The organism is Methylobacterium sp. ARG-1 (genome assembly GCF_001262595.1).
Taxonomy (GTDB): Bacteria; Pseudomonadota; Alphaproteobacteria; order Rhizobiales; family Beijerinckiaceae; genus Methylobacterium; species Methylobacterium brachiatum.
Map to the genome: position 1 here is coordinate 166,420 of NZ_LHCD01000004.1, position 56,700 is coordinate 223,119.

48 protein-coding genes and 1 riboswitch (2 of these 49 cut by a window edge) are annotated in these 56,700 nt (G+C 69.1%); of the genes, 26 read left to right on the forward strand and 22 right to left on the reverse strand.

The genetic code is table 11. From position 1 onward, the window contains the following. The 3 genes from AKJ13_RS06660 to AKJ13_RS06670 all read left to right on the forward strand — a co-directional run. Positions 1 to 612: the 3' portion of an alpha-E domain-containing protein gene (locus AKJ13_RS06660; protein ID WP_007567743.1), read on the forward strand. 336 nt of this gene lie to the left of the window's left edge; 612 of the gene's 948 nt are visible here — the last part of the coding sequence; its start codon lies beyond the left edge, outside the window; the stop codon is at positions 610 to 612. A 125-nt stretch (positions 613 to 737) separates the two neighbouring features. Further along, complete coding sequence (locus tag AKJ13_RS06665; RefSeq protein WP_050732649.1) at positions 738 to 1,565, forward strand: transglutaminase family protein; 828 nt, start codon at positions 738 to 740, stop codon at positions 1,563 to 1,565. Between the two features lie 74 nt (positions 1,566 to 1,639). Beyond that, complete coding sequence (locus tag AKJ13_RS06670) at positions 1,640 to 2,389, forward strand: hypothetical protein (protein WP_007567748.1); 750 nt, start codon at positions 1,640 to 1,642, stop codon at positions 2,387 to 2,389. Between the two features lie 2 nt (positions 2,390 to 2,391). On the opposite strand, the gene AKJ13_RS06675 is transcribed toward AKJ13_RS06670, so the two are convergent. From AKJ13_RS06675 to thiO, 5 genes are all read right to left on the reverse strand, one after another. Then, positions 2,392 to 4,158, reverse strand: coding sequence for an ATP-binding cassette domain-containing protein (locus AKJ13_RS06675; RefSeq protein WP_144426198.1), 1,767 nt, complete (start codon positions 4,156 to 4,158; stop codon positions 2,392 to 2,394). A gap of 180 nt (positions 4,159 to 4,338) precedes the next feature. Then, a complete protein-coding gene (locus AKJ13_RS06680; RefSeq protein ID WP_050732651.1) occupies positions 4,339 to 4,965 on the reverse strand; it encodes a thiamine phosphate synthase in 627 nt (208 codons plus the stop codon). After that, a complete protein-coding gene (locus AKJ13_RS06685; RefSeq protein WP_050732652.1) occupies positions 4,962 to 5,765 on the reverse strand; it encodes a thiazole synthase in 804 nt (267 codons plus the stop codon). Before AKJ13_RS06685 ends, AKJ13_RS06680 begins: the two co-directional genes overlap by 4 nt. Before the next feature lie 2 nt (positions 5,766 to 5,767). After that, positions 5,768 to 5,980 (reverse strand): sulfur carrier protein ThiS, encoded by a 213-nt coding sequence (gene thiS / locus AKJ13_RS06690; RefSeq protein ID WP_050732653.1) that lies wholly within the window; start codon positions 5,978 to 5,980, stop codon positions 5,768 to 5,770. Beyond that, positions 5,977 to 7,200 carry a glycine oxidase ThiO gene (gene thiO / locus AKJ13_RS06695; RefSeq protein WP_050732654.1) on the reverse strand — a complete coding sequence of 408 codons (1,224 nt, stop codon included), beginning with the start codon at positions 7,198 to 7,200 and terminating at the stop codon, positions 5,977 to 5,979. Before thiO ends, thiS begins: the two co-directional genes overlap by 4 nt. A 66-nt stretch (positions 7,201 to 7,266) precedes the next feature. Continuing rightward, positions 7,267 to 7,395: riboswitch (TPP riboswitch) on the reverse strand. A 577-nt stretch (positions 7,396 to 7,972) separates the two neighbouring features. Here thiO and AKJ13_RS30285 point away from each other — a divergent pair. Then, on the forward strand, positions 7,973 to 9,100 hold the full coding sequence (locus tag AKJ13_RS30285; protein WP_244471527.1) for a glycosyltransferase: 1,128 nt from the start codon (positions 7,973 to 7,975) through the stop codon (positions 9,098 to 9,100). Between the two features lie 163 nt (positions 9,101 to 9,263). On the opposite strand, the gene AKJ13_RS06705 is transcribed toward AKJ13_RS30285, so the two are convergent. From AKJ13_RS06705 to AKJ13_RS06720, 4 genes are all read right to left on the reverse strand, one after another. Then, positions 9,264 to 10,523, reverse strand: a complete 1,260-nt coding sequence (locus AKJ13_RS06705; RefSeq protein ID WP_050732656.1) for an adenylate/guanylate cyclase domain-containing protein — start codon at positions 10,521 to 10,523, stop codon at positions 9,264 to 9,266. 78 nt (positions 10,524 to 10,601) lie between these two features. Then, the gene (gene rpoD / locus AKJ13_RS06710) at positions 10,602 to 12,602 is read right to left on the reverse strand and encodes an RNA polymerase sigma factor RpoD (protein ID WP_007567764.1); all 2,001 of its coding nucleotides are present in this window, start codon (positions 12,600 to 12,602) and stop codon (positions 10,602 to 10,604) included. A gap of 200 nt (positions 12,603 to 12,802) precedes the next feature. Further along, entirely contained in the window at positions 12,803 to 14,701 is a 1,899-nt protein-coding gene (gene dnaG, locus AKJ13_RS06715) for a DNA primase (protein WP_050732657.1), read from the reverse strand. Between the two features lie 120 nt (positions 14,702 to 14,821). Further along, on the reverse strand, positions 14,822 to 15,283 hold the full coding sequence (locus AKJ13_RS06720; protein ID WP_050732658.1) for a GatB/YqeY domain-containing protein: 462 nt from the start codon (positions 15,281 to 15,283) through the stop codon (positions 14,822 to 14,824). A 192-nt stretch (positions 15,284 to 15,475) separates the two neighbouring features. Here AKJ13_RS06720 and carA point away from each other — a divergent pair, with 192 nt between their 5' ends. Together carA and AKJ13_RS06730 are read left to right on the forward strand one after the other, a co-directional pair. Next, positions 15,476 to 16,705 (forward strand): glutamine-hydrolyzing carbamoyl-phosphate synthase small subunit, encoded by a 1,230-nt coding sequence (gene carA / locus AKJ13_RS06725; protein WP_050732659.1) that lies wholly within the window; start codon positions 15,476 to 15,478, stop codon positions 16,703 to 16,705. Positions 16,706 to 16,831: 126 nt separating this feature from the next. Beyond that, positions 16,832 to 17,209, forward strand: a complete 378-nt coding sequence (locus AKJ13_RS06730; RefSeq protein ID WP_050732660.1) for a hypothetical protein — start codon at positions 16,832 to 16,834, stop codon at positions 17,207 to 17,209. 180 nt (positions 17,210 to 17,389) lie between these two features. Here the strand turns inward: AKJ13_RS06730 and AKJ13_RS06735 are convergent, their stop codons facing one another. Further along, positions 17,390 to 17,794, reverse strand: a complete 405-nt coding sequence (locus AKJ13_RS06735) for a pseudoazurin (protein ID WP_050732661.1) — start codon at positions 17,792 to 17,794, stop codon at positions 17,390 to 17,392. 305 nt (positions 17,795 to 18,099) lie between these two features. On the opposite strand from AKJ13_RS06735, the gene carB reads away from it, so the two are divergent. The 7 genes from carB to AKJ13_RS06770 all read left to right on the forward strand — a co-directional run bounded on the left by carB (position 18,100) and on the right by AKJ13_RS06770 (position 26,197). Then, positions 18,100 to 21,573, forward strand: a complete 3,474-nt coding sequence (gene carB, locus AKJ13_RS06740) for a carbamoyl-phosphate synthase large subunit (RefSeq protein ID WP_050732662.1) — start codon at positions 18,100 to 18,102, stop codon at positions 21,571 to 21,573. A 90-nt stretch (positions 21,574 to 21,663) separates the two neighbouring features. Continuing rightward, positions 21,664 to 22,140, forward strand: a complete 477-nt coding sequence (gene greA / locus AKJ13_RS06745; protein ID WP_193375366.1) for a transcription elongation factor GreA — start codon at positions 21,664 to 21,666, stop codon at positions 22,138 to 22,140. Positions 22,141 to 22,145: 5 nt separating this feature from the next. Next, on the forward strand, positions 22,146 to 22,649 hold the full coding sequence (locus tag AKJ13_RS06750) for a hypothetical protein (protein WP_050732663.1): 504 nt from the start codon (positions 22,146 to 22,148) through the stop codon (positions 22,647 to 22,649). Between the two features lie 33 nt (positions 22,650 to 22,682). Next, positions 22,683 to 23,744, forward strand: coding sequence for a mitochondrial fission ELM1 family protein (locus AKJ13_RS06755; RefSeq protein ID WP_050732664.1), 1,062 nt, complete (start codon positions 22,683 to 22,685; stop codon positions 23,742 to 23,744). Positions 23,745 to 23,758: 14 nt separating this feature from the next. Next, positions 23,759 to 24,739, forward strand: coding sequence for a thioredoxin-disulfide reductase (gene trxB, locus AKJ13_RS06760; protein ID WP_050732665.1), 981 nt, complete (start codon positions 23,759 to 23,761; stop codon positions 24,737 to 24,739). A gap of 264 nt (positions 24,740 to 25,003) precedes the next feature. Further along, positions 25,004 to 25,894 (forward strand): LysR family transcriptional regulator, encoded by an 891-nt coding sequence (locus AKJ13_RS06765; RefSeq protein ID WP_039904094.1) that lies wholly within the window; start codon positions 25,004 to 25,006, stop codon positions 25,892 to 25,894. 42 nt (positions 25,895 to 25,936) lie between these two features. Next, a complete protein-coding gene (locus AKJ13_RS06770) occupies positions 25,937 to 26,197 on the forward strand; it encodes a YARHG domain-containing protein (protein ID WP_050732666.1) in 261 nt (86 codons plus the stop codon). Between the two features lie 112 nt (positions 26,198 to 26,309). Here the strand turns inward: AKJ13_RS06770 and msrP are convergent, their stop codons facing one another. The 4 genes from msrP to AKJ13_RS06790 form a co-directional block, all read right to left on the reverse strand. After that, positions 26,310 to 27,263 (reverse strand): protein-methionine-sulfoxide reductase catalytic subunit MsrP, encoded by a 954-nt coding sequence (gene msrP / locus AKJ13_RS06775; RefSeq protein ID WP_050732770.1) that lies wholly within the window; start codon positions 27,261 to 27,263, stop codon positions 26,310 to 26,312. Between the two features lie 141 nt (positions 27,264 to 27,404). Beyond that, positions 27,405 to 29,159, reverse strand: a complete 1,755-nt coding sequence (locus AKJ13_RS06780) for an AMP-binding protein (protein ID WP_200905598.1) — start codon at positions 29,157 to 29,159, stop codon at positions 27,405 to 27,407. A gap of 102 nt (positions 29,160 to 29,261) precedes the next feature. Further along, a complete protein-coding gene (locus AKJ13_RS06785) occupies positions 29,262 to 29,888 on the reverse strand; it encodes a hypothetical protein (RefSeq protein ID WP_050732667.1) in 627 nt (208 codons plus the stop codon). A 366-nt stretch (positions 29,889 to 30,254) separates the two neighbouring features. Next, positions 30,255 to 31,766 carry a leucyl aminopeptidase gene (locus AKJ13_RS06790; protein WP_050732668.1) on the reverse strand — a complete coding sequence of 504 codons (1,512 nt, stop codon included), beginning with the start codon at positions 31,764 to 31,766 and terminating at the stop codon, positions 30,255 to 30,257. 183 nt (positions 31,767 to 31,949) lie between these two features. Here AKJ13_RS06790 and lptF point away from each other — a divergent pair, with 183 nt between their 5' ends. The 5 genes from lptF to rsmA all read left to right on the forward strand — a co-directional run bounded on the left by lptF (position 31,950) and on the right by rsmA (position 39,013). Next, complete coding sequence (lptF, locus tag AKJ13_RS06795; protein WP_050732669.1) at positions 31,950 to 33,110, forward strand: LPS export ABC transporter permease LptF; 1,161 nt, start codon at positions 31,950 to 31,952, stop codon at positions 33,108 to 33,110. A 7-nt stretch (positions 33,111 to 33,117) separates the two neighbouring features. Next, positions 33,118 to 34,206: an LPS export ABC transporter permease LptG gene (gene lptG / locus AKJ13_RS06800; RefSeq protein ID WP_050732670.1), complete on the forward strand. Its 1,089-nt coding sequence runs from the start codon at positions 33,118 to 33,120 to the stop codon at positions 34,204 to 34,206. Between the two features lie 78 nt (positions 34,207 to 34,284). Beyond that, positions 34,285 to 36,879: an LPS-assembly protein LptD gene (locus tag AKJ13_RS06805; protein ID WP_050732671.1), complete on the forward strand. Its 2,595-nt coding sequence runs from the start codon at positions 34,285 to 34,287 to the stop codon at positions 36,877 to 36,879. Between the two features lie 164 nt (positions 36,880 to 37,043). Continuing rightward, the gene (gene pdxA / locus AKJ13_RS06810; RefSeq protein WP_050732672.1) at positions 37,044 to 38,162 is read left to right on the forward strand and encodes a 4-hydroxythreonine-4-phosphate dehydrogenase PdxA; all 1,119 of its coding nucleotides are present in this window, start codon (positions 37,044 to 37,046) and stop codon (positions 38,160 to 38,162) included. Beyond that, a complete protein-coding gene (rsmA, locus tag AKJ13_RS06815) occupies positions 38,159 to 39,013 on the forward strand; it encodes a 16S rRNA (adenine(1518)-N(6)/adenine(1519)-N(6))-dimethyltransferase RsmA (protein ID WP_050732673.1) in 855 nt (284 codons plus the stop codon). Before pdxA ends, rsmA begins: the two co-directional genes overlap by 4 nt. 300 nt (positions 39,014 to 39,313) lie before the next feature. On the opposite strand, the gene AKJ13_RS06820 is transcribed toward rsmA, so the two are convergent. The 3 genes from AKJ13_RS06820 to AKJ13_RS06830 all read right to left on the reverse strand — a co-directional run bounded on the left by AKJ13_RS06820 (position 39,314) and on the right by AKJ13_RS06830 (position 42,248). Beyond that, the gene (locus AKJ13_RS06820) at positions 39,314 to 40,279 is read right to left on the reverse strand and encodes a TIM44-like domain-containing protein (RefSeq protein WP_050732674.1); all 966 of its coding nucleotides are present in this window, start codon (positions 40,277 to 40,279) and stop codon (positions 39,314 to 39,316) included. Between the two features lie 124 nt (positions 40,280 to 40,403). Further along, a complete protein-coding gene (locus AKJ13_RS06825; protein ID WP_050732675.1) occupies positions 40,404 to 41,498 on the reverse strand; it encodes a PAS domain-containing sensor histidine kinase in 1,095 nt (364 codons plus the stop codon). A gap of 117 nt (positions 41,499 to 41,615) precedes the next feature. After that, positions 41,616 to 42,248, reverse strand: a complete 633-nt coding sequence (locus AKJ13_RS06830) for a helix-turn-helix transcriptional regulator (RefSeq protein WP_007567824.1) — start codon at positions 42,246 to 42,248, stop codon at positions 41,616 to 41,618. Positions 42,249 to 42,835: 587 nt separating this feature from the next. On the opposite strand from AKJ13_RS06830, the gene AKJ13_RS06835 reads away from it, so the two are divergent. The 4 genes from AKJ13_RS06835 to AKJ13_RS06850 all read left to right on the forward strand — a co-directional run bounded on the left by AKJ13_RS06835 (position 42,836) and on the right by AKJ13_RS06850 (position 47,146). Next, complete coding sequence (locus AKJ13_RS06835) at positions 42,836 to 43,186, forward strand: DUF952 domain-containing protein (RefSeq protein ID WP_050732772.1); 351 nt, start codon at positions 42,836 to 42,838, stop codon at positions 43,184 to 43,186. After that, on the forward strand, positions 43,183 to 44,259 hold the full coding sequence (locus tag AKJ13_RS06840; RefSeq protein WP_050732676.1) for a quinone-dependent dihydroorotate dehydrogenase: 1,077 nt from the start codon (positions 43,183 to 43,185) through the stop codon (positions 44,257 to 44,259). The genes AKJ13_RS06835 and AKJ13_RS06840 overlap by 4 nt, the downstream gene beginning before the upstream one ends. Before the next feature lie 317 nt (positions 44,260 to 44,576). Beyond that, a complete protein-coding gene (locus AKJ13_RS06845) occupies positions 44,577 to 46,874 on the forward strand; it encodes an FdhF/YdeP family oxidoreductase (protein WP_050732677.1) in 2,298 nt (765 codons plus the stop codon). A gap of 5 nt (positions 46,875 to 46,879) precedes the next feature. Beyond that, positions 46,880 to 47,146 carry a hypothetical protein gene (locus tag AKJ13_RS06850; RefSeq protein ID WP_050732678.1) on the forward strand — a complete coding sequence of 89 codons (267 nt, stop codon included), beginning with the start codon at positions 46,880 to 46,882 and terminating at the stop codon, positions 47,144 to 47,146. Between the two features lie 16 nt (positions 47,147 to 47,162). Here the strand turns inward: AKJ13_RS06850 and AKJ13_RS06855 are convergent, their stop codons facing one another. Together AKJ13_RS06855 and AKJ13_RS06860 are read right to left on the reverse strand one after the other, a co-directional pair. Then, a complete protein-coding gene (locus AKJ13_RS06855; protein ID WP_050732679.1) occupies positions 47,163 to 47,642 on the reverse strand; it encodes a VOC family protein in 480 nt (159 codons plus the stop codon). Between the two features lie 78 nt (positions 47,643 to 47,720). Then, positions 47,721 to 48,140, reverse strand: a complete 420-nt coding sequence (locus AKJ13_RS06860) for a glyoxalase/bleomycin resistance/extradiol dioxygenase family protein (protein ID WP_050732773.1) — start codon at positions 48,138 to 48,140, stop codon at positions 47,721 to 47,723. A gap of 387 nt (positions 48,141 to 48,527) precedes the next feature. Between AKJ13_RS06860 and AKJ13_RS06865 the strand changes: the two genes are divergently transcribed. After that, a complete protein-coding gene (locus AKJ13_RS06865) occupies positions 48,528 to 50,156 on the forward strand; it encodes a cyclic nucleotide-binding domain-containing thioredoxin-disulfide reductase (protein ID WP_050732680.1) in 1,629 nt (542 codons plus the stop codon). Between the two features lie 468 nt (positions 50,157 to 50,624). On the opposite strand, the gene AKJ13_RS06870 is transcribed toward AKJ13_RS06865, so the two are convergent. Further along, positions 50,625 to 51,518: a CoA ester lyase gene (locus AKJ13_RS06870; protein ID WP_007567840.1), complete on the reverse strand. Its 894-nt coding sequence runs from the start codon at positions 51,516 to 51,518 to the stop codon at positions 50,625 to 50,627. Between the two features lie 216 nt (positions 51,519 to 51,734). Here AKJ13_RS06870 and AKJ13_RS06875 point away from each other — a divergent pair, with 216 nt between their 5' ends. Continuing rightward, positions 51,735 to 52,073 (forward strand): hypothetical protein, encoded by a 339-nt coding sequence (locus AKJ13_RS06875; protein ID WP_050732681.1) that lies wholly within the window; start codon positions 51,735 to 51,737, stop codon positions 52,071 to 52,073. A 75-nt stretch (positions 52,074 to 52,148) separates the two neighbouring features. Here AKJ13_RS06875 and AKJ13_RS06880 read toward each other — a convergent pair whose 3' ends face one another. Together AKJ13_RS06880 and AKJ13_RS06885 are read right to left on the reverse strand one after the other, a co-directional pair. Further along, a complete protein-coding gene (locus tag AKJ13_RS06880) occupies positions 52,149 to 53,528 on the reverse strand; it encodes an MATE family efflux transporter (protein ID WP_050732682.1) in 1,380 nt (459 codons plus the stop codon). A gap of 38 nt (positions 53,529 to 53,566) precedes the next feature. Then, positions 53,567 to 53,911, reverse strand: coding sequence for a DUF6460 domain-containing protein (locus tag AKJ13_RS06885; RefSeq protein WP_050732683.1), 345 nt, complete (start codon positions 53,909 to 53,911; stop codon positions 53,567 to 53,569). A gap of 200 nt (positions 53,912 to 54,111) precedes the next feature. Between AKJ13_RS06885 and AKJ13_RS06890 the strand changes: the two genes are divergently transcribed. Both AKJ13_RS06890 and AKJ13_RS06895 read left to right on the forward strand, forming a co-directional pair. Continuing rightward, entirely contained in the window at positions 54,112 to 55,068 is a 957-nt protein-coding gene (locus tag AKJ13_RS06890) for an alpha/beta hydrolase (protein WP_050732684.1), read from the forward strand. Next, positions 55,065 to 56,700: the 5' portion of a ligase-associated DNA damage response DEXH box helicase gene (locus AKJ13_RS06895; RefSeq protein ID WP_050732685.1), read on the forward strand. 881 nt of this gene lie beyond the right edge of the window; 1,636 of the gene's 2,517 nt are visible here — the first part of the coding sequence; it begins with the start codon at positions 55,065 to 55,067; the stop codon falls past the right edge of the window. Before AKJ13_RS06890 ends, AKJ13_RS06895 begins: the two co-directional genes overlap by 4 nt.

Genomic DNA, 56,700 nt, shown 5'->3' on the forward strand with positions numbered 1-56,700 from the left:
AACGGCGCCTGGCTGGAGCTTCGCAACTACAGCGGCAAGGAGCTGAGCCGCGACGAGTTCGGCCGGTTCCTCGACTGGGTGAAGACCGTCTCGCTGACCTTCGACGGCTCGGCCTTCCGCACCATGCTGCGCAACGACGCGTTCTGGTTCACCCGCCTCGGCACGGCGATCGAGCGGGCCGACAACACCGCCCGCATCCTCGACGTGAAATACCAGATCCTGCTGCCGCAGAACGAGACGGTGGGCGGCAGCCTCGACTACTTCCAGTGGACGACGATCCTGCGCGAGGTCTCGGCCTTCAACGCCTATCACTGGGTCTATCGCGAGAGCGTCAAGCCGCTCCTCGTGGCCGACCTGCTGATGCTGAACAAGCAGATGCCGCGCTCGTTTGCCAATTGCTACGGTGTGATCGTTGAGTATCTCGACCTGATCGCCGACGCCTACGGCCGGCGCGGCCCGAGCCAGCGCCTGGCCGGGAATATGCTGGCCAAGCTCGAGAGCGAAGATATCGACCGCGTGTTCAATTCGGGTCTCCACGAATTTGTCGAGGCGTTCATCGCGGAGAACAACAGGGTGGGCGAAGCCATCGCCAAGCAGTATCTGGTCGGCTAGCGGATCGTCCCGGACCTCGGATCCGGGACGATCCGCCGAGAACGTGACGCCGCATCATCGTCGCCTGATGGCCGGCGAGACCCGTTCGGGATGATGCAATCGGACGAGACGGACAGGCCCGGCGCATGCGCATCCGCGTGGTCCATGAGACCATCTACACCTACGAGCAGCCGGCCCGCGGCCTGGTGCAGGTCATGCGCCTCACGCCCCGGGACCATGACGGACAATATGTCCGCACCTGGCGGATCGATACCTCGATCGACGGGCGGCTCACTGCCCGGGAGGACGGGTTCGGCAACATCGTCCACTGGTTCACGCCCGACGCGCCGGCGGACGCCCTCACTATCCGGGTCACCGGCGCGGTCGATACCGAGGACACCCACGGGGTGATCCGCGGCACGGTCGAGCGCCTGCCGGACGAGTTCTACCTGCGCGATACGGATCTCTGCACGACGACCCCGGAACTCCAGATCTTCGCCGAGCGGGTCGCCACTAACGGCGACGGCACGCCGCTCGCCGTGCTGCACCGCCTGCGCGCCGCGGTTCCCCAGGCGGTGGCCTACGAGCCCGGGCCGGCCGTCAACGGCGTGCCGTCCGGGAAGGCCTTCGCCGCCGGCAAGGGCATCTGCCAGGATCTGACCCACGTGTTCATCGCTGCCGCCCGGCATCTCGGCATCCCGGCTCGCTACGTCGCCGGCTATCGCGCCCGCGACGACGGCGAGGCCGATGTCGAGGCGCCGCATGGCTGGGCCGAGGCCCTGGTGCCGAATCTCGGCTGGGTCGCCTTCGACGCGTGCTACGAGAACGCCCCGTCCGACGGCTACATCCGCGTCGCAACGGGGCTGGATTATCTCGGCGCGGCTCCGATCCGCGGCAGCCGCACCGGCGGCGGGACCGAGACCCTGGACGTCAAGCTCCGCGTCGAGCAAGGCAGGGACGCCACGCAATCCTGATTCCCTGCCTGATTCCCTGAAGTCGGGCCGCCGGCCGCATGCCAGCCGGAAGCCCCCGCGAGAGCCCGAGATCCATGACCTACTGCGTCGGTGTCCTCGTCGAGGAGGGGCTCGTGATGGTCGCCGACACCCGTACCAATGCGGGGCTCGACGACATCTCGACCTACCGGAAGCTCCATCATTTCAACGTGCCGGGCGAGCGGGTCATGATGCTGGCCTCGGCCGGCAACCTGTCGATCACCCAATCGGTCCTGAGCCTGCTGCAGGAAGGCGTGCCCGGCGAGGACGGCGAGCCGGCCCAGAAGCTGATCGAGGCGCCGACCATGTTCCAGGCGGCGCAGCTCATCGGCCGCGCCATCCGGCGGGTCCGGGCGATCGAGAAGGACGGGTTCGAGGCGGCCAGCATCCGGTTCTCGATCTCGCTGCTGTTCGGCGGCCAGATCGCCGGTGAGGCCATGCGGCTGTTCCTGATCTACTCGGCCGGCAACTTCATCGAGTGCAGCACCGATGCGCCGTTCCTCCAGATCGGCGAGCACAAATACGGCAAGCCGATCCTCGACCGAGCGGTGAAGTTCGAGAGCGACCTCTACGACGCCCTGAAGGTGAGCCTCGTCTCGATGGATTCGACCATGCGGTCGAATCTCGGCGTCGGCTTGCCGATCGACATCGCCGTGGCCCGGCGGAACGCCCTCGTCCTGGAGGTGAACCACCGGATCGAGGCCGGTGAGGGCTATTTCCACGACTTGCGGGAGCGCTGGTCGGCGGCGCTCCGGGCCGCGCACCGGGCGATCCCGCGCCCGCCCTACGGCCCCGCTGCGCCGTAAGGTCAGCTCACCGCTTCGGCCTCCCGCCCGGCGGGCTGGGCCATCGAGCGGGTGTAATCCTCCCAGAGCGCCGCATAGAGCGGCACCTCGCGCAGCAGATCATCGTGGCGGCCGTCGCCGAGCAACCGGCCGCCGTCGAGGATCAGGATCCGGTCGGCCTGGCGCGCGGCCGCGAGGTGGTGCGTGACCAGGATCAGCAGCCGGTCGCGGCCCCAGGCCGTGAGGTTCCGCTCCAGCGAGAGGGCGGCTTCGGGGTCCAGAAAGGCGGTCGGCTCGTCGAGGAGCGCGACCGGCGGGTTGCGGACCACCGCCCGGGCGATGGACAGGCGCTGGCGCTGACCGCCGGACAGGGTCCGGCCGCCCTCCTCGAGCGCGGTGTCGAGGCCTTGGGGCAGGGTCTCGACCAGCGCCCCCAATCCGGCGAAGCGCAGCGCTGCATCGGTCGCCGCCGCGTCGGAACGCTGCCCGGCGAGATTCTCGCGCAGGCTCCCGGAGAACAGCATCGTATCCTGATCCACGGTGCCGATCCGGCCGCGCAGCCAGCGGGGATCGTAATCGCGCAGGTCCGCGCCGCCGATCTCCACGCGGCCGGTATAGTCGCGCTGCAGGCCGAGCAGGATGCGCAGCAGGGTCGACTTGCCCGAGCCGTTGCGCCCGACGATGGCGACGATGCCCCGCTCCGGCAGCACCGTGCTGAGATCCCGCAGGGCCGGCTGCGCCGTGCCCGGGTAGGTCAGCGACACGCCATCGAGTCGGATGCCGCCTCGGCCGAGCCGGCGCAGGGGCGGATGGCGGCCCGCCCGCTCGCGGGCCAGGTCGAGGAAGCTGCCGATCTCTCGGATCGCGACGTTCACCTCCTGGGCCATGCGCAGGATGTCTGCGCTGCTCAGGAGCGGGCCGGTGATTCGGGCCGAGACGACCTGGATCGCCAGAAACTCGCCGACGGTCAGGTGGCCGCCATAGATGCGCCAGCAGCCGACGCCGATCACCAACAGCGTCACGGCCCGGGAAACCGCCTGGGACCGCAGCCCATAGCGGCGCTGGAGGTCCATCACGGCGCTGAGTTCGCCGAGGACGCTATCGATGACCGCGTTCCAGCGGCGCATGCGCGGCCCTTCCAGGGCGAGCGCCTTCACGGTCGGCAGGCCGTTCACGGTCTCCGCCAGCGTACCGTCGCGGACGCTGACAGCCTGGTAGTAGGCCTTTGCGGATTTCCAAATGCCGCTGATCTGGTTGCTGGCGATCACGACGATCACCGGCGCCGCCGCGGCCAGCGCCAGGCCGACGGCCAGGTCGTAGTAGAACACGAGGCCGAACGCGACGATCGCACCACCGGTATCGATCACCGAATTCGGGATCTGATGCAGGACGAAGTCCCGGATCTTCGTGACCTGCTGGAAGTGGTTCAGCACCTCGCCGGATTTGAAGTTCGCCCCGTCGATCCGCACGCGCAGGAGATGGGCGAAGAGCCGGCGCGACATCCGGCGGTCGAGATGGACCGCCAGCTCGATGATCAGGCGCCCCCGGAACGCGGTGAGCGCGACCTCCGCGCCAATCGACAGGAGGGCGAGCACGGCCAGTCCGAGCAGGGGCAGGTCGGCCCGCCCGGCCACGATCGCATCGACGATCCGCTGCGTGGCGACCGGGAAGACCAGCCCGACGCCGTAGCCCGCCGCGATGGCGAGGAGCAGCCGGGCCACCTGGCCCCGGCGCAACGCGAGGGAACGGCCGAGCCAGCGCCAGCCAAAGGACGAACGGTCTGCGCGCAACGCCACCCTCCGAATCGGGGGCGGATTGAGACATAGTTTGCTGCGGTTGACGACCTGAGCCCGTGTTCGGTCGGCGCCTCATCCGCCCCACGGGCCGATCGTGCAATCGCGGCGAAGCAGGGCGCCGGCTTTCAGGGCAGGATCGTGCTCAGCGTTCGAAAACGACGCGGAGGGCGAGGCTTATTCCGCCCAGGGGGCGAGGAAGGCCCGGGCTGAGGCGGCGGGGTCGGGCGCACGCATGAGCCCGCCCATCACGGCAATGCCGGCCGCCCCGGCATCCCGGCATTCCGAGATCCGATCCGGCGTGATGCCGCCGAGCGCAACCACCGGCAAGCCGGCGCGGGAGGCCGCCGCGATGCCGTCCGGGCCAAGGGCCGGGCCGTAGCCGGGTTTGCTGGCGGTGGGATAGATCGGGCTCAGGGTAACGTAGTCGGCGCCGGCGAGTGCGGCGGCCTCGACCTCGACGGGTGCATGGGCCGAGACGCCGATCAGGGCGTCTGGCCCGAGCGCCGCGCGGGCGGACGCGACCATGTCCGGACCGGTCCCACCGCCGAGATGCACCCCATCGGCACCGAGCGCCCGGGCCAGCGCGACATCGCCGCCGACCGTCAGAAATGCGGCCGCCGCGCGGATCCGGCCGGCGAGGCCGGCGCCGAGCGCGCGGCGCGCCTCAGGATCGAGATCGCGGTCGCGGAACCAGACCCAGCGCACGCCGCCGTCGAGCAGCGCTTGCACGGTCTCCATCAGCGGACGCGACAGCCCGTGCCGGTCCGTCACCGCCAGGAGCGGCGACGGCAGGCTCCTCACGAGCCGACGAGGCCGAGCTGCGGGCTCGACGGGTCGGCCCGGCCCCGGCGCGGGATCCGGCCGGCAAGATAGGCGTCGCGCCCCGCTTCGACGGCCCGACCCATGGCGCGGGCCATCCGGACCGGGTCGTCGGCCTTGGCGATGGCGGTGTTGATCAGGCAGGCGGCCGCGCCCAGCTCCATGGCGATCACCGCGTCGGAAGCCGTGCCGATGCCGGCATCGACGATCACCGGCACCCCGGCCCGGCGGCAAATCAGCTCGATATTGGCCGGGTTGGCCACCCCCATGCCGGAGCCGATCAGCGAGCCCATCGGCATGATCGCGGCGCAGCCGAGATCCTCCAGGTGTTGGCAGACCACCGGATCGTCGTTGCAATAGGGCAGCACCACGAAGCCTTCGTCCACGAGGTGGCGGCAGGCTTCGATCAACTCGGCCACGTCCGGGTAGAGGGTCTCGCGGTCGCCGATCACCTCCACCTTGATCCAGTTGGTGTCGAGCGCCTCGCGGGCGAGCTCGGCGGTCATGATCGCGTCGCGGGCGGTCTCGCAGCCGGCGGTGTTGGGCAGGAAGCGCTTGCCCTTGAGGATGCGCACCGTGTCGGAGCCGTGGCCCTGGAGCGAGACCCGGCGGATCGAGGCGGTCACCACCTCGGCCCCCGAGACCGCGACGGCGTCGCGCATGATCGCCTGGGTCGGGTAGCCGGCGGTGCCGATGAACAGCCGGGACGCCAGCTCGACCCCCGCGACGGTGAAGCGATCCGCCTCGGCCTCGGGGTGCAGCGGCGTGACATTCTGGTCCATGATCAACCTCCCTGCATGGCGCGGACGATCTCGACGCGGTCACCCTCGGTGACCGGCGTCTCGTCCCAGTCTCGGCGGCGCAGCACGCGCCCGTTCAGCGCGATGGCGACACCCTGCGAGCTCTCGATGCCGATCTCCTCGGCCTCGGCCCGGAACAGGGCCGCGACGGTCTCGACCGCGAGATCGCGCGGTTCTCCGTTCACCAGAAGCTTCATGCCGAGGCCTTTTGGGTTTCGGGTTGGTCGAAGCGCACCCGGGTGAACGGTTTGGCAATCTCCGGCAGCGCACCCCGCATGACGAGTTCGGCCACCGCATCGGCGGTGACCGGAGCGAGCAGATAGCCGTTGCGGTGATGGCCGGTGGCGGCCACCAGGCCCGGCGCGAGGGTGTCGATGATCGGCGCATCGTCGTCCGAGGTTGGGCGGTAGCCACTCCACACGGCCTCGACCTCCATCTCCTCGATGCCCGGCAGGACCCGGCGGGCGCCTTCGAGCAGCGCGTAGAGGCCGCCGGCGGTGACGCCCGGACGGAAGCCGCAATCCTCCACAGTCGCGCCGATGACAAGATGGCCGTCGCTTTTCGGCGCCATGTGAACCTGCTCGGTCCAGATCATCCGACTGAGCGTACCGGTGCGGGCCGTGGTGCGCAGGGCCAGCGATTGGCCCTTGAGCGGGCGCACCGGCAGGGCGAGGGTCTCGGGCAGTAGGCTGCCCTCCCCGCTCCAGGCGCCCGAAGCGAGGACGACCGTGCCGGCCGCCACGCCCTGATCGCCCGCGCGGAGACCGGTGACCGCCCCGCCGGACCAGTCGAGCCCGGTGACGGCTGTGCGCTCCACCAGGATCACGCCGGCGCGCCGGCAGGCCTCGGCCAGCGCCGCCATGACGAGACGCGGATCGACCTGATGATCCAGCGGGCAATGGACGCCGGCGGTGACGGAGGGGCGCAGGCCCGGTTCCAGGCGGCGTACCTCTGTGCCCGGCAGCCAGGCGGCGTCGAGCCCGGACCGGCGTTGCAGATCGTAACGGAAGCGCAGGCGCTCGACCTCGTCGCGGCCGATGGCGACCACGACGGTCCCGTCCGGCCGATAGTCGATCGGCAGTCCGGTCTCCGCCTCCAGCGCGTCGCGGAAAGCCGGCCAGAGCCGCAGCGACTCGAGGGCGAGCGGCAGGAGCGGATCCGAGCCGGGCTCGTGCTCGGCGGCCGGGGCGAGCATGCCGGTGGCGGCCAGGCTCGCCCCGGCCCCGATCGTGTCGCGCTCGACCACGACCACCGCGCGGCCCGCCCGGGCGAGCCGCCACGCAATCGACATGCCGATCAGCCCGCCGCCGACGATGGCGACATCGGCCCGCGCGGGCAGAGAATCCTGCGCGGGCAAGCCGGCCGGGATACGGCGGCGTCCGATCGGTGAAACGGGGCGGTCAAAGGCCAAAGTCATCTCCGCGGAATTCCGTCGCGAAGATCGGGCCGTCTGCTTCGGTGCGAAGCTGTGGCCTGCCTCTGTCGGGCGGCCGCGGTCCAATCCCTACGCCGGTATGAGCCGGATCAGGTTCAAAGGATTTCCGCGCCGCAGGTCCGGGTGGACGTGCCAGCGGTTTCTCAGCCCCTTGCCGGGGATCTCCCTGGAACGACCTTAGATTTGGTGTCGGACGCGCCATCGGTCAACCCCTGCGAGGGTGGCCGAGCTTATGGAGGCGGTAGCGGCGGAGGCTGTTACTGCCCGGATGATCACATCGAACGGGGTCTATTCGCCCGTTCCAGCCGTGTGTGCTTTAGCCAAAACTTTTGCCGCTGTTCGGCAGTTCGATGCTCGTTGTCGCCACCGAGCAACATTAGTCGGTGGACGAACGTTTGACTGCCTTGCCTCCGGATGAGTCGGATGCGGGCGCGCTCCGATCATTCCGCATGCCTCGTCGGCACCATGTGCGACGTGTGCGCTCCATATTATTATTGCCAAAACAAATTATTTCGGGAGCGATTTATCTCGGTTAAATGTGTCTTAATGGCTTGATTATTTTTGTATAAGTCACAAATGTTAGTTCTGGCGAATGGCTTCGATTGCCAAAAATTGCTTGGTCCGAGAGTGCAATCATTTTGAAGCTGTGAGATTCTCGCTTATTGGCGAGCGCTGCAAGACGCATTGCGTAGCGAGTGCGTGTCAGAACGGATACGTCGATATGAATAGTTTCGGGCAGACGATCTGTCTATCGATGATCGTCAAGGATGAGGCTCACGTTATACAGCGGTGTCTCGATTCGGTAAGATCCATTATTGATCATTGGGTCATCGTCGATACCGGATCGACAGATGGGACCCAAGATGTCATCCGCGCAGCCTTAGCTGGCATCCCAGGTACGCTCGTCGAGCAACGCTGGGTTGACTTCTCCTTCAACCGGAACGAGGCGTTGAAGCTCGCGCGCCCGCGCGGAGCGTATTCTCTGATCATCGACGCCGATGATCAGTTAATCGTCCCGGACGATTTCGTCATGCCGAAGCTAACCGAGGCCGGGTACATGTTGACAATATTGGATGCGCACACAAAATATTGGCGTGTTCAGATTGTCAATAATAGGCTCAGCTGGCGTTATCGCGGTGTTGTTCACGAATTTCTGGAGTGTCCGGGAAATCCCGATACGCCAACGTTACCGCTGTCGGTGCGTCGCGGTGTCGACGGGGGGCGTCACAACGACGGCAGGGCCGAGCAACGGGATCTCGCGGCGCTCGAAAAGGCCTTGTCCGTTGAGAAAGATCCGTTTATGATCGCGAGATACACATTTTATCTCGCGCGATCTTATCGCGATATCGGCGAATACCGTAAAGCTCTTGAGTTCTATTTGCAGCGGGCGGATCTCGGGCACTGGGACGAAGAGATATATGTGAGTTTGCTCAACGCAGCCCGGCTGACCGAGCAGTTTGATGAACCCGTGCATAGAGTATTGTCGCTCTACGATCGCGCGATACGCACCTGCCCGGCTCGGGCTGAAGCTCGCCACGGTGCTATCCAGCTCTGCAATCGCAAGAAGGAATATGCGGTCGGCTTTCAATACGGCGACGGTGGGCTTTCGCCAGAGATTCCTGGCGAAGGTATCGCTATCATTCCGTGGATCTATACGTACGGATTGCGGGAAGAATTTTGCATCTGTGCCTATCACGTAGGCGAATATCGTATCTGCTTGTCTGTATGTTTTGATATCCTTGGCGAGGGTGAGGTCCCCAGGGAAGTGCTCTCGCGAACTGCAGATTTGGCGCGCAAAGCGCTGACCAAGATGGTCGATCCGGTTTGGGGCTCCTGGCAACCTTCCTACAGTGCCGAGGTCCTTCCGGCGTGGCAAATATGAACGCGTAAAACTTTCAGCGTAGTGCTGATCCGGGATTGAGCTGAGAAACCTACAGCCCCGTCGCGATCGAGCACGGTGCTGTGGGCCCCTTACAGGACGCTCTGAACGCCTTCCTTTGCGATGGGGAAAATCGCAACGCTTCGGAGGTTTTGCGCGGAGCCCCTTAGCTCGGCGCGCGCGGCCGCAAGAATTTCGGCCGGAACACCGCCATGGGCTCGCGGAAGCCGTCCAGCACGTGCTCGCCGAGCGGCACCGGATCGCCCCACAGGAAATCCACGAACGGCTTCGACATCAGAAGCGGCTCGCCGAGGAGGCGGTTGAGCTGGGCGAGCCGGCTCGCGAGATTCACGTCCCGGCCGATCACCGTGAAGTCGAGCCGCGAGCCGGAGCCGACATTGCCGTAGGCGGCCTCGCCGTGATGGAGCGCAATTCCCGCCGCCACCGGCACCGAGAACTGGTGAAGGGCATTGGCCTCGTCGAGGGCGGCCAATGCGTTCTGGGCCGCGGTGAGCGCGCCCTTGGCCGCGCCCCCGAGATCGTCGCCGGATTCCCGAAAGATCGCCAGCAGGCCATCGCCCAGATATTTCAGGACCTCGCCGCCCTCACGCTCGATCGGCGGCACCAGGCAATCGAAGAACACGTTGAGCAGCCCCACCGCCTCCTCGGGGGTCATGTCGGCGGAGGTGCGGGTGTAGTCGCGCATGTCGGCGAACAGGATCGCCGAGCGGATCCGCGTCACCTGCCCGCGGCGGATATCGCCCGCCAGGATCGCCCGGTGCGGCTCGTCGCCGACATAGAGCCGCAGCACGTGGTCCAACTGCTTGTTGAGGACGCGCATCTCCACCACGGCGGCGAGCGCCGGCATGACGAAGCGCATGATCGCGATGTCGTCGCTGCCGAATCCCTCAGGCGCGCGCGTGGCGAAGGTAATGCCGTTCTTGGCGCCGTTGGTGAAGAACAGCGGCGCCACGACGTAGTGGGTGTAGCCGCCCGCCTTCAGGTCCGGGATGATCGCGTAGGCGTCGTCCGGCGTCTCGGCGAGATCGAGGATCAGCCATTCGCCGGTCTCGTGGACCGTGTGGAACGGGCTGTTGAGATAGGCCTCCTGGGAGCGGCCGCCGTGCGGGAACAGGCGTACGCTGGTGCCGCCGTCCCGGGTCCAGACGCGCCCGACCCCGGCATATTCCGAGTGCAAGGTGTCGATCGCCGTGGAGGCCCGGTCCACCGGCACGCCGATGGCGATCAGCCGCTCGGCGAGGCCCGAGAGCATGTCCTCGGCCTTCTGCAGCCGGGCGCCCTCGCCCAGCAGCCAGTCGCGAATGCCCACGGAGGGCTGGAGCGCGCCGAAGGGCACGTCGTCGGCCTCGGACCCGTCCGCGAAGGCCGTCGGCAATCCGGGCGTTGGCGGGCGGCGTTCAAGCATGGCGCCACTGTGGATGCCGCGCAACCCCGAGGCTGCGCGGTCGTAAGGAGAGGCGCCGCGGGGGGCCGCGACGGGGGCTCAGTTGTCCAGGAAGCTCCGGAGCTTCCGGCTGCGCGACGGGTGCTTCAGCTTGCGCAGGGCCTTGGCCTCGATCTGCCGGATGCGCTCGCGGGTCACCGAGAATTGCTGGCCGACCTCCTCGAGGGTGTGGTCGGTGTTCATCCCGATGCCGAAGCGCATGCGCAGGACGCGCTCCTCGCGGGGGGTCAACGACGCCAGGACGCGGGTCGTGGTCTCGCGCAGGTTCGACTGGATCGCCGCGTCGATCGGGAGAACGACGTTCTTGTCCTCGATGAAGTCGCCGAGGTGGCTGTCCTCCTCGTCGCCGATGGGCGTCTCGAGGGAGATCGGCTCCTTGGCGATCTTCAGGACCTTGCGGACCTTCTCCAGCGGCATGGCCAGCTTCTCGGCCAGCTCCTCCGGGGTCGGCTCCCGGCCGATCTCATGCAGCATCTGGCGCGAGGTGCGGACGATCTTGTTGATCGTCTCGATCATGTGCACCGGGATGCGGATCGTGCGGGCCTGGTCGGCGATCGAGCGGGTGATCGCCTGCCGGATCCACCAGGTGGCGTAGGTCGAGAACTTGTAGCCGCGCCGGTACTCGAACTTGTCGACCGCCTTCATCAGGCCGATGTTACCCTCCTGGATCAGGTCCAGGAACTGCAGGCCGCGGTTTGTGTACTTCTTGGCGATCGAGATCACGAGGCGCAGGTTTGCCTCGATCATCTCCTTCTTGGCCTGCCGGGCCTCGCGCTCGCCCTTCTGGACCATGTTGACGATGCGGCGGTACTCGCCGATCTCCAGGCCGGTCTCGGAGGCGAGGTCGAGGATCTGGGCGCGCAGCTCCGACACCTGCTTCGAGCCGCGCTCGACCAAGTTCTTCCAGCCCTTGCCGCCCAGGGTGCCGACGCGCTCCATCCAGTTCGGATCGAGCTCGTAGCCCTGGTAGTGGCGCAGGAACTCGTCGCGCGCCACGCCGTGGCTCTCGGCGTAGCGCATCAGACGGCCCTCATGGCCGATCAGCTGCTTGTTGATCGAGTAGAGCTGGCCGACCAGCGCCTCGATGCGGTTGTTGTTGAGCGACAGCGACTTCACGTCGGCGACGACGCTGTCCTTCAGCTCGATCTGCTTCTGGTCCTGGGCCGGGCTGTTCTTCTCGCCGGCGGCCTTGCGCTCGGCGCCCTCGGTCTGGAACTTGCGCAGCTTGCGGTAGTTCGCGGCGATCGCGTCGAAGGTCTCGAGGACCCGCGGCTTGATCTCGGCTTCCATCGCGGCGAGCGAGACGTTGTTCTCGAGGTCGTCCTCGTCGTCGCCGCCCTCCGGGGGCGCCGGCGGCTCGCCGTCCTCGGCACCTTCCTCACCTTCGCCCTCGGCGATCTGCGGCGCGTTCTTGCCGTCCGGGCCGGCATAGGTCGCCTCGAGATCGATGATGTCGCGCAGGAGGACCTTGCCCTCCACGAGCTCGTCCCGCCAGATGATGATCGCCTGGAAGGTCAGCGGGCTCTCGCAGAGGCCCGCGATCATCGCCTCGCGGCCGGCCTCGATGCGCTTGGCGATCGCGATCTCGCCCTCGCGGGACAGGAGCTCCACCGAGCCCATCTCGCGCAGGTACATCCGGACTGGGTCGTCGGTCCGGTCGGTCGGCTCCTTGGTGGTCGTGGTGACCGCGACGGCGCGCGTCGGCGCGACTTCGGCCACCTCGCCGCCCTCGGCCTCTTCCTCTTCGCCGTCGGCGCCGTTGGCGGTCTTCTCGCCGGCAGCCGCCTCGTCGGTCTCCTCCGCCTCGACCACGTTGATGCCCATCTCGGACAGCTGCGATAGCACGTCCTCGAGCTGGTCGGGGTCGGATTGGCCCTCGGGCAGGACCTCGTTGACCTCTTCGTAGGTCACGTAGCCGCGCTTCTTGGCGAGCTTGACCATCCGCTTGACCGAAGCATCCGTCAGGTCGAGGAGCGGCCCGTCGGTCTGCTGCTCGGGGGCAGCGTCCGTCTCGTCCCGTTCCGTTGCCTTCGTCGCCATGATCAGCCTATTGTTTCGGATGCGGCGCGCTGCGGAGGCCTGAAGAAGGCCGCTCCACGCCGTCGGCGCCGCGATACTTGCGAGTGGCTCCGGATTGCTCCGGGCGCCTTGGGTCGTCGGGTTCCGTATGCAAGCCCGAGGCTTGACCGAATGTTAACTATGGCGCGGATCTGCCCGTCGCCACCGCCATCGCACGGCCGTCATGCGGCGGTCGAGTCGTTCGACACCGGCTTGTCGGCTTCAGCCTCGGCGGCGATGACGGTCTCCAGCCTCGCCTTGACTTCGCAGAGCCATGCCCACCCGGCATCGGTCGGATCGTCCTCAAACGCCTGCCGTGCTTCGCGAAGTTCGCTATGTAGCGCTCCTGCCTGCCGGTGCAAGATCATCGCCTGTCTGAGAGCGTCCCCACGCTGCTGCGGATCGGCGTGCGGAGACAGCGTAATGCGGTCGCGCGAGCGGGCGAGCGCGAGAATCCGCTCCGCCGCCTCTCCGAGACCGGCCCGTGTGATGCGGCTTTGCAACAGGTCCGCGTTCGTTTGTCCGTCCTCTGCGGCACAAGCGACAAGGACCGACAGGAGCGCCCGCGCGTCGGGATCCTCGAAGTCAAGTTCCGCGACCTCGTCGCCGAACTCGGCCAGCATTTCGGGGTGGACCAGCAGCGTCCCGACGATCACAGCCTCGCGCACCGGCGCCGCCCCGGAAAAGCCGGCCGAGGCGGTCATCGAGGCGCTGGGGCTGCCGGTGATGCGCGGCGAGACCGGCTCGCCCGGACGGGCGAAGCGACGACCCTGACCCTTCGGGCCCGGCCCGGGCCCGGCCGAACGCGTGCCGCGGGGCGACAGGCCCCGCAGCCGCTCCTCGATGTCGTCGCGATAATAGCGCTTCACCGTCTCGTCGCGGATCGTGGCGACGGTGGCGCGCAGCGTCTGGGTCAGCCCCGCTCGCCGCTCCGGCGTGTCGACCGGGCCAGATTCGAGCGCCCGGCGCCAGAGCAGTTCCGACAGGGGCAGCGCCGCCTGCAGCACCTGGTCGATCGCGCCCGGTCCGCCCGAACGCAGGAGGTCGTCGGGGTCCTGGCCGCCGGGCAGCAGGGCGATCCGCAGGGACCGGCCGGGTTCGAGGGCCGGCAGCGCGATGTCGAGGGCCCGGAAGGCCGCCCGTTGGCCGGCCTTGTCGCCGTCGAAGCACAGGATCGGCTCGTCGGCGTGGCGCCAGAGCAGGGCGAGCTGCTCCTCGGTGAGCGCAGTGCCGAGGGGCGCCACAGTCTCGGGATGGCCGGCCAGCGTCATGGCGATCACGTCGACATAGCCCTCGACCGCGATGATCGAACCGCGCTCGTGCGCCGCCTTGCGGGCGCCGTGGAGGTTGTAGAGCGTCCGGCCCTTGTGGAAGAGCGGCGTCTCGGGGGAGTTCAGGTACTTGGCGCGGACCTCCTTAGAGAGCGCCCGTCCCCCGAAGGCGACCACCCGGCCGCGTGTGTCGGTGATCGGGAAGATCACCCGGTCACGGAAATAATCGTACGGGACCGAGACATCCTCGCCGCCGGCGAGGAGTCCGAGCTCGACCATCAGCGCCTTGTCGACCCCCTGCCCGGCGAGGTGGTCGCGCAGGGCGTAGCGCTCGTTCGCCGCGTAGCCGAGCCGGAAGGCCCGCTGCGTCTCGTCCTTGAGCCCCCGGCGTTCGAGATAGGCCCGCGCCTCGCTCCCCTGCCCCGAACGCAGCCGCTCCTCGAACCACCGGGCGGCCATCTCCATGACCTCGATGGCGCCGGCGCGCTTCTGCTCGGTGGCGCGATTGTCCTCCGTGGGCGCTGGCAGGCTGACGCCGGCCTCGCTCGCCAGGCGCTCCACCGCTTCGGGGAAGCTCAGGCCCTCGGTTTCCATCAGGAAGGTGAAGATGTCGCCGTGCTTGGACGAGGAGAAGCAGTGATAGAACTGCTTCTGGTCGTTCACGTAGAAGGACGGCGTCTTCTCGGCGTTGAACGGCGACAGGCCGCGCCATTCGCGGCCGGCCTTCTTGAGCTGCACCCGCCGCCCGACCACGGAGGAGGCCGGCAGCCGGGCGCGGATCTCTTCCAGGATGTGGGGTGGATAGCGCACGGGGCCTGCGGGTCGATTGCTTGACCGCTGGATATAGCGCGACGGGGGGGGCGAGTCCCGCCCGGTCGATCGATGGCGCGATCGGGCGGGGGATTGCGGGGAGAGCCGGAGGTCCGAGCCTCAGCCCTTGGCTGCCAGCGCGGCCTTCACCAGCCCGCTCGCCTTGCCGAAATCCATCCGGCCCGCGAAAGTGCCCTTCAGGGCGGCGATGACCTTGCCCATGTCCTTCTGGCCGGCGGCGCCGGTCTCGAGGATCGCGGCGTCGACCGCCACCTTCATCTCGGCCTCGTCCATCTGCTTGGGTAGGAACGCCTCGATGATCGCGATCTCGGCGCGCTCGTTGGCCGCGAGCTCCGGGCGTCCGCCCTGCTCGTAGACCGAGGCGGATTCCGTGCGCTGCTTGATCATCTTCTGCAGGAGCGACAGGATCTCCTCGTCGGAGGCCGGCTCCTTGCCGAGGCCGCGGGCCTCGATATCCTTGTCCTTGAGGGCGGCCTGGATCATCCGCACGGTGGCGAGCTTGTCCTTGTCGCCGGCCTTCATGGCCTCCTTCATCTCGGTGGTGAGGCGGGCGCGCAGCATCTCGATAAACCTTCCGACGGGAGAAACGGGGGGCTGGCCTGCAGTTTGCGGGTGTTGAGCGGCTTCGGCCACAGGGCCACATTGACCCCATCGCGGGCCGCTCGCTAAGAGCGCCGCACACGATCATGCCGCCAGCCGAGCGCGCCGCAACGCGGTGCCTGCCTTCGGCCGCACATAAGCGAGACCGACCCGATGCTGCAAGACGCCGCGCAGGCCTCCGGCCCCTCCGCCCCCGAACCCTGGGCCGAGCCCGTGGCGACGGCCCTACTGGTTCTGGCGGACGGGACCATCCTCGAAGGCTTCGGCATCGGCCGGACGGGCGTCGCCGACGGCGAGGTCTGCTTCAACACGGCGATGACCGGCTACCAGGAGATCCTGACCGACCCGTCCTATGCCGGGCAGATCGTCACCTTCACCTTCCCGCATATCGGCAATGTCGGCACCAACGACGAGGATCTGGAGAGCCTCGAGGCGGCCCCGGCCTCCGGCGTGCGCGGCACCATCATCGCCTCGGCGGTGACCAAGCCGTCGAGCTGGCGCTCCTCGTCGCATCTCGACGGCTGGCTCGACGCCCGCGGCATCGTTGGCATCACCGGGATCGACACGCGGGCGCTCACCGCCCGCATCCGCGACAACGGCATGCCGAACGCCGTCATCGCCAACGATCCCGAGGGCCGGTTCGACCGCGAGGCTCTGAAGGCGCGGGCCGCCGCCCTGGCCCCCATGGAGGGGCTCGACCTTGTGCCGCCGGTGACCAGCCGCGCGGCGACGGAATGGTCGGAGACCGTCTGGGCCCTCGGCGACGGCTACGGCAAGCGCGCGCCCGGCGAGGGCCTGAAGGTGGTGGCGATCGATTACGGCGTGAAGCGCAACATCCTGCGCCTGCTCGCCCAGGCCGGCTGCGACGTCACCGTGGTCCCGGCCACCACCAGCGCCGAGGAGATCCTGGCGCTGAAGCCCGACGGCGTGTTCCTGTCCAACGGTCCGGGTGACCCGGCGGCGACCGGCACCTACGCCGTGCCTGTGATTCGCAAGCTCTTGGACGAGAAGGTGCCGACCTTCGGCATCTGCCTGGGGCACCAGCTCATGGGCCTCGCGCTCGGCGGCCGTACCGTAAAGATGGGCCAGGGCCATCACGGCGCGAATCACCCGGTGAAGGACAAGACCACCGGCAAGGTCGAGATCGTGTCGATGAATCACGGCTTCGCGGTAGATCCCGCCAGCTTGCCCGCCAGCGCAATCGAGACCCATGTCTCGCTGTTCGACGGCTCGAATTGTGGCCTGACGCTCACCGACCGGCCTGCCTTCTCGGTACAGCACCACCCGGAAGCCTCGCCGGGCCCGCGCGACAGCCACTACCTGTTCGAGCGCTTCGTCACGCTGATGCGCTCCGGCGAGCCCGAGAAGGCCGCGAACGCCTGAGCGGCATGAGACCTTCGGCGCAGTCCCATTCGGGCCGCGCCGGGGTCACAAAATCCGCGAATTCCGGCGGCTTAATCGTCTCATCGACGGACCGCGCATGGCGGTTCCGTCCGAGGGGATTGCCGGATGACCATCGACGAGGCACGCGACGACTTCGCCCGCCTGCACCGTACCTTCACATTTCATCTCGGTGTCGCGGCCAGCCTCGCCTGGGCGACCGCGCTCTACGCCGCCCTATACGCCCCCTGGGTGCGCAACATCCGCGCCCTGATCGATCCGGCCGCCGGCCTCGACCGGGTCGAGAGCACGGTCTCCTACCTGTTCGCGATGCCGGCCGTCCTCGCCTTCGCCTGGGTGTCTCTGTATTTCGGCCGGGAGATGCTGCGCCGGGCGCAGACCCTCTCGAACGTCGCACTTGAATTCGCCGCCGCGGCCGTGGTCGCCTTCGGCATCTTCTACCTGTCCATCGACCGGGCGCTCGCCGCGCTGCACGCCGGGTTCTAAGCCGCTCGTCTTCTCGGTCTGCAGGTCGAATGCGGGCGCATCATCGGCCGTAGGAGACTCTGGTCCCCTCTCCCGTGCGGGAGAGGGGGCGGCTGCGGCTGGTGATCGAGGTCGCGTTCGAAATGTGTGTCCGTTGTCAGCGCTTCTGAGCGAGGGCGGTGGGCCGCCCCCGCCGGATCCCTACTGCACCTTCTCGAACAGCGGCTCGAAGCGCTTGGCGGCCGCGAGGTTTTCCGGCTTGTCGCCGACCTCGATCAGGCCGACCATTCCCATGATGTAGTGGGGCGAGCACTTGAAGCCGTAGAGGCCGGGCTTGTCGAAGGTCACGGTCTCCTCCTTGCCGACCACGGTCTTGAAGGTCGGCGCGCCCTCGGGTGCCATGCCCTGGATCAGCTCGGCGTTGTGACCCTTGTCGGCCGGCACGAACCGGACCGTATCCCCGGGCTGGATCTTCACGAAAGCCGGATTGAAGACCATCATGCCGCCCGGGCCGCTGTTGAGCGTCTTGATGGAGACTTCAGTCGCATAGGCGCCTGCCGTCGCGCCGAGCAGAAGCATCGCCGCGCTGAACGTTTCCCTGATCATCGTCTATCTCGAATTGGTCTCGTTTCAATCGACGGACCCGTCGATCGTTTGAGCCTTATGGCCCCGGTCCGGACTCGGCAATGGCGCGGTAGCCCGTCCGAATACTTCAAAATGCTTTGAATCTAGGCCAAGGCGCGACAACGCGTCCGCGCTTCCCCGCGCAACCGCTGATCGGGCACGGCCTTCCAATGCGCGGATCGCCCGTGTAAACGCGACGTTCAACGACAATCCCGCCACGCGCGTCCGGGAGCAGGGCCGATCCGAGCCGTGCCCGACTGGGCGCGCTTGGCCTGAAAAGGCCGCCAATGCCCAAGCGCACCGACATCTCCTCGATTCTCATCGTCGGTGCGGGACCGATCATCATCGGGCAGGCCTGCGAGTTCGACTATTCGGGGACCCAAGCCTGCAAGGCGCTCCGCGAGGAGGGCTACCGGATCGTCCTGGTGAACTCGAACCCGGCGACGATCATGACCGATCCGGACATGGCGGACGCGACCTATGTCGAGCCGATCACCCCGGAGATCGTCGCCAAGATCATCGAGAAGGAGCGCCCCGACGCGATCCTGCCGACCATGGGCGGCCAGACGGCGCTGAACTGCGCCCTGTCTCTGCAGAAGATGGGCGTGCTGGCCAAGTACGGCGTGCAGATGATCGGCGCCACCGCCGAGGCCATCGACAAGGCCGAGGACCGGAGCCTGTTCCGGGACGCCATGACCAAGATCGGGCTCGACACCCCGAAATCGGCGCTTGCCAACGCCTCCGCAGCCAAGAAGGCCGACCGGGAAAAGTACCTCGCCGAGATCGCCCGGATCGAGGCGGCCAATGCCGACCCGCAGGCGCGGGCCGCGGCGGTTGCCGCCTTCGAGCGCAAGTGGCAGTCCGGCGAATCCGAGCGGCGCAAGCGCTACGGTGAGCACGCCCTCGGCCAGGCCCTGATCGCGCTCGCCGAGGTCGGCCTGCCGGCGATCATCCGCCCGTCCTTCACCATGGGCGGCACCGGCGGCGGCATCGCCTACAACCGTGAGGAATTCCTCGACATCGTCGAGCGCGGCATCGACGCCTCCCCGACCAACGAGGTCCTGATCGAGGAGAGCGTGCTCGGCTGGAAGGAATACGAGATGGAGGTCGTCCGCGATAAGGCGGATAACTGCATCATCGTCTGCTCCATCGAGAACATCGACCCGATGGGCGTGCATACCGGCGACTCGATCACCGTCGCCCCGGCCCTCACGCTCACCGACAAGGAATACCAGGTGATGCGCGACGCATCCCTGGCGGTGCTGCGCGAGATCGGCGTCGAGACTGGCGGCTCGAACGTGCAGTTCGCGATCAACCCCGAGAACGGGCGGATGATCGTGATCGAGATGAACCCGCGCGTCTCGCGCTCCTCGGCGCTGGCCTCGAAGGCCACCGGCTTCCCGATCGCCAAAGTCGCGGCCAAGCTGGCGGTGGGCTACACGCTCGACGAGATCGCCAACGACATCACCGGCGGCGCGACCCCGGCCTCGTTCGAGCCGACGATCGACTACGTCGTCACCAAGATCCCGCGTTTCGCCTTCGAGAAATTCCCCGGCGCCGAGCCGACCCTGACCACCGCCATGAAGTCGGTGGGCGAGGCGATGGCGATCGGCCGCTGCTTTGCGGAATCGCTGCAGAAGGCCCTGCGCTCGCTGGAGACCGGGCTGACCGGCCTCGACGAGATCGAGATCGAGGGGCTGGGCCGCGGCGACGACCACAACGCCATCAAGGCGGCGCTCGGCGTACCGACGCCGGACCGGCTGCTCAAGATCGCCCAGGCCCTGCGGCTCGGCGTCAGCCACGAGGAGGTCCATGCCTCCTGCAAGGTCGATCCGTGGTTTCTGGAGCAGATCCAGGCGATCGTTGACTTGGAGAACCGGGTGAAGGCCCACGGCCTGCCGGGCACCGCCGGGGCGTTCCGCCAGCTCAAGGCCGCCGGCTTCTCGGATTCCCGCCTCGCGGTCCTGGCCAAGATGGAGGAATCCGACGTCCGGGCCAAGCGCCGGGCGCTGGGCGTGCGCCCGGTCTTCAAGCGCATCGACACCTGCGCCGCCGAGTTCAAGGCGCCCACCGCCTACATGTACTCGACCTACGTGGCGCCCTTCGCCGGCACCGTGGTGGACGAGGCGCAGCCGACCAACGCCAAGAAGGTCATCATCCTGGGCGGCGGCCCGAACCGGATCGGCCAGGGCATCGAGTTCGACTATTGCTGCTGCCACGCCTGCTTCGCGCTGTCGGATGCCGGCTACGAGACCATCATGGTCAACTGCAACCCGGAGACCGTCTCGACCGACTACGACACGTCGGACCGGCTCTATTTCGAGCCGCTGACCGCCGAGGACGTGCTGGAGATCATCGAGACCGAGCGGCAGGCCGGCACCCTGCACGGCGTCATCGTGCAGTTCGGTGGACAGACGCCGCTGAAGCTCGCCCGGGCGCTGGAAGCGGCCGGCGTGCCGATCCTCGGCACCTCCCCGGACGCCATCGACCTCGCCGAGGACCGCGACCAGTTCAAGCGGCTCCTCGACAAGCTCGGGATGAAGCAGCCGAAGAACGGCATCGCCTATTCGGTCGAGCAGAGCCGGCTGATCGCCTCCGAGCTCGGCCTACCCTTCGTGGTGCGCCCGAGCTACGTGCTGGGCGGCCGCGCGATGGCGATCATCCGCGACGAGAGCCAGTTCGCCGACTACCTGCTCGGGACCTTGCCAAGCCTGATCCCGTCCGACGTGGTCGCCCGCTACCCGAACGACAAGACCGGGCAGATCAACACGGTGCTGGGCAAGAACCCGCTGCTGTTCGACCGCTACCTGTCAGACGCGGTCGAGATCGACGTGGATGCGGTCTGCGACGGCCAGGACGTGTTCATCGCCGGTATCATGGAGCACATCGAGGAGGCCGGGATCCATTCCGGCGATTCCGCCTGCTCCCTGCCGCCGCGCTCGCTCTCGGCGGAAACCATCGCGGAGTTGGAGCGGCAGACCACCGCGATGGCGCTGGCGCTCAAGGTCGGCGGCCTGATGAACGTCCAGTACGCGATCAAGGACGGCGACATCTACGTGCTGGAAGTGAACCCCCGCGCCTCCCGCACGGTGCCGTTCGTCGCCAAGGTGATCGGCGAGCCGATCGCCAAGATCGCCGCCCGGGTCATGGCCGGTGAGAAGCTCGCGGGCTTCGGTCTGAAGCGCAGGGAACTGGCCCATATCGCCGTCAAGGAGGCGGTGTTCCCGTTCGCGCGCTTCCCCGGCGTCGACGTCCTGCTCGGACCGGAGATGCGCTCGACGGGCGAGGTGATCGGGCTCGATGCCAGCTTCGGCGTGGCCTTCGCCAAGAGCCAGCTCGGCTCGGGCACGCAGGTTCCGCGCTCCGGTACCGTGTTCGTCTCGGTGCGCGACGCCGACAAGGCCCGGATCCTGCCCAGCGTGAAGCTCCTCTCCGAACTCGGCTTCTCGATCCTGGCCACCGGCGGGACCCAGAAGTACCTGGTCGAGAACGGCGTGCCGGCCGAGCGCGTGAACAAGGTCCTCGAGGGCCGGCCGCACGTGGTCGACTCGATCAAGAACGGCGACATCCAGCTCGTGCTGAATACGACGGAGGGCGCCGGCGCGCTGTCCGACTCGCGCTCGCTCCGGCGCGCGGCCCTCTTGCATAAGGTGCCGTATTACACCACTCTAGCCGGCGCGATGGCCGCGGCCGAAGGGATCAAGGCCTATCTAGAGGGCGATCTCCAGGTACGCGCCTTGCAAGAATACTTCGCGGCCTGAGCCTCAGGGTCCCGCTGACTTAACTTCGTGGCCCGGGGAGAGTGCTACACTCTCGGCCGGGCCTCTTCATTGTGGCGCGAGACGATGACGATAGACAAGGTTCCGATCACGGTACGCGGATTCGCGGCTCTCGAGGAGGAGCTGAAGCACCGCCAGCAGGTGGAGCGCCAGCGCATCGTCGCGGCGATCGCCGAGGCCCGCGCGCACGGAGACCTTTCCGAGAACGCCGAGTATCACGCCGCCAAGGAGGCTCAGTCCCACAACGAGGGGCGCGTGATGGAGCTCGAGAGCATGATCGCGCGCGCCGAGATCATCGACGTGTCGAAGCTGTCCGGCGACAAGATCAAGTTCGGCGCGACCGTGAAGCTCGTGGACGAGGACACGGAGGAGGAGAAGACCTACCAGATCGTGGGCGAGCCCGAGGCCGACGTGCATGCGGGCCGCGTCTCGATCACGTCGCCGATTGCCCGGGCCCTGATCGGCAAGGGCGTCGGCGACACGGTCGAGGTTACCACGCCGGGCGGCGGCAAGTCCTACGAGGTCGTCGGCGTCCAGTACGGCGGCTGAGGGCGATGATCGCGTCCGCCCGCGGCTGGCTCGCCGGCCTCTTCCTGCTCTGCGGGCTGGCCTCCGCGGTGGCGGCCGGCGATTTTCCGCCGACCGCGGCGTTCTCCGACATCCGCGTCGATGTGCGGCCGCTGCGGGAGGCGGGCGCGGGCGGTCAGGCCGACGCGCTCGCCGCCGACCTGACCGCCGCCCTGCGCAAGACGTTTGCCGGACGGATCGGCGGGCGCGGGCCGCGGCTGGTGGTGGTCGTGAAGGCGCTGTCGCTGCGCCCCTATGTCGGCGGCGGCGCTCGGCGCGGCCGCGGCGGCAATTTCGAGACCGATTATCTGGAGGGCGAGGCACTCCTCGTCGCACGCGACGGGCAGGTGCTCGGGCGCCATCCGCAGATGACCGCGACGCCGTCGAGCTACGGCGGCGCCTGGTACGAGCCGGATTTCGAGCGGCGGCGGCTGTCGGTCATCGCCGACATCTACGCCCAGTGGCTCGCGCGCGACCTGCCGCGGGATTAGGCCAAGCTCGGCCCGCGGTGTAAGGCGTTTCCGATGAGAAGCATCGACGCGCCGGAGGCGAAGCCCGCCCCCCTCGCCCCCCCGTCCGCGCGGCGCGCGCCCGCGCCCGAATTGTCCCAGGCCCGGGCCTGGATCATCACCGACGGCAAGGCCGGCGACGAGAACCAGTGCGTCGGCATCGCCGAGACCCTTGGTGTCCCGTTCGAGATCCGGCAGGTCCCGGCCGCCGGCCCGTTCGGCTGGGTCGCCCCCTGGGGCCCGATCGACCCGCGCGAGAGCCCGCGTCGCCGCAACGGCGCCCTGTCGGGACCCTATCCCGACCTGCTGATCGCCTCGGGCCGTCGGGCCGTGCCCTATCTCCGGGCGCTGCGCCGCGCGACCGAGGGCCGGACCTTCACGGCCTTCCTCAAGGATCCCCGGACAGGGGCGGACAGCGCCGACTTCATCTGGGTGCCGGATTACGACGATCTGCGCGGCCCCAACGTCTTCACGACCCTGACCGCGCCGCATCTCGTCACCGCGGCCCGACTGGCCGCGGCCCGGGCCAATCCGGATCCGCGGCTCGCCAGCCTCGACGGCCCGCGGGTGGCGGTGCTGGTCGGCGGCGACAGCCGGCATCTGAGCTACCGCAAGACCGACATGCAGCGCCTCGTGGGCGAGCTGCGCAGTCTGATCGACCAGGGTTGCCGGCTGATGGTGACGATCTCCCGCCGGACGCCCAACCCGTTGCGCGACGCGGTCAAGACGCTGACCGCCGAGACCGGGGGCTTCCTTTGGGACGGCACCGGCGACAATCCCTACGTCGCCATGCTCGCGCTCGCCGAGGCGATCGTGGTCACATCGGATTCTGCGAACATGGTAAGCGAGGCGGTGGCGACCGGCGCCCCGGTCCTGCTGTTCGACCTGCCGCGCACCTATATCCGGCATCGGCGGATGTTCGCCGGTCTGGCGATCGCCGGCGCGTTGCGGCCGTTCACCGGTCGCTTAGTGGATCTGCCGTACAAGCCAATCGACGCGACCCCGGTGATAGCCGAGGCGCTGGCCAAGGCTTACGCCGCGCACCGTGCGGCGGCCTCGACCAGCGGACCGACCTGAAGGGAACGAGAGAGATGGCCCACACGCACGCCAAGCTCGTGATCGTCGGATCCGGTCCGGCCGGCTACACGGCGGCGATCTACGCCGCCCGCGCGATGGTCGAGCCGCTGCTGATCTCCGGCTTCCAGCCCGGCGGCCAGTTGATGATCACGACCGATGTCGAGAATTATCCGGGCTTCGCCGAGGCGATCCAAGGCCCCTGGCTCATGGAGCAGATGCGCCTGCAGGCTGAGCACGTCGGCACCAAGATCGTGTCCGAATACATCACCGCGGTCGATCTGAAGCAGCGGCCGTTCCGGCTCGAGGCGGATTCCGGCGAGACCTATTCCTGCGACGCGCTGATCATCGCCACCGGCGCCCAGGCGAAGTGGCTCGGCCTGTCCTCCGAGGCGGCGTTCCAGGGCGGCGGCGTCTCGGCCTGCGCGACCTGCGACGGCTTCTTCTTTCGCGGCAAGGAGGTCGTGGTCGTCGGCGGCGGCAACACCGCCGTCGAGGAGGCGCTTTACCTCGCCAACATCGCCAAGAAGGTCACGGTTGTGCACCGCCGGGACAGCTTCCGGGCCGAGCGGATCCTGCAGGAGCGCCTGTTCAAACATCCCAACGTCGCGGTGCTGTGGCACCGCGAGGTCGCCGAGATCTGCGGCGTCCAGAAGCCCGCCCCCACGGTCACCCACCTCCGCCTGAAGGATCCACGCACGGGGGAGATCAGCGAGGTGCCGGCCGACGGCGTGTTCGTGGCGATCGGCCACCAGCCCGCGACGGCGATCTTCGAGGGCCAGCTCCCCATGCGCCACGGCGGCTACCTGTCGGTGAAGCCCGGCACGGCCGAGACCGAGATCCCGGGCGTGTTCGCGGCGGGCGACGTCACCGACGACGTCTACCGGCAGGCGATCACGGCAGCCGGCATGGGCTGCATGGCTGCGCTGGAGGCCGAGAAGTTTCTCGCCAATCTGGAGATCGGCGAGACCCCGGTTCAGGCTGCGGCGGCCGAGTGAGACCACGCAGCGCAGACCGCGCTGCGCTGTTCGACGGAAGTCCTGTCAACAACTTCGCGATCTGAGTGCTTGCGTCCGACCATGCGCCGGGCGCATAGGGGTTCTGACCGGGCAGGGATGCAATCGTTGCATGCCCCTGCGGCGCCGGCCGCGTCCCCTCGGGGGGGCGGCCGCCCACGCATCGCCCGGCGCTCGCCTGATGCCGACAGGGCTCTCTCCGAGCCGCGGATCGGGTGCGGATTCGCGGTGGTGGGGGTTCTCGCCTTGGATTGGGACAAGATCCGGATCTTCCTGAACGTCGCAGAGGCGGGCAGCTTCACGAAGGCGGGCGACGATATCGGCCTCAGCCAGTCGGCGGTGAGCCGCCAGATCAGCGCCCTGGAGCGCGAGCTGAAGGCGCCGCTGTTCCACCGCCATGCCCGCGGCCTGATCCTGACCGAGCAGGGCGACCTGCTATTCCGGGCGGCCCGGGACATGAAGCTGCGCCTGGAGAACACCCGGGCGCGCCTCGTCGAGACCTCCGAGCGGCCGACCGGCGATCTCAAGGTGACCACCACCGTGGGCCTGGGCACCTCGTGGCTGTCCCAGCGGGTCGGCGAGTTCCTCGACCTCTACCCGGATGTCCGGATTGAGCTGATCCTCACCAACGAGGAGCTTGATCTCGCCATGCGCGAGGCCGACGTGGCGATCCGCATGCGCCGCCCGGCCCAGCCGGATCTGATCCAGCGCCGGCTCTTCACCGTGCATTACCACGCCTTCGCGAGCGTCGATTACGTCAAGCGCTTCGGCGAGCCCAAGACGATCGAGGAACTCGACGACCACCGCCTGGTCTCGTTCGGCGGCAACGAGCCGTCCTATCTGCTGGCGGCCCATTGGCTGGCCGATGCCGGGCGCGAGGGCCGCGACCGTCGCAGCGTCCACCTGACGGTGAACAATATCGGCGCGCTTCAGCGGGCCATGGAGGCCGGCGCCGGCATCGGTATCCTGCCGGATTACGCGGTCGATGGCGACCACCAGCTCACCCAGGTCCTGCGCGACACCGAGATGCCGAGCCTGGAGAGCTACCTCGTCTATGCTGAAGAGATGCGCTCGGTCGCCCGGGTGCAGGCGTTCCGCGACTTCCTGGTCTCCAAGGCACAGCGCTGGACCTACTGAGCATCCGATGCTCGACTCCGGTCTTTCGACGGAGGCGAATGGATGCGCGCATCCCTCCTCGTCCTGACCCTCATCGCCGGGACCACCGGCGCGATGTCGGACGATTGCGCGGAAGGCTGGTACCAGCGCAATCTGATCTACGAGCGGGCCGGTTCCTGCTTCCGCAGCAAGCGGGCGATCCGCAACTTCGGCAACACGGATTGCCGCTACGACACGACGGACCGCGTACCGCTCTCGCGTCAGGAACAAGCCGCCGGGGCCGGGTTGCAGGCCTTCGAGCAGGCGCATGCCTGCCCACTATAGAGCGCGCGCTGCCCAACGGCATACGGGTTCGGCTCGAGCGACGGTGTGGGCGCGAAGGATGTGAGCCATGCCCGATCAGGCATGGCTTTAAGGAGGCCGGCGGCGCTCGCGCTCAGACGAACAGGCGCTCGCCTTCCAGCCCCTTGTACAGCCCGGCGACCTGCTCACCGTAGCCGTTGTAGATCAGGGTCGGCACCCGCTCGTCGGTGCCCAGCACGCGCTCCGACGCCTGGCTCCAGCGCGGATGCGGCACCGCCGGATTCACGTTGGCCCAGAATCCATATTCGGAGGCCTGCAGCCCCTCCCAAAAGGTCTTGGGGCGCTCGGCGGTGAAGGAGACCTTCACCAGTGACTTCGCCGACTTGAACCCGTATTTCCACGGCACCGCAACGCGGATCGGCGCGCCGAACTGGTTCGGCAGCGGCTTGCCGTAGACGCCGGTGACCATGAAGGCGAGGTCGTTGCCGGCCTCGGCCAGGGTCAGCCCCTCGGTATAGGGCCAGGGATAGAAGAAAGCTCGCTGACCCGGAGCCATCGCCTTGTCCATGAAAGTCTCGAAGCGAATGTATTTCGCCCCCGATGTCGGCTTGGCGAGCGCCACGAGCTTCGACAGGGGGAAGCCGGTCCACGGCACCGACATCGACCACGCCTCGACGCAGCGGTGGCGGTAGAGCCGCTCCTCCAAGCCGACCTTCCGGATCAGGTCGTCGACGCCGATCTCGAACGGCTTCTCCACCAGGCCGTCGATCTTCAGGGTCCAAGGTTGGGTCTTGAGCGCGTTGGCGGCCGGCAGCACCGTCTTGGACGTGCCGAACTCGTAGAAGTTGTTGTAGTCCGCGCTGAACCGCTCGGGCGTCAGTGGCCGATCCAACGTGTAGGCGGGATTGCGCGGCGCCGGATAGAGCGGCCCGGCACCCGCGGCTGCGAAGGCGGACCGGCCGCCCAGAACCGAGCCGGCGGCGAGCCCGGCGGCGGCACCGATCAGTGCGCGGCGGTTGAGGAACACGGCCTCGGGCGTGGCCTGACTCTCCGGGATCTCCCACCCGCGCCTGCTCCGGATCAACATCGCCATCTCCTCGCCTGTCCCGCAGCAACAGCCCACAGATCGGCCCGGGCCGACAGGGGCGCAAGCGCCGCAGCCTCACCGTTCGGCGATCGGGGCCGGGCGGTTACGTGCGCGGCCGACGACGATCCGACGCGGGCGCCCTCAACCGGGGGGCGTCTCGTCGCGCAGGACCCGGCGCAGCACCTTGCCGACATTGGTCTTAGGCAGCGTGTCGTGCAGCACCACCCGGCGGGGCACCTTGTAGCCGGTGAGCTGGGTCCGGGCATGCGCCCGCAGGGCGTCGGTCGAGACCTCCGGATCCTTCATGACCACGTGGGCCACGACCATCTCGCCGGTCTCCTCGCTCGGGGCGCCGACGACTGCGCATTCGAGCACCCCGGGATGGGCGGCCAGCACCTCCTCGACCTCGTTCGGGTACACGTTGAACCCGGAGACGAGGATCATGTCCTTCATCCGGTCGACGATCTTGATCTGGCCGTCGGGCTCCATCACGGCGACGTCGCCGGTGCGGAAGAAGCCGTCCGCCGTCATCGCCCGCGCGGTCTCCTCCGGCCGGTTCCAGTAGCCGCGCATCACCTGCGGGCCGCGCACGCAGATCTCGCCGGACTGGCCCGCCGGCACCGGCTTGCCGGCCGCATCGCGGATCGAGACCTCGGTGGACGGGAACGGGTAACCGATCGTCCCGGAGAACTCCTTGATCCCGGGCGGGTTCGCGCTGACCACCGGCGAGGTTTCCGAGAGGCCGTAGCCTTCGAGGATCGTGTTGCCGGTGAGCGCCTTCCAGCGCTCCGCCACCGGCCGCTGCACCGCCGTCCCGCCGCCGACCACGAAGTCGAGGTGGGAGAAGTCAACGGTGTGGATCTTCGGGTGGTTAATCAGCACGTTGAACAGGGTGTTGACGCCCATCAAATGCGTGAAGCGGTGACGGCTCAAGGTCTTCACCATGCCGTCGCAGTCGCGCGGGTTGGGGATCAGCAGGCAGGAACCGCCATTGCGCATGAACTGGAAGAAGCAGGCCGTCAGCGCGAAGATGTGGTAGAGCGGCAGGGCCGTGACGGCGCAGCGGAGGATGCTCGGATCCTTCGAATTGAAGAACAGCTGCGACTGCTCGACATTGGCCATGACGTTGCGGTGGGTCAGCATCGCCGCCTTGGCGATCCCCGTGGTCCCACCGGTATATTGTAGGAACGCCAGATCCTCGGGATCGACCGGCACGGGGGCGTGCGGCATGCCGCTGCCCCGGCGCAGCGCGGTCGTGAACGGCAGCGCGAGGCCGTCGGGCAGGCGGAACGGCGGCACGGCCTTGCGGACGTGGCGGCTGGCGAGGTTGATCACTTGGCCCTTGAGCCCGAGCCCGTCACCCGGGCCGACCAGCAGGACGCGCTCCAGCGCCACATCCGCGAGCGCCCCCGCGACGGTGGCGCCGAAATTCTCCAGCGCGATCAGGAACCGCGCGCCGGAATCCTTGATCTGCTGGGCGAATTCCCGGGGCGTGTAGAGCGGGTTGACGTTGACCACCGTCCCGCCGGCCGAGAGCACGCCGAACAAGGCCACCGCGTAGGCCGGGACGTTCGGCAGCATGATCGCAACACGGTCGCCCTTCGCCAGCCCCTGGGCGCGCAGCCAGGCCGCGAGGGCGCGGGCCTGCTTGCCCATGGTGGCGTAGGTCAGGGTCGAGCCGAAGCACAGGATCGCCGGGCGGTCGGCGAAGGCCGTGACGCTGGTCTCGAACAGGTCGACCAGAGTGCCAAGGCTCTCGACGTCGATCTCCGCGGGGACGCCGGGCGGGTAGGAAGAGAGCCATGGCCGGGGCGTCAGGTTCGCGAAGGCGGGATCCGGCTCGGATTCAAGCCGGCGTGCCGCCGTGCCCTGCTCGATCAAGCTGGCCTCGCGCATCGCGTCGTCTCCCGCGGGCACGGCTCTCGACGGCCGGGTCCCGTCCCTACGCAGAACGGCCCGACTGTGGGGGAACGGGCGGCCACTAGCAAGGCGGGCCCCTCAGGCCTTCCGACGAAGCCGGCGCAATGTCGTGAGCGCGGCGTGCGGCAGCGCGGCGACAATCAGCAGCAGCGCCGCGAGGCCCGCCTCGGCGGGGCAGAAGGCCCGATGCGGCCAGGGACCGAGGCCGAGATCGCCGGCGAGCCCGATCACGCAGGCGCCGAACCACAGGGCCAGGAAGGCCAGTGCGCCGGCTCCGATTCGCCTGAGCCGCGGACGCAGCGGCTGGTTAGCGAGCAGGGCGAAGAGGCCGAGGATCCCGCCGAAGATCGCCGCAGCCACGCCGGCACCGAGCCCGTAGGCAAGCCAGAGCGGCTGGTGCGTCAGGAACGCCATCCCGCCTGTGGCGAAGCCGCCGCGCAGGATCAGGCCGCCGAAGGTCGGGTAGAGGCCGACCAGCGCGAGGAGTGTCGCGCCGGCCGCGCCGGACAGGATCCTTCGCGGTCCGGAGGCCGGGCCGGGACCGGCCGCGACCGCGACCAGATGCGCGATCCCGTAGACGAGCGCGAAGGCGAAGAGCGGATAGCGGGTGATGAAATAGCCGTAGATCCAGGGCTCGAACGCCTCCGGCACCGCCGAGCGTTGGCTGAAGCCGGTGACGGCCACCAGCGCCAGTGCTGCGAGCATGGCCAGGATCGGGCCCGCCGCGGCGAGGATCTTTATTGTAGTTCTCACAGACACCTGCGTTCGGTCGCGCGTGACAGCTAACGGTACAGGCGTTCCCCGGCGAGGGCGGCTGGCTGAGCGGACACAAACCTCGATCTGGTCCCGATCAGCGCTTTACCAACCCGGTGCCCTCATCCTGAGGTGTGAGCGAAGCGAGCCTCGATAGGAGCCCCCCAGTCTTCGCGCAAACCCTGGAGGGCTCCTTCGAGGGCGCCGCTGCGCGTCGCCACCTCAGGATGAGGGGGGTAGGTGGGGCGGACGCGGATCAAGACCGAGCCCGCCATATTGTCTCCCGCGGGCGCGGTATCGTCGCGCCCGCGATCCGTCTCACCGCGCCTCGTAATGGTCCCGAACCAGCCGGTCGAGCAGGCGCACGCCCCAGCCGGCGCCCCAGCTGCGGTTAATCTCGCTGGCGTTCGACGACATCGCCACCCCCGCGATGTCGAGATGGGCCCACGGCACCTCCTCGACGTAGCGCTTGATGAACGAGGCCGCGGTGGCGGCGCCGCCGTGGCGGCCGCCGGTGTTCTTCATGTCGGCGAACTTGGAATCGATCGCCTTGTCGTAAGCGGGGATCAGCGGCATCCGCCAGACCTTCTCGCCGGTGGCCTCGCCGGCCGCGTTGATGTTGGCGGCGAGCGCGTCGTCGTTGGAGAACATCCCGGCGATGTCCTGGCCGAGCGCCACGATGATCGCCCCGGTCAGGGTCGCAAGATCGACCATCGCCTTCGGCTTGGCGCTGCGGACCACATGCGTGATCACGTCGGCCAGCACGAGGCGGCCTTCCGCGTCGGTGTTGATCACCTCAATGGTCTGGCCGGACATGGAGGTGATGATGTCGGAGGGGCGGTAGGAGCCGCCGTCCGGCATGTTCTCGACGATGCCGATGGCGCCGACAACGTTGCAGCGGGCCTTGCGGCTGGCGAGTGCGTGCAGCGCGCCGACCACAGCGGCCGCGCCGCCCATGTCGCCCTTCATGTCCTCCATGCCGCCTCCGGGCTTGATCGAGACGCCGCCGGAATCGAACACCACGCCCTTGCCGATGAAGGCGACGGGCGCCTCGCCGGCCGGGCCGCCATTCCAGCGCATGATCACGACCCGCGGCTCGCGGACCGAGCCCTGGGCCACGGCGAGCAGCGCCCCCATGCCGAGCTCGCGCATCCTGGCCGGCTCCAGCACCTCGATCTCGACCCCGAGATTCGACAGTTCCGAGGCGCGCCGGGCGAATTCCTCCGGAAAGAGCACGTTTGGCGGCTCGTTCACGAGGTCGCGCGCCAGGATCACGCCCTCGGACAGGGTCCGGGCGGCTTCGCCTTCGCGCGATGCGGTGCCGTGCTCGGCGAGCAGCAGGGTGAGCGTGGTGCGGCTCTTGTCCTCGGCGTCGGGCTTCTTCTTCGTCTTGTAGCGGTCGAACGCGTAGCTGCGCAGGCGTGCGCCCAGGGCGAACTCGCCGGCCTGCGCGGCGCCGACCGTCGCGCCAGGCCAGTCGAGCACCACGCGGGCCGTGCGGCCCGAGACCTTGCCGGCGGTGAAGCCGCCGAGCGCCGGCCAGTCGGTCTTGGCCCGGTCCTTCTCGGAGCCGAGCCCGACCACCACCAGCCGGTCGGCGTTGACGCCGGCGGGGGCCGGCAGGCTCATGGCGCTGAGCGAGCGGCCCTTGAACTTCTCCGAGGCGGCGGCCTTGGCGACGAGGTCGGCGCCCGCGCTGCCGAGCGCCGCGCGCGCCGCCGATCCGAGGCCGAGGTCGTCACCGACGAACACCACGAGATCGCCCGCTCCCCCCTGACCCTGGCCGCTCTGCTCCAGGGGGCCGAAACCGATCTCGATACCGTCCGCCATACCCGTCGCCCTGCCCGCCGTTCCGCAGTTTTCGAGGCGCCCAAACCGGATCGCAGGGCGCAATCCGCTCTGTGTAGCCGCTGAGGCGGCAAACGCAACGCGGCGCAGCAGCCCTGGAATCGCCCCTTTTGTCGGTTCCCTGGCCCTTGAGGGCGCGAGAGGACGGGCGGAACTGCCGGGCCAATGAGGCAGATCGAGCGCTACATCTTTCGGATCGCCCTGGGCGCCAGCCTCGCCTGCCTGATCAGCCTCACCGGCACGATCTGGCTGACGCAGGCTCTGCGCGAGCTCGATCTCGTGACCGCCAAGGGGCAGACGCTCCTGGTCTTCCTGTTCGTCACCGGCCTGTCGCTGCCGACGCTGGTGGTGGTGATCGCCCCGGTGGCGCTGTTCATCGGCACCGTCTACGCGCTGAACAAGCTCAACGGCGATTCCGAGCTGATCGTGATGTCGGCGGCCGGCATGCCGCCGCGCGCGCTGTTGCGGCCGTTCCTGACGCTCGCGCTGTTCGTGAGCTTCCTGGTGGGCTTCCTGGTGCTGGTGGTGATGCCTGCGAGCTTCCAGGAACTGCGCGACGTGATCACCCGGGTCCGGGGCGACTTCATCGCGAACGTGGTCAAGGAAGGCCAGTTCACCCAGCTCGACAACGGCATCACCTTCCATTTCCGCGAGCGCGGGCCCGGCGGCGTGCTCAAGGGCTTGTTCATCCAGGACCGGCGCGAGGCCGGGAAGACCAAGGTCTATTTGGCCGATCGCGGCATCGCAGCGGATATCGACGGGCAGAGCTTCCTGATTCTTGAGAACGGCAGCGTCCACCAGCAGCAGAAGGATTCGCGGGATTCCTCGATCCTGACCTTCGAGCGCTATACGATCGATCTTGCGGCCTTCGCGCCCCCGGATTCCGACACGATCTACAAGCCGCGCGAGCGCTCGACCTCCCAGCTCCTGTTCCCCGACCAGACCGAGGGCTACTACAAGCTCCAGAAGGGCCGGTTCCGGGCCGAGCTGCACGACCGGCTCTCGGCCTGCCTCTACCCGCTCGCCCTCGTCTTCATCGCCTTCGCGGCTCTCGGCGATCCCCGCACCACCCGCCAGGGCCGCGGGCTCGCCGTCGCGGGCGCGATCCTGGCCGTGGTCGGCTTGCGGATCGCGGGCTTCGCCGCGGTGAGCGCCGCCGCGCGCAGCGTCGGCGCCGTGGCGGCGATCTACGGCGTGCCGATCCTGGCGATCGCCCTATCCTGCCTGCTGATCTTCTTCGGGCCGCGGGTGCGCGCCTTCAACGCCGCGCTGGCGGGGGCCCTGCGCGTCCTGTTCCGCGCCCCGCGCCTCGCCTCGGCACGCTGAGCCTCCGATGCTGATCGGTCCGACCCTCGGGCGCTACTTCGCCGCCCGGTTCGCCCGCACGGTGCTCGGCGTCTTCGTCACCGTGTTCGCGCTCGTCTACACCCTCGACTTCGTCGAGCTGCTGCGCCGCGCCGGCGAGGCCGAGGGCGCTTCCACCGGGCTGATGGCCCTGCTCTCGCTCTACCGCACCCCGGCCGTAGCCGAGGGCGTGCTGCCCTTCGCGGTCCTGTTCGGCTCGATGGCGACCCTGCTCCAGCTCTCGCGCAAGCTGGAGCTGGTGGTCGCCCGGGCGGCCGGGATCTCGGCCTGGCAGTTCCTGCAGCCCGGCTTCTTCGTGGCCCTGGCGCTCGGCGCGATGGCGGTCGGGATCTACAACCCGGTCTCGGCCCTGCTGAAGCAGCGTTCGACCGAGATCGAGGCGAAGATCTTCGCCAAATCGACCAAGGCGTCCTCCGGCAAGGACCTGTGGATCCGCCAGCGCGGCCTCGACGGCGAGGCGATCATCCGGGCCGAGACCGCCGTCGAGGGCACCACCACGCTGGCCGGCGTCTCGGTCTTCACCTTCGACGCGACCGGCAAGTTCGCCGAGCAGATGGTGGCGGCCCGGGCGACGCTGCATGACGGCTATTGGGAGCTCTCGGACGTGCGCCTCCTGGCGCCGGACGCGCCGCCTGAGTCGTTCGACACCTACCTGATCGCCTCGAACCTCGATCCCGGGCAGGTCCGACAGCGCTTCACCCCCCCGGAATCTGTGCCTTTCTGGCAACTTCCCACAACCATCGCACGGACCGAGCGGGCCGGTCTCGACGCCACCCGATACCGTCTTCAGTACGATGTCCTATGGGCTCGACCGGTCCTGTTCCTGGCGATGGTGATCGTCGCCGCAACCGTTTCCTTACGGTTCTTCCGCTTTGGTGGGGTCGGTAAACTCGTTCTCGGCGGCGTCGCGGCGGGCTTCGCCCTCTACGTGGTCCGACAGGTCATGGAAGGGCTCGGCGCGTCCGGACTCGTCGCCGCACCGGTGGCGGCCTGGTTCCCGGCCGTGGTAGGCAGTCTTCTCGGTACGCTTACGCTTCTGTACCAGGAAGACGGCTGACGCCCGTGATCCATCGCGGGACGGGAGACGGGTGTGTGAGGTTGGTGGCGGATCACGTCACAGGGGTTGGGTCGCGCGTTGCGTAAGGTCGCCCACATCCTGCGGAAGACGGCCCTCCTGGCTGCGCTGGCGCTCGCCGCGCCGCTGGCCGGGGGCGTCTCGGCGCATGCCCAGGGGATGGCCGCGCCCAAGCTCGGCAATTCTGGTGGGAAGCTGCCGGGCGACAAGCTGCTGGTCGAGGCCGGCGAGCTGATCTACGACAACGACCACAACACCGTGACTGCGCGCGGCAACGCCGAGCTGCATTTCGGCCCGCGGACCCTGCAGGCCGACAGCGTACGCTACGACCGCGGCACCGGGCGGGTCTTCGCCGAGGGCAATGTCCGCCTGACCGAGGCCGATGGCGGCGTCGTGACCGGCGAGCGCATGGAGCTGAGCGACGACTTCAAGACCGGCTTCATCGACGCGTTCCGTGGCCAGCAGACGGTGGAGCGGCGCACGGAGACGGTGCGGACGCGCTTCTCCGCGCCCCGGGCCGAGCGCCTGAACGGCGAGCAGACCAGCTTCGAGGCCGGCAGCTACACCGCGTGCGAGCCGTGCAAGGACAATCCTGAGACGCCGCCGCTCTGGCAGATCCGCGCCAAGAAGATCATCCACGACGACGAGACCCACACGATCTACTTCGACGATTCCACCTTGGAGATCGCCGGGATCCCGGTCGCGTACCTGCCCTATTTCGAGGCCGCCGACCCGACTGTGAGGCGCAAGACCGGCTTCCTGACGCCGCGCTTCATCTCGACCACGGCGCTGGGCCGGGGCGTGTCGCTGCCGTACTTCATCAATCTCGCGCCGAATTACGACCTGACGATCACCCCGACGCTGCTGAGCCGCCAGGGCGTGCTCGGCCAGGCCGAATTCCGCCAGCGGATCGACAACGGCTTCTACAACATCCGCCTGTCGGGCATCTCGCAGACGACGCCCTCCGCCTTCCTGCCGAGCCCGCTCGGCGCCGGTGAGCGCGACTTCCGCGGCTCGGTGGAATCGCAGGGGCGGTTCTACATCAACGACCGCTGGCGCACCGGGTGGGACCTCGTCGGCGTCACCGACAAGTGGTTCCTCGACAATTACCGGATCCGCAACCAGAACATCACCACGGACTATTTCCGCGAGGCGACCTCGACGGCCTACCTGGTCGGCCAGGGCGACCGGTCGTGGTTCGAGGCGCGCGGCTACTACTTCAAGGGCCTGTCGAGCTTCGACTGGCAGAAGCAGCAGCCGATCGTCGCCCCGGTGATCGACTACGACAAGCGGATCAACGGCCCGGCCGAGATCGGCGGCGAGGTGCGGTTCCAGGCCAACATCACCAGCCTGACTCGTGAGACCACCCAGTTCCAGGGCCTGCCGCGCACCTCGAGCTACCTGTTCTCGCCCAGCGTGAACGGCGTCAGCTTTCCGCTCTACCAGACCTGCACGGTGTTCCAGCGCGGCCTGTGCTCGATCGACGGGCTCGCCGGCACCAACACCCGCGCCTCGGCGGAGCTGTCCTGGCGCCGGAGCTTCATCGACGAGTGGGGCCAGAAGTTCACGCCGTTCACGTATCTGCGCACCGACGCGTTCTTCACCAACCCGAGCTTCTCCGGCTACCAGAACGACCTCGCGCCCCAGGTCGCCAAGATCGACGACGGCTTCGCCGGCCGGGTGATGCCAGCGGTCGGGCTTGATTACCGCTATCCGTTCGTCGCCAATTTCGGCGCGCTGGGCGTCCACACCCTGGAGCCAATCGGCCAGATTATCGCGCGCCCGTCCGAGACGCGGATCGGCCGCCTGCCGAACGAGGACGCCCAGAGTCTGGTGTTCGACGACACCTCGCTGTTCGAGTGGGACAAGTTCTCGGGCTACGACCGGGCCGAGGGCGGCGTCCGCACCAATCTCGGCGGCCAATATTCCGTCGTCACCCCGTCCGGCTGGTACACCAACATCATGTTCGGCGAGTCCATCCAGCTCGCCGGCGTGAACTCGTTTCGCCGGGGCGACATCGCCAATGTCGGCCTGAATTCCGGCCTTGAGACCCGGCGCTCCGACTTCGTCGGGCGGTTCCAGGTGTCGCCGAACCAGAACATCACCTTCATCACCCGCGCGCGGTTCGACCAGTCGGACTTCCACGTCGCCCGGCTCGAGACCGGTGCCACGGCGCGGTTCGCGCCGTTCCTGCCGCTGACGGTCTCGGCCTTCTATTCATATTACGAGGCGCAGCCGCTGCTCGGCTACAGCCACTACCGCGAGGGCGTGACCGCTACCGCCACCTACAACATCACCCCGAACTGGTTCGTTTCGGGTTCGCTGCTGGTGGACCTCACGCACTATCTCGACGTGCGCAACACCTACACGGACGCCCTGTCGGCCTACCTGTCCAACCCGATCGGCACGGTTCCGACCTACCAGAACCCCGGCCGATTCTACCTCTCGGGCGCGAGTTTCGGCGGCGGCTACCAGGACGAGTGCACCACCGTCTCGCTGAACTACATCAACTCGCCGATCGCCACCGCCACCGGCGTGCGTGAGCGCAACCAGACCGTGCTGCTCCGGGTCGAGCTGAAAACGCTGGGCGAGGCGGATCTCCGCCAGAACGTCGGCACCGCCACCACCGCGGACGGCATCGCCACGGTGCGGTAGTATTTGTGGGATCTTTTGGGGAGCCGGCCCCGACTTAACGTACGCCTTCCCCTGCAAGGGTGGAGGCAGGGGCGTGTAGACCGCAAACCCTGCTGACGAAACGTAAAGCGCCACTCGGACCCCAAAAGGATGCGCCCCCGCCCCGCCGGCGCTATAGACGCCGTATGCCGCCTCTCGCCCTCACCCTCGGAGACCCGGCCGGGATCGGCCCGGAGCTCGCGCTCAGCGCCTGGCTCGCCCGCGGCGGGGCGAACCCGCTGCCGCCGTTCTTCCTGGTCGCCGACCCGGACTTCATCGAGCACCTGGCCAATTGCCTGAACCGGCTGGTGCCGGTGGCCGAGGTCGATCCCGAGACCGCCGCCGAGGTGTTCCCCCGGGCGCTGCCGGTCGTGCCGCTGCCGAGTGGCGCGACCGTCACCGCAGAGCCCGGGGCGCCGGACTCCGCCAATGCCGGCGCGGTGATCGAGTCGATCACCGCCGCCGTCGCCTTCGTGGCGGCCAGGCGCGCCAGCGCGGTGGTGACCAACCCGATCGCCAAGTTCGTGCTGACCCGGGCGGGCTTCGCTCATCCCGGACACACCGAGTTCCTGGCCGCCCTATCGGTCCCGCCCGGCCGCACGCCGCCGCGTCCGGTGATGATGATCTGGAGCGAAGATCTCGCCGTCGTGCCGGTGACGATCCACGTCCCCCTCAAGGACGTGCCCGGTCTGCTCACCCAGGAACTGGTTGAGGACACGGCCCGGATCGTCGCGCGGGACCTGCGCGACCGGTTCGGCCTGCCCGAGCCGCGGCTGGTGCTGGCTGGGCTCAATCCGCATGCCGGCGAGGCCGGGACGATCGGCCACGAGGATCGCGACGTGCTCGCCCCCGCGGTGGCGCGGCTGCGCGCCGCCGGCATCGACATCCGCGGGCCGCTGCCGGCCGACACGCTGTTCCACGCCCGGGCCCGGGCGACCTATGACGTCGCCCTGGCGCCGACCCACGACCAGGCGCTGATCCCGATCAAGACCATTGCGTTCGATGACGGGGTCAACGTCACCCTCGGGCTGCCCTTTGTGCGGACCTCGCCCGATCACGGCACCGCCTTCGACATCGCCGGCACCGGTGTCGCAAGGCCGGACAGCCTGATCGCCGCGCTGCGGCTGGCCGAGCGCCTCGCCGCCACTGAGGCGGCCCGCATCGCCCCGGGGCCGGGCGGCGCCGACATCATCCCGTTCAGCATCTATGCCGGACGACCGCGCGCGTCGGGCGCCCAGCATTTCGACGCCGAGGACGAGCTGTGAGCGATGGAGACGGGCTGCCGCCCCTGCGCGAAGTCGTCGCCCGGCACGGGCTGGAGCCCAAGAAGGCGCTGGGCCAGAACTTCCTCTACGATCTCAACCTCACCGGGCGGATCGCTCGATCGGCGGGGCCACTCGAAGGCGTCACCGTCGTGGAGGTCGGCCCTGGCCCTGGCGGCCTGACCCGGGCGCTGCTCGCCGAGGGCGCCGCCCTGGTCGTGGCGATCGAGCGCGATCCCCGCGCCCTCCCGGCCCTCGCCGAAATCGCCGCGCATTATCCCGGCCGGCTGGAAGTCGTTGATGCCGACGCGCTGGAATTCGATCCGCGGCCTCTCATCGGCGATGGGCCGGCCCGGATCGTGGCGAACCTGCCCTACAATGTCGGCACGGCGCTGCTCACCGGCTGGCTCGACGGCGAGGCCTGGCCGCCCTGGTGGGACCAGGCGGTGCTAATGTTTCAGCGCGAGGTCGCCGAACGCATCGTTGCGGGGCCTGAGACCCGAGCGGATTACGGCCGTCTCGGCGTGCTGTGCGGCTGGCGTACCCAGGCCGACATCCTGTTCGACGTGAGCCCCTCGGCCTTCGTGCCGCCCCCGAAGGTGACGTCCAGCGTGGTGCGGCTGATGCCTCGGGCGCAGCCCCTGCCCTGCCGGGCCAGCGCCCTCGAGGCGGTGACCCGGGCAGCGTTCGGCCAGCGCCGCAAGATGCTGCGCCAGAGCCTGAAGGCCCTGACCCCAGAACCCGGCGCCTTGCTGGCGGTGGCCGAGATCCCGGAGACGGCCCGGGCCGAGGAGGTGCCGGTGTCCGGGTTCGTCACCCTGGCGAATCTGTGGGATGCGCAGCGCGGACGGTAGCTTCGTCAGCCTGTTGCCAATTCAAGGCGTACGCGGCGGCTTAAGCATCCACCCCGTCATTCCGGGGCCGCGGAGCGGAGCCCGGAATCCAGACACGCAGGTCCCGCAAAACCTTGCGCCTTCAGCGGCTCTGGATTCCGGACTCGTCTGCGGCGCCTTAGGATGACGGGTTTGTTTCCACGGCTGCCGGAACGCCCGATCCTCGCCTACTCAATACATAAAAAAAAGCCTGCGCCGTTCAAACGGCGCAGGCTTGATGGATGCGCCCCGGCCTGAGCGGCCGGGGCGCCAAGTCCCAAATCAGCGGGTCTGCTGGATCGCCGAGAGCACCCAGCCGCGGCCGGGCTGGCGCTGGAAGGTCCAGAGCTCCGTCGCCTCCGGGGCCGGCTCGGTCTTCACGACCCGGCCGCTGGCGCGGTCGATCATGACGTCCTTGAGGGCATAGCGCATCGCCACGGTGGCGTAGTCGGTACGGTCCTCGCCCCAGGCTTCTGCGAGGTCGCCCTGCAGCAGCTTCACGTCCGTGATCTTGTTGACCACGCCCTGGGCGGCGTTGTTGCGCAGCTCCTCGTCGAAGTAGCCGGCCATTTCGGGCGTCGCCAGGTTGCCCAGGGTGACGCGATCCTCGCGAGAATAGGCGTCCTGGATGTCGCCGAGCAGCCGCTCGAACGCCTGGTAGTCGGACGGGCCGATCTCGACCTTGCGGGTCTGCACCGGGCGCGCGCCGCCGAACGAGCCGCCGGCCGCCGGGGCCGGGCCGCCCATCGGGCCACCCGGGTTCGGGCCGCCATCCAGCGTCGAGCGCGCGTAAGGCGCGCCGGCGCCGGCCGGCTCGCTGCGGCGACGGAAGAACCGCACCGCCAGCATCACCACCAGCACGACCAGGCCGACTTGGAACAGCAGGCCGATCATCGAGGCGAGGCCGCCGAGGCCGCCGAAGAAGCCGCCGCCGAGCAGGGCGCCGAGCAGGCCGGCGCCGAGCAGGCCCGCGAAGAAGCCGCCGCCGAAGCGGCGACCCTGGGCCGGCGCCTGCATGCCGGGGTTGGACATGCCGGGGGATGGCGCGGTCTGGGACCGCTGCATGGTCGAGCCGCCGCCCGGCGCCGTCGGCGTGGCCGAGGGCGCCGTGTAGGTGCGCGAGCCGCGCGAACCGAAGGATCCGCCGCCGCCCGGACGGGCCTCGGCGATGGGGGCCGCGACGGTCAGGGCAGCGGCCAGCGCCAGGAAGGCGGCCGTGCGCCGACGACGCGAGAATTGGGTGAGCATGTACACGCCTCTGAGGACGAGAACCGAGTGGCGGAAGCCGCCGACGACTATATGGTGACGGGTCAGCGCGGGTTTTAGTCCGCGCCTCTCGTCGTCGTGATGACGTTTGTCGCGGGCCGTCTCCTCAATGCAGCGTCCGGTCCGGCGCCGCCGGGAGGGCGAGGCGGACTTGGGTGCCCTCCCCGGGCCGGCTGTCTAGGGTGATCGTGCCGTTCTGGCGCTTCATCAGCCCGTGCACGATCGCGAGGCCCGCGCCCCGTCCGGCCTCGCGGCTGGTCTGGAACGGCGCCAGCGCCCGGGCCAGCATCTCGGGCGACATGCCGTGCCCTGTATCGCTCACCACGATCCCGACCGTGCCGGACCCCGGCTGGTGCATGGCCCGGTCGTTCGGATCGACCCGGAAGGTCGAGAGGGTCAGGGTGCCGCCCGCCGGCATGGCCTCGCAGGCGTTGGCGACAAGATGCCGCAACGCGAACTCGATCTGGGTCGGGTTGCTGATCGCCCGGGGCAGGCCCGGTGTGGTGTTGACGGTGAGGCGGATCCCGGGGGGAAGGTCCGGCGCGAGCCGCTCGGCGAGATCCGCCACGATAGCGTCGAGATCCACCGGGCGCACGTCCGGGGCGATCCGGCGGGAATAGGCCAGGAGCTGTCGGGTCAGGATCGCGGCCCGCTCGGTGGCGTCGGCCGAGCGGCTGAGCGCCCGCTGGATGAACGGCTCCGGCCGGTCGCCCAGGCGCCGCTTCAGCCCGTCGATGTAGCCGATCAGGATCTGCAGGAAGTTGTTGAATTCGTGGGCGACGCTGTTGGTCAGCAGCCCCAGGGCCTCGCGCTGCCGCGACAGCGCCAGCGCGCCCTCGGCCTCGCGCCGCGCCGTGACGTCGAGCATCTGACAGACGGTTTCGTCGGTCCCGGGGAGCCGACCCACGGCCAAGCTCGCCCAGAAGCTGGTCCCGTCCGACCGCACGGCGAGAAATTCCTGCGCCGCCTCGGCGGCTAGGTCCGGGGCCGACCCGCGGGTCGCCAGGATCAGGTCGAGGCCGCGCTCCGCCAGTGCCACGGCCGGATGCCCTGTCAGCCGCTCGAAGGCCGGGTTGGCGTGCCGGATACGGCCCTGCGCATCCACCAGAAAGCTCGGCGTGGGCAGCGCATCGAGGAGCGCGCGGGCCTGCCCCGTCAGCGGACCGCCCGCCTGGCCGTGATCCGTCCCGGGCTGCGTCATGCTGCGTCCGAGCTGAGCGGGTGCGGGAAACCCGCGAGGAGGCCCGCGATAACGACGAACCGCGGCCGGGCCAAGTGCGGTCGGTCCAAGTGCGGCCGACCTATTCTCGGAGCGCGGCTACTGCCGGACCCACATCACCCGGGCCATCCAGGCGACCTCGCCGATGTTGAGGACGCGGTCCTCGTGCTCCGGATTCAGCGAGACCAGCTCCACGGTGCGGGCGGTTCGGCGCTTCAACTCCTTGGCGAGGACCTCGCCGCCATGAAGACGCACCACGACCCGGTCGCCCTTGCGTACGCTGGCGGTCGGCGAGACGATGAGCACGTCCCCGTCGCGGAACAGCGGCTGCATGGAATCGCCCTGAATCTCCAGCGCGAAGGCGCGCTCCTCGCCGAGATCGGGGAACTCGATCTCCTCCCAGCCGGCGCCGCCGGTGGGCATGCCCTCGTCGGTGAACAGCCGCCCCGCCCCGGCCTGAGTCAGGCCGATCAGCGGGACCATGGTGCGGGCGGGAATCTCCCGGGCCTCGATCAGGCGCAGGAACTCGTCGAGACTGGCGCCCGTGGCGGCCAGGACCTTCGAGACCGATTCCGTCGAGGGCCAGCGCTTGCGCCCGTCGGCGCCGATCCGTTTGGAGCGGTTGAAGCTCGTGGCGTCGAGGCCCGCGCGCCGGGCGAGCCCGGAGGCGGAATAGCCATGGCGCTCCGCCAGACGGTCGATGGCGTTCCAGATCTGCTCGTGAGACAGCATGTCGGGCTCGAAGGCTCAACGTGAGCGGGCCGGCACCCCCGTCTCGCCAGCCGGCACCCGGCTGCCTCAAGGGCACGAAGGCAATCCCCCCAGAGGATTCGGACCGAAACCGCCGGAGAAGCGCGGAATATTGAAGACCGTCACGAGCCGGTCCGAGTGCCTCGTCTCGGACACCGTTCTGTGACGCTCAGCCTAGTCGTAGGAAAGTAGAACTACAACCAGCAGAATGCAATCGCCCATGGAATCGTTCTGGTTTCCGGGTGTTGCTGGCCGAGAGCGGCGCGTTCGGGTGCTCGCTATGATCGACCCTCTCCACCCCATCCCCTCATCCTGAGGTGTCCAGCGATCGTAGAACGATGGCTTGAGGGACATCTCCGGATAGAGCCGCGATCCCTTGAGGCCTCCTCCGGAGGGCCTCTCTTCGCAGCCCCGAGATGACGGAAGTGTTGCTCGAGCTGCTTCTGCAGCGCCTTCGAACGGCTCGCGGGATAGCTCCTGGCGCATGCGTCGACCGGGACACGCCATCCGCCCCGGTTCCGGCGCCTGGGCCGATGGGCTATGGACCCTCCGATTTCCGGGGAATGACGATGCCGCTCATCTACAAGATCTGCCCGCGTACGCTGTGGCGCGAGGCCGAGGCGGTGGGGCGGTTCACCGGGGCGCCCGTCGATCGGGCGGACGGTTTCATCCATTTCTCCACCGCCGAGCAGACCGCCGAGACGGCGGCCCGCCACTTCGCCGGCCAGGGCGACTTGCTGCTGATCGCGGTGGAGGCCGACAGGCTGGGCGCCGCCCTGCGATACGAGCCGTCGCGCGGCGGTGCGCTGTTCCCCCATCTCTATGGCGACCTGCCGTTCTCCGCGGTCGCGTCGGTCGAGGAGCTGCCCCTGGACCAGGATGGGCGGCATGTCTTGCCGGCCGGGATGCCGCGCGCATGATTGCCGCCGCCTTCCCGCTGGTCCGCCCGCTACTGCACCGGCTCGATGCCGAGCGCGCGCATGACCTCACCCTGCGCGCCCTGTCGCTGATGCCCCCCGGCCAGCCGGCCGCTGACGATCCACGGTTGGCCGTCGACCTGCTCGGGCGCCGCTTCCCCAACCCGGTCGGTCTGGCGGCCGGCTTCGACAAGGGCGCCCGCGTGCCGGACGCGATGCTCGGCCTTGGCTTCGGCTTCGTCGAGGTCGGCGGCGTGGTGCCGCAGCCGCAGCCGGGCAATCCGCAGCCGCGGGCGTTCCGCCTCCCCGCCGACCGGGCGGTGATCAACCGCTACGGCCTCAACAGCGAGGGGCTGGCGGTGGTGGCCGGACGGCTGCGCGCTCGGGCCGGCCGGCCTGGAATCGTCGGGGTCAATATCGGGGCCAACAAGGACTCGACCGACCGCCTGGCCGATTACGTCATCTGTACCAGGACCCTCGCGCCGCTGGTCGATTTCGTCACGGTCAACGTCTCCTCGCCCAACACGCCGGGCTTGCGCGACCTGCAGGGCGAAGCCTTTCTCGACGCGTTGCTTGGCCGCACCGTCGAGGCGCGCGATGCGGCCGGTGCCAAGGCCGCGGTGCTTCTCAAGATCGCCCCCGACATGGCTCTCGACGCCCTCGACGCGCTCTGCGCCACGGCGCTGAAGCGCGGCGTCCAGGCGCTGGTGGTCTCGAACACCACAGTGGCGCGGCCCGGCAGCCTGGCCGAGAAGAGCCTGGCCCGCGAGACCGGCGGCCTCTCCGGCCGGCCGCTCTTCGGCCCGGCGACCCGGATGCTGGCGCAGACCCGGCTCCGGGTGGGCGACAGGCTGCCGCTCATCGGCGTCGGCGGCATCGATTCCGCCGAGGCCGCCTGGACCAAGATCGAGGCCGGGGCGAGCCTGGTCCAGCTCTACTCGGCCCTGGTCTATGACGGGCCAGCGCTGGTGGATCGCATCAAGGCCGGCCTGCTGAAGCGGATGGCGGCAGAGGGCGTCTCCGCCCTCCGACAGGTCGTCGGCCGCGGCGCGGAGGCGCTGGCCCGCGCGGAGTGAGTGCCGTTCGATCCCGTTTTCCAATTGGCCACCGTCCTTGCGAGCGCAGCGAAGCAACCGAGGGATCCGCACGGTTCGGCGCTCGCGTGCCGCCCTGGATCGCTTCGCTGCGCTCGCAAGGACGGGGCGGGATCGAACGGCCGCAGAGCGTCCGGCCCGCTAGTTTAGAAAGGCTTTGCCAAGCGGTGACTTAGCCTGTGCCCCATGCATGAGGGGCCTGCGCGCGCCTGGCATTGTGACACCTGTCCTGTGCCGCTTATCTCGCGGTTGCGAAATTGCGAGCCAGTCTCGCGTTCATAGAGCATCCAGGACAATCCATGGCCCAGCCTGACGGGGCTCCGAAGCGCTCATCCGCCGCCGGCGGCTGGGGCGCTCTGAAGAGTTGCGGCAAGCATCTGCTCGGCTCCCGCGCGCCGCTATCGGGCGCGCGCGCCTTGCTGAAGGCGAACCAGCCGGACGGGTTCGACTGCCCGGGCTGCGCCTGGGGCGATCCGGAGCACGGCTCGTCTTTTGAGTTCTGCGAGAACGGCGTGAAGGCGGTCTCCTGGGAGGCCACCGACAAGCGCACGAAACCGTCCTTCTTCGCCCGCCACACGCTGGCCGAGCTGCGCACCTGGAGCGACTTCGCCTTGGAGGGCGAGGGCCGCCTCACGCACCCGATGCGCTACGATGCGGCGAGCGACCGCTACCTGCCGGTGAGCTGGGACGAGGCCTTCGCGGAGATCGGCGCGACCTTGCGCGGCCTCGACCATCCCGACCAGGCCGAGTTCTACACCTCCGGCCGCGCCTCGAATGAGGCCGCCTATCTCTACCAGCTGTTCGCCCGCGCCTACGGGACCAACAACTTCCCCGACTGTTCGAACATGTGCCACGAGGCCAGCGGCGTCGCGCTGATCGACGCCATCGGTATCGGCAAGGGCACGGTCCTGCTGGAGGATTTCGAGAAGGCGGATGCGATCTTCTGCGTCGGCCAGAATCCCGGCACCAACCACCCGCGCATGCTCGGCGACCTGCGTCGGGCGGCCGAGCGCGGCGCCAAGGTCGTCGTGCTCAACCCCGTGCGCGAGCGTGGGCTCGAGCGTTTCGCCGACCCGCAGAACACCGTGGAGATGCTGCGCGGCTCCAGCCAGCCGATCGCCAGCCACTATCTCCAGCCGCGCTCCGGTGGCGACATGGCGGCCTTCCGGGGCATTGCCAAGATCGTGTTCGCCCGGGACGCCGAGGCGCTAGCCTCGGGCCGGCCCTCGCTGCTCGACCGCGCCTTCCTGGAGCACCACACCGCCGGGCTCGACGCCTATCGCGCCGTCGTGGAGGCCACGAGCTGGGACGCGATCCTCGACCAATCGGGCCTGACCTACGACGACATCTCCGCCATGGCTGATGTCTATCTCGGCGCGCAGCGGGTGATCGCAACCTGGGCTATGGGCGTGACCCAGCACCGCCATTCGGTGGCGACCGTGCGCGAGATCGCCAACCTACTGTTCCTGCGCGGCCATATCGGCCGGCCCGGCGCCGGCCTGTGCCCGGTGCGCGGCCATTCCAACGTGCAGGGCGACCGCACGGTCGGCATCAACGAGCGCCCCTCGGTGGCCTTTCTCGAATCGCTGGAGCGGCATTTCGGCCTCGCCATGCCGCGCAAGCACGGCCACAACGTCCTGGCGGCGATCCGGGCGATGCGCGACGGCAGGTCGAAGGCCTTCATCGGTCTGGGCGGCAACTTCCTGCGGGCGACGCCGGATACCCCGGTGGTGGCCCAGGCGCTCGCCTCCTGCCGCCTAACCGTCCATATCGCGACCAAGCTCAACCACGCCCACCTGGTGCCGGGCGCGATAGGCTACCTGCTGCCCTGCCTAGGTCGCACCGAGATCGACCGGAGCGCGTCCGGCAAGACCCAGATCGTGACCGTCGAGGATTCGATGAGCATGGTCCACGGCTCGGGCGGCATCAACAAGCCGGCCTCGAAGGAGCTGCGCTCGGAGATCGCGATCATCGCCGGCATCGCCGAGGCCACGGTCGGCTCGGCCGCGATCGACTGGGCCGGGCTCTCGGCCGATTACGACCGCATCCGTGAGGCCATAGCCGCGACGATCCCGGGCTTTTCGGAGTACAACACGCGGGTGCGCAAGCCGCGCGGCTTCATGCTGCGCAACCTCGCCGCCGAGCGGGTGTTCGAGACCGCCTCCGGCCGGGCCAACTTCTCCGCCGACGCTTTGCCGGCCGAGACTGAGCACCAGGTTGCGAAGAAGTCGCAGAACACGTTCGTGCTGCAGACCTTCCGCAGCCACGACCAGTACAACACCACGATCTACGGGCTCGATGACCGCTACCGCGGCGTCTACGGCGAGCGGAAGGTGCTGTTCGCCCATCCGGACGACCTCGCCGAGATCCGCGACCGGATCGGCGAGCGCGTCGACATCGTCGGGCTCCACGCCGACGGGGTGACCCGGCGGGCCGAGGATTTCCGGCTGGTGCCGTTCGATATGCCCCGGGGCGCCGTGGCGGGCTACTACCCGGAGCTGAACGTGCTGGTGCCGCTCTCGACCTTCGGTGAGAAGAGCGACACGCCGACCTCGAAGTCGGTGCTCGTTACCCTGGAAGCCCGGGCGGCGGCCTGAGCCGCATGGGCCGCGATCTCGACGAGGCGGCGTTCGTCGCCGCCCTCGACCGCCGGACCGCGGCCCAGCCCGGGATGGACGCGCTGGAAGCGGGATTGCTGGCTGCCCTGGATCTCGGCCTGCCGGGCGACAGTCGGGCCTTCGCACGCAGCTTCGGGGTGGAGCACGCCCTGGTGCTGCGCGCACTCTCCACACTGGAGGAGGACGGCCACGTCACTGTGACCGCCCGCGATGCGCGCACCCAGCGGACGCGCTACGACCTAGCGGCGTAGCGCCTGATCCGGGACTTCACCGGCCGACAGCCGCCGACTCCAGGGCGGCGACGTCGAGCTTCACCATCGCCTGCATGGCCGCGAAGACCCGAGCTGCCACCGCCGGATCGGGATCGGCGAGGAGGCGCGGCAGGGTTTCCGGCACGATCTGCCAGGGCACGCCCCAGCGGTCGCGCAACCAGCCGCACATCATCTCCGCGCCGCCCGCCGCGGTAAGGGCGCCCCAGAGGCGGTCGACCTCGGCCTGATCCGCACAGGAGACGGAGATCGACGCGGCGGTCCCGTACGCGGCCGGGATCCCGCCATTCAGGGCCTGGAAGCTTTGGCCGCCCAGCGTGAACGCCACCAGGATCGCGGCGCCGGGCTCGCCCCCGGGCCAGGGGCCCGGCGCCCGCAGGATCGGGCCGAGGCTCGAGTCCGGCACCAGCGACACGTAGAACCGCGCCGCCGCCTCGGCGTCGTGGGCGAACCATAGACAGGTGCTGATCGTCGGCATGGCGGCATTTCCCGGGCGGATCGGATCGGCGCGGCGCTAAGGGTTGGCCGCGCGTTCGGCTTCTGGATGACGGGGGGCTCAGCGCTTCCCCTGATTCATCGCCCAGACGATCCCGAACGGATCGCGCAGCTGGCCGTAGCGGTCGCCCCAGAACATCTCGGCCGGCTCCATCAGGGCGGTCGCGCCCGCCGCGACGGCCTGGGCGTAGCGCGCGTCGATGCCCTCGACCATGAGCATCAGGGAGAAGGCCTGCGGTGCCTGCAGGGGATGGCCGTGCTCAGGAAAGGCATCACTCAGCATCAGCGACGAGCCGTTTACGTGGAGATGGACGTGCATGGTGCGGCCCTGATCGTCGACGGGCATTGCGGAGACGATCTCGGCCCCGAAGGCGCGGACGTAGAACTCGGCCGCCTTCATGGCGCCGTCCACCGTCAGGTAGGGGACGACCCCGCCCTTCACCGGGGCCGCGGCCGGCATCTCTGGATTCGCGCTGCTCATCGTGCCTCCCTGGGTTTTCAGGGGCGCGCCCAAGATCCGCGAATCGAACGGCATCCGATGCGGCCCGTCGAATATCGTCTCATTCTCGGACCGATCAGTCGAGATGGGTGCGAATATTGAATGCCGCCGAAGCATTACACTGGACGCCCGTATTCGCCAGAGCAAGGCGGGAGGGTCTTAAGCCCAGGTCCGGCGCAGAACCGAATGCCCCCATAGGCATCCCCGCTCTCGGGAGGCGACCCAGCGCTGCGCGCCACCAGCCAGGACGCGAGCCAAGCTTGACCTTGAACAATCCTTCGTTGCACCTCGGCCGGGCATCCGGATGCCGGCTGTGTCGCAGGCCCGCGATGCCAATCCGCCTATGCCGCTGTGTGAAAGGGGCAGGACATGGAAACGATCGGCCCTGATCTGCGCGTGATGCAGCGCGTTCCCCTGGCGGCCTCGCATGTCGCCGCGATCCGGGCCGCGGGCGTTCCGCGGCTTTACCCGGCCGGGACCTTCCTGGCGCGGCCCGGCGAGCCGGCGGACCGCTTCGTCTATGTCGAGGACGGCGAGGTCGAGGTGGTGAACCCGTTCACGGACGAGCGGCACCTGCCCTCCACCCTCGGGCCGACGCAGTTCATGGGCGAGATCGCGTTCCTGAACGGCGGCAGCTGGTCGATGCCGATGCGCGCGGTCACCGACACCAACGTGATCGAAGTGCCGCGCACCGCGATGCTGCGGCTGATGGCCGAGATCCCCGAAATGTCGGACATCGTCATCACCGTCCTGGCGGCGCGGCGGCGGCGCCAGCTCGATTCACGCGACGGCACCCTCGTGCTGATCGGCGAGGATGACGACCGGGCCGTCCGGCGGATCGCAGAATTCGCGAGCCGCAACCGCCTGCCCTACCGGTCCTACGCGCTCGGCAGCCCCGAGGCGGCGTCCGTCGCCAGGAGCTGCTCGGTTCCCGCCGACCGGCCCGCCGTGGTCTTCGGCCGGAACAACGTCGTGACGGATCCGACGCCCGACAAGGTCGCACAGCTCTTCGGCCTCAACTACAACCTCATGGACGACGAGGCTTTCGACGTTCTGATCGTCGGCGGCGGCCCGGCCGGCGTGGCCGCTGGCGTCTATGCCGGCGCCGAAGGCCTGCACGCCCTGGTGGTCGAGGATATCGCAATCGGCGGACAGGCCGGCACATCGAGCCGGATCGAGAACTACATGGGGTTCCCGACCGGGATCTCCGGGGCCGATCTGATCTGGCGCGGCGAAGTCCAGGCCGTGAAGTTCGGCACGCGGTTTGCCATGCCCCGGCGGGTGGTGAAGCTGGAGCGGCTCGAAGACGGCGCGTATTGCGCGACCTTCGACAACGCTCAGCGCGTCCGGGGACAGGCGGTCGTCGTCGCCACTGGGGTTCAGTACCGGCGCCTGCCGATCGACCGCCTGGAGGCCTTCGAGGGGGCCGGCGTCTATTACGCGGCCACCGAAATCGAGGCCCGCTATTGCAAGAACACCGAGACCATCATCGTCGGCGGCGGCAATTCCGCCGGGCAGGCGGCGATGTTCCTCAGCCGCTCCGCCCGGCATGTCCGGCTTCTGGTCCGCGGGCCGTCGCTGGCGACCTCGATGTCGCGCTACCTGTCGAGCCGTCTGGAAGCGGATCCGGCGATCACCATCGAGTACGGCGCCGAACTCAGCGCGCTGCACGGGGACGACGCGCTCGAGGCCGTGACCATCCGCACCATCGCGGACGGGACGGTCCGGACGATCCCGACCTGCGCCGTGTTCGTCATGGTGGGAGCGGCACCCAATACCGGCTGGCTGTCCGGCCTCGTCGAACTCGATCGCAACGGCTTCGTCCTGACCGGGGAAGCGATCGGCGCTGGCTCGCCCTACGCCACCTCGCAGCCGGGCATCTTCGCGGTCGGCGACGTGCGCGCCCATTCCGTCAAGCGCGTCGCGTCCTCGGTGGGCGAGGGATCGGTCGTCATCTCCAAGGTCTGGGATTATGTCCGGGACCGCGAGCCCGCTTAGGCCTGGCGGCTCGACCGTCAGGTCGGCCCACCCGCACCCGCCGTCGTAGGCGCCTTCCGCGGCAAACCGTTTCCACGCCCTTCGCGGCGACGGGCGACACAGGTCGGACGATTTATCTCGGAGCTTGATACCCGGAAACCCGCGCCGTCATTCGGGACGCCGCAGGCGAGCCCGGACCCGAACGGGCCGCTGGACGCGCAAATCCGGAAACGGTGCCGGTGCAAGGGCTTTGTACGTCGGCGGCTCTGGATCCCGAGCTCCGCTGCGCGGCCTCGGGACGACGGTGCGTGACGACTTCGGTCCAGCCTCACCGGAAGGAGACGAAGCCTTCCGGCTGGAGGACATGAGACCCCCGCCTCTGTCACCGCAAGGCTGCGGAGAGCGCGTCGCCCCCGGCCGCGCAACCTCCGGAAGCGTCCTGTAGGCCGCTTTGCGCGCGCACCGGAGGATGCGGGCTGGAGCGAAGTCTCAGAATCCCTTCGCCTTGATCGCCTCCGCCCAGGTGACGGCGCGGCGGTTCACGCCGAGGTGCTGGCGCTCGTAGAGGCGGCCTTCGAGCTTGATCGCGCCGCGCTTGGCGTATTCCGGGCGCTCGAACGCCTCGATCACCAGCTTGGCCCGGCGCACCTCCTCCTCGGTCGGCGCGAACGAGGCATTGGCCGGCTCGAGCTGGGTCGGGTGAATCAGGGTCTTGCCGTCGAAGCCGAGGTCGCGGGCCTGGCGGCACTCGTCCCGGCAGCCCTCGGTGTCGGCGATGTCGTTGTAGACGCCGTCGAGGATCGCCAGGCCTTCGGCCCGGGCGGCCGCCAGCGCCATCATCATCCAGGGCAGCATCGGCACACGGCCGGGGACGATCTTGGCCCAGGTGTCCTTGGCCAGGTCGTTGGTGCCGAGCACCAGGCAGGTCAGGCGGTTGCGCGGGTCGCGCTTGGCCCGGGCAATCTCCTGGATGTTGAGGATCGAGGCCGGGGTCTCGATCATCGCCCAGACCGCGATGCCCTCGGGGGCGTCGAGGGATTCGAGCCGGTCCGCGATGCTCTCCAACACAGCCGAGGACGACACCTTCGGCATCAGGATCGCGTCGGGCTTGGCCTCGATGGCGGCGTGCAGGTCGGCCTCGCCCCAGGGGGTCTGGGGAGCGTTGACCCGGATCACCAGCTCGCGGCTGCCGTATTCCCCGCTCTTGACCGCGGCGCAGACCTGGTCGCGCGCGATCTCCTTCTCCTCCGGGCCGACCGCGTCCTCGAGATCGAGGATGATGCTGTCCACCGGCAGGGTCTTGGCCTTGTCGAGCGCCCGCTGGTTCGAGCCGGGCATGTAGAGCACGCTCCGGCGCAGGCGCAGGTCCGTCGTCGTGGCCATGGGCATCTCCCTCCTGCGGCCGCTCCTCGGCCGGTCTTCGTTGCGGTGCACCCTAGAGCAGAACGTCCCGCGCGCCACATCGGCTTGCGCGGGATCGGTGAGTCCGTGCGGCGTTTGATACTGTCCGGCGGGCGACTGTATCGAGCCGTGCTTTGGTCATGTTCTCACGGCTAAAGGCCAGCTCTGTCCAATCCTTGGATCCCGGGATCCGGTCTCATGCGCGCTTTCACGACTGTCTACATCCTGGCCGGCCTGACCCTGGTCGGGGCCGCCGATCCCGCCCATGCCCAGAGCCGGACGACCCTGGGGGTCGGCTCCGGCGCAGTTGCGGGCGCCCTGGTGGCGGGTCCGATCGGGGCAGTCGCGGGCGCCGTGGTCGGCGGGTTCGTCGGCAATTCCAGCGAGCGCGGACGGCGCCATGTGCGCCGGGTCCGGCGCGCCGGCAGCGTCCGCCGGGCGCCGCAGCGGCGGGCCGAGGCCGAGCTGCCGCGCGCCGCCGCGCCGGTCGCCCGAGCCGCGCCGCCGGCCGCCACGGCCTGGAAGGATCCGCACTGACCGAAAGCCGGCAACGCATTCGTGGCAAGGCTGCCACTTCGGCAAAGAGACGCCGCAAATGCCGGCCCGCCAAGGCTACGCGAAGTCGGGCGCGGTTTTTCCGGCGGCGGAGGGCCGCGGCCCGCGAAACGTTTCGCGCATCAGCCCCGGGAACGCGACGGCCTGAAACAGGCCCCGCGCCCCCAGGAAGGCCACGAAGGCCAGCCACAGCCCGGTATTGCCGAGGCCCAGGGCCAGGACCATCGCCAGGACCGCGCCGTAGATCGCCAGCGCGCCCAACATGAGATTGCGCATCGCCCGGGTCCAAGTGGCGCCGATATAGATCCCGTCATAGGCGAAGGGTGCCGCCGCGGCGAGCGGCGCCAGGGCGGCGAGCGGCAGATAGGCCCGCGCGGTTTCGCGCACCGGCGCGCTCGTGGTGACGAAGTCGATGAAGGCCGGGCCGCCCAGGAAGGCGAGCAGGCCGACCGCGATTCCGAACGCCAGGCACCAGCGCAAGCTCAAGGCTGACGCCCGCCGGAACGCTTCCGCGTCGCGCGCGCCCACCGCCTGACCACACAGGGTCTCGGCCGCGGTGGCGAAGCCATCGAGGAAGAACCCGCCGATCATGAACAGATTCCACAGGACGGAATTGGCCGCCAGCACCACGTCGCCCTGCCGGGCGCCCAGCGCTGAAAACAACACGATGGCGGTGATCAACGCCAGGGTGCGCAGGATCACGTCGAGATTGACGCTCAGCGTCCGGCTCAGGGCCTTGGCATCTCGCAGATCGCGCAAAGGCACCCGGAACGGCCGCGAGCCCAGCCGCGCCAGCACGACCAGCCCGAGCGCCAGCCCGGCCGCCTCCGCGCAGAGAGCCGCCAGCGCGGCGCCGGCGAGCCCCATGCCGAGGCCGAGGACGAAGGCGAGGGTCAGCCCGACATTGACCAAGTTGATCGCCACCTGCAGCAGCAGACCGAGATCGGTCCGCCCGCGCCCCAGCACTGAGCCGAGCACGCCGTAGCTCGCCAGCACGAACGGGGCGGACAGGATGCGGATGTGGAAATAGGTGGCGAGGCCCGCGATCACCGCCTCGCTCGCGCCGCTCACCGCGAAGGCCGCCTGTGCGATCGGCCATTGCAGCGCGACCAAGCTCAGGCCGATCAGGGCGGCCGCCATGATCGCCCGGGCCAGGATGCGGTCGACCTCGGCGCCGTCGCGCGCGCCGACCGCCTGGGCGGTCAGCCCTGCAGTGGCCATACGCAGAGCCCCGAAGGACCAGAAGATCGCGTCGAAGATCACGGCGCCCAAAGCCACCGCGCCGAGCAGGGCTGCGTCGCCGAGCCGCCCGATTACCGCCGCGCCGACGAAGCCCAGCATCGGCGTCGTGACGTTGGCGAGCGTCATCGGCAGGGCCAGGGCCAGCACGCGACGGTGCGTCGGCAGGACCCGGGCGGCGGCAGGCGGATGCGTCATGCCGCAACCTTAGCCGACGCGGACGATTTGCGATGCGCTCAGCGCGCCGTCGCGAACAGCCTCGAGATCAGCCAGAGCGGGATGACCACGACGGCTCCGGCGACGATCCAGCCGCCGAAATCGTGAAGGGAGGCGAGGCCGATCTCGAGCAGCGCCTGGGCCGAATCGTAGATCCGCCAGAACAGCCGGCCCGGCGTGAGGCCGAGCAGCGACATGCCGGCGCCGACCAGCATCGACAGGAACAGCAGGCGCAGGAACACGCCGGCGGGCGAGCCGCCGAGGAATCGGCGCAGCGCGGAGGCCCGCGGCGGGTAGGTTTCCGCGTCATAGGTGCCGTTCGGCGGCGGGGCACCGTGCCGGCGCCGGTCGTGATCGACGAGCATCGCGTCCTCATGAAGCCAGGGGCACCCGGATCGGCGACGAAGCGGGCGGAACCGTGGCCGGCACACCACACCGCGTCGAAACCGGATCCCGGATCAGGCGTTAGCGGGTTTCACCCACGGACCCGAGATGGCAAGCGAGACCCGTCCCGCCAAGATGCCGGGAATGGCCGCGGGACAAAGCCGACGGGACGAGACCCAGCATGATCGACCACGCCCTGTTCGACCCGGCGACGATCGATCCGGAGACGCTTCGGCTGAATGCCGAGATCGTCGCGGCTCATGCCGCCCTGCCCGACCCCTGGTCGCTGCCCATCGAGGAAGTGCGTGCCCGCCGCCGCGCCGGCACCAAGGCTGCGCCCGCGATGCCGCACAGCGCCCGAGCCGAGTGGCTGACCATTGAGGGGCCCGCCGGCCCGCTCAAGCTCCGGGTCATCCGCCCGAGGGCCCCGGCGAAGCTGCGCGGCGCCTATCTCCACATTCACCGGGGCGGCTGGGTCTGGGGCGCCGCCGATGAGCAGGATCCGTGGCTCGAGCGCATCGCCGATGCCTGCGGCTTCGTCGTGCTGTCGGTGGAGTACCGGCTCGCCCCCGAACATCCCTACCCCGCTGCCCTGCTCGACTGCGAGGCCGCGGCCCTGTGGCTCGCCGGGCCGGGCCGGGCCGAGTTCGGGATTCATGCGCTGACGATCGGTGGCGAATCGGTCGGCGCCCACCTTGCCGTGATGGTGCTGCTGCGCCTGCGCGACCTGCATGACCAGTCGCGCGCGTTCCGAGGCGCCAACCTCAATGCCGGGTTCTACGACCTCGGCCTGACCCCGTCGGTGCGCAACTGGGGCGACGAGCGCCTCGTCGTGAATACCCTCGATCTGACCAAATTCGCCGATGGCTACGTCCGCGAGGGGATCGACCGGCGCCGGCCCGACGTGTCGCCGATCTATGCCGATCTGGAGGGCCTGCCGCCGGCCCTGTTCACCATCGGCACCGCCGATCCGCTCCTCGACGACACGCTGTACATGTCGGCCCGCTGGGCGGCGGCCGGCAATGGTGGCCACACCGCGATCTATTCCGGCGGCTGCCACGTCTTCGCCCGCTACCCGGGTGCGATGAGCGAGCGCGCCCTCGAGCTGATCGACCGCTTCCTGATGGCCCTGGCCTGAGCGACGCCCAAGAGATCCTGCCGCCGGCCTTCCGGGCGTGGTTCGCGGCGCGTGGCTGGACGCCCCGGTCGCACCAGCTCGACCTGTTGCGGATCGCCCGGGCGGGCCGCTCGGCCCTCCTGGTGGCACCGACGGGGGCCGGCAAGACGCTGGCGGGGTTTCTGCCGAGCCTCGTCGCCCTCTCGGAACGGGCCGCCGGCAAACCCGAGCCCAAGGCCGCGAAAGGGCTGCACACCCTCTACGTCTCGCCGCTGAAGGCGCTCGCGGTCGACATCGCCCGCAACCTCGACACGCCGATCGCCGAGATGGCGCTGCCGGTGCGGGTCGAGACTCGGACCGGCGATACGCCCGCGCACAAGCGCACCCGGCAGATCAGCCGTCCGCCTGACATCCTGCTCACGACGCCCGAGCAGCTCGCCCTGCTGATCGCCCATCGCGACGCCGCCAAGTTCTTCTCCGGGCTGCGCTGCGTGATCCTCGACGAGCTGCACGCCCTCGTGACCTCGAAGCGCGGCGACCTGCTGGCCCTGGCGCTTGCCCGGCTGCACCGCCTCAGCCCGGACCTGGCGGCGATCGGCTTGTCCGCGACGGTCCGTGAGCCGGACGAGCTGCGCAAGTATCTGGTGCCGCAGCGCGCGGATTCGCCGCCCGCCATGGCCGACCTCGTCACTGTCCGGGGCGGCGCCAAGGCCGACCTGCGCATGCTGGATCTCGGGCGGTCGCTGCCGATCTCGGGGCACACGGCCTGGCATTCGATGCCGGCGATCTACGACCTGATCCGCGCGCACCGCACCACGCTGGTCTTCGTCAACACCCGGCTCCAGGCCGAGTACACGTTCCAGGAGCTCTGGCGGCTCAACGACGACGCCCTGCCGATCGCGATCCACCACGGCTCGCTCGATGCGCAGCAGCGCCGCCGCGTCGAGGCCGCGATGGCCGCGGGCCAGCTGCGGGCGATCGTCTGCACCGCGACCCTCGATCTCGGCATCGACTGGGGCGATGTCGATCTCGTGGTCAATGTCGGGGCGCCCAAGGGTGCGAGCCGGATCATGCAGCGGATCGGCCGGGCCAACCACCGGATGGACGAGCCGTCGAAGGCCTATCTGGTGCCGGGCAACCGCTTCGAGATGCTGGAATGCCAGGCGGCCCTCGACGCCGTCGAGGAGGCCGCGCAGGACACCCCCGACGCCCGGCTCGGCGCCCTCGACGTGCTCGCCCAGCACGTGCTCGGCATGGCTTGCGCCGACGCCTTCGATCCGCTGGGTCTCTACGAGGAGATCGTCTCCGCGTCGCCCTATGCGGGGCTGACCTGGGAATCCTTCGAGCAGGTCGTCGATTACGTGGCCACCGGCGGCTACGCTCTGCGGGCCTACGAGCGCTTCGCCAAGATCCTCCGCGGGTCCGACGGGCTGTGGCGGGTGCGCGACGCCCGGACGGCCCAGGCCTACCGGATGAATGTCGGCACGATCGTCGAGGCGGCGCGGGTGCGGGTGCGGCTCGGCCGGACGCTGCGGAGCAAGCCCGGTACGGTCCTGCCGAAAGGCGGACGGGTGCTGGGCGAGATCGAGGACGAGTTCGCCGACACGCTCACGATCGGCGACACCTTCCTGTTCGCCGGCGAGACCCTGCGGT

What these genes read in the sequence shown, in the direction of transcription:
- AKJ13_RS06665 (WP_050732649.1), top strand. Translation starts at nt 738, where the DNA reads ATGCGCATCCGCGTGGTCCATGAGACCATCTACACCTACGAGCAGCCG.
- AKJ13_RS06670 (WP_007567748.1), top strand. Translation starts at nt 1,640, where the DNA reads ATGACCTACTGCGTCGGTGTCCTCGTCGAGGAGGGGCTCGTGATGGTC.
- AKJ13_RS06685 (WP_050732652.1), bottom strand. Translation starts at nt 5,765, where the DNA reads ATGGACCAGAATGTCACGCCGCTGCACCCCGAGGCCGAGGCGGATCGC.
- thiS (WP_050732653.1), bottom strand. Translation starts at nt 5,980, where the DNA reads ATGAAGCTTCTGGTGAACGGAGAACCGCGCGATCTCGCGGTCGAGACC.
- thiO (WP_050732654.1), bottom strand. Translation starts at nt 7,200, where the DNA reads ATGACTTTGGCCTTTGACCGCCCCGTTTCACCGATCGGACGCCGCCGT.
- AKJ13_RS30285 (WP_244471527.1), top strand. Translation starts at nt 7,973, where the DNA reads ATGATCGTCAAGGATGAGGCTCACGTTATACAGCGGTGTCTCGATTCG.
- AKJ13_RS06705 (WP_050732656.1), bottom strand. Translation starts at nt 10,523, where the DNA reads ATGCTTGAACGCCGCCCGCCAACGCCCGGATTGCCGACGGCCTTCGCG.
- rpoD (WP_007567764.1), bottom strand. Translation starts at nt 12,602, where the DNA reads ATGGCGACGAAGGCAACGGAACGGGACGAGACGGACGCTGCCCCCGAG.
- AKJ13_RS06720 (WP_050732658.1), bottom strand. Translation starts at nt 15,283, where the DNA reads ATGCTGCGCGCCCGCCTCACCACCGAGATGAAGGAGGCCATGAAGGCC.
- carA (WP_050732659.1), top strand. Translation starts at nt 15,476, where the DNA reads ATGCTGCAAGACGCCGCGCAGGCCTCCGGCCCCTCCGCCCCCGAACCC.
- AKJ13_RS06730 (WP_050732660.1), top strand. Translation starts at nt 16,832, where the DNA reads ATGACCATCGACGAGGCACGCGACGACTTCGCCCGCCTGCACCGTACC.
- AKJ13_RS06735 (WP_050732661.1), bottom strand. Translation starts at nt 17,794, where the DNA reads ATGATCAGGGAAACGTTCAGCGCGGCGATGCTTCTGCTCGGCGCGACG.
- carB (WP_050732662.1), top strand. Translation starts at nt 18,100, where the DNA reads ATGCCCAAGCGCACCGACATCTCCTCGATTCTCATCGTCGGTGCGGGA.
- AKJ13_RS06750 (WP_050732663.1), top strand. Translation starts at nt 22,146, where the DNA reads ATGATCGCGTCCGCCCGCGGCTGGCTCGCCGGCCTCTTCCTGCTCTGC.
- AKJ13_RS06755 (WP_050732664.1), top strand. Translation starts at nt 22,683, where the DNA reads ATGAGAAGCATCGACGCGCCGGAGGCGAAGCCCGCCCCCCTCGCCCCC.
- trxB (WP_050732665.1), top strand. Translation starts at nt 23,759, where the DNA reads ATGGCCCACACGCACGCCAAGCTCGTGATCGTCGGATCCGGTCCGGCC.
- AKJ13_RS06770 (WP_050732666.1), top strand. Translation starts at nt 25,937, where the DNA reads ATGCGCGCATCCCTCCTCGTCCTGACCCTCATCGCCGGGACCACCGGC.
- msrP (WP_050732770.1), bottom strand. Translation starts at nt 27,263, where the DNA reads ATGTTGATCCGGAGCAGGCGCGGGTGGGAGATCCCGGAGAGTCAGGCC.
- AKJ13_RS06780 (WP_200905598.1), bottom strand. Translation starts at nt 29,159, where the DNA reads ATGCGCGAGGCCAGCTTGATCGAGCAGGGCACGGCGGCACGCCGGCTT.
- AKJ13_RS06785 (WP_050732667.1), bottom strand. Translation starts at nt 29,888, where the DNA reads ATGCTCGCAGCACTGGCGCTGGTGGCCGTCACCGGCTTCAGCCAACGC.
- AKJ13_RS06790 (WP_050732668.1), bottom strand. Translation starts at nt 31,766, where the DNA reads ATGGCGGACGGTATCGAGATCGGTTTCGGCCCCCTGGAGCAGAGCGGC.
- lptF (WP_050732669.1), top strand. Translation starts at nt 31,950, where the DNA reads ATGAGGCAGATCGAGCGCTACATCTTTCGGATCGCCCTGGGCGCCAGC.
- lptG (WP_050732670.1), top strand. Translation starts at nt 33,118, where the DNA reads ATGCTGATCGGTCCGACCCTCGGGCGCTACTTCGCCGCCCGGTTCGCC.
- pdxA (WP_050732672.1), top strand. Translation starts at nt 37,044, where the DNA reads ATGCCGCCTCTCGCCCTCACCCTCGGAGACCCGGCCGGGATCGGCCCG.
- AKJ13_RS06820 (WP_050732674.1), bottom strand. Translation starts at nt 40,279, where the DNA reads ATGCTCACCCAATTCTCGCGTCGTCGGCGCACGGCCGCCTTCCTGGCG.
- AKJ13_RS06825 (WP_050732675.1), bottom strand. Translation starts at nt 41,498, where the DNA reads ATGACGCAGCCCGGGACGGATCACGGCCAGGCGGGCGGTCCGCTGACG.
- AKJ13_RS06830 (WP_007567824.1), bottom strand. Translation starts at nt 42,248, where the DNA reads ATGCTGTCTCACGAGCAGATCTGGAACGCCATCGACCGTCTGGCGGAG.
- AKJ13_RS06835 (WP_050732772.1), top strand. Translation starts at nt 42,836, where the DNA reads ATGCCGCTCATCTACAAGATCTGCCCGCGTACGCTGTGGCGCGAGGCC.
- AKJ13_RS06840 (WP_050732676.1), top strand. Translation starts at nt 43,183, where the DNA reads ATGATTGCCGCCGCCTTCCCGCTGGTCCGCCCGCTACTGCACCGGCTC.
- AKJ13_RS06845 (WP_050732677.1), top strand. Translation starts at nt 44,577, where the DNA reads ATGGCCCAGCCTGACGGGGCTCCGAAGCGCTCATCCGCCGCCGGCGGC.
- AKJ13_RS06850 (WP_050732678.1), top strand. Translation starts at nt 46,880, where the DNA reads ATGGGCCGCGATCTCGACGAGGCGGCGTTCGTCGCCGCCCTCGACCGC.
- AKJ13_RS06855 (WP_050732679.1), bottom strand. Translation starts at nt 47,642, where the DNA reads ATGCCGACGATCAGCACCTGTCTATGGTTCGCCCACGACGCCGAGGCG.
- AKJ13_RS06860 (WP_050732773.1), bottom strand. Translation starts at nt 48,140, where the DNA reads ATGAGCAGCGCGAATCCAGAGATGCCGGCCGCGGCCCCGGTGAAGGGC.
- AKJ13_RS06865 (WP_050732680.1), top strand. Translation starts at nt 48,528, where the DNA reads ATGGAAACGATCGGCCCTGATCTGCGCGTGATGCAGCGCGTTCCCCTG.
- AKJ13_RS06870 (WP_007567840.1), bottom strand. Translation starts at nt 51,518, where the DNA reads ATGGCCACGACGACGGACCTGCGCCTGCGCCGGAGCGTGCTCTACATG.
- AKJ13_RS06875 (WP_050732681.1), top strand. Translation starts at nt 51,735, where the DNA reads ATGCGCGCTTTCACGACTGTCTACATCCTGGCCGGCCTGACCCTGGTC.
- AKJ13_RS06880 (WP_050732682.1), bottom strand. Translation starts at nt 53,528, where the DNA reads ATGACGCATCCGCCTGCCGCCGCCCGGGTCCTGCCGACGCACCGTCGC.
- AKJ13_RS06885 (WP_050732683.1), bottom strand. Translation starts at nt 53,911, where the DNA reads ATGCTCGTCGATCACGACCGGCGCCGGCACGGTGCCCCGCCGCCGAAC.
- AKJ13_RS06890 (WP_050732684.1), top strand. Translation starts at nt 54,112, where the DNA reads ATGATCGACCACGCCCTGTTCGACCCGGCGACGATCGATCCGGAGACG.